The sequence below is a fragment of the Achromobacter sp. D7-1 genome (assembly GCF_059760445.1).
Genome location: NZ_JCBAMT010000026.1, coordinates 1 through 56031 on the forward strand (window position 1 = coordinate 1; position 56031 = coordinate 56031).

At 66.4% G+C, this 56031-nt stretch carries 49 protein-coding genes (1 of these 49 only partly in view); 21 read left to right on the forward strand and 28 right to left on the reverse strand.

Annotated features, from left to right (window positions below):
* Positions 1–338: 338 nt before the first annotated feature.
* Complete coding sequence (locus tag AC6LKD_RS13530) at positions 339–1175, reverse strand: IclR family transcriptional regulator (protein ID WP_498116519.1); 837 nt, start codon at positions 1173–1175, stop codon at positions 339–341.
* A 62-nt stretch (positions 1176–1237) separates the two neighbouring features.
* Here AC6LKD_RS13530 and AC6LKD_RS13535 point away from each other — a divergent pair, with 62 nt between their 5' ends.
* The 4 genes from AC6LKD_RS13535 to AC6LKD_RS13550 all read left to right on the forward strand — a co-directional run bounded on the left by AC6LKD_RS13535 (position 1238) and on the right by AC6LKD_RS13550 (position 5826).
* Complete coding sequence (locus AC6LKD_RS13535; RefSeq protein WP_498116520.1) at positions 1238–2485, forward strand: CaiB/BaiF CoA transferase family protein; 1248 nt, start codon at positions 1238–1240, stop codon at positions 2483–2485.
* Entirely contained in the window at positions 2482–3717 is a 1236-nt protein-coding gene (locus AC6LKD_RS13540; RefSeq protein WP_498116521.1) for a CaiB/BaiF CoA transferase family protein, read from the forward strand. Before AC6LKD_RS13535 ends, AC6LKD_RS13540 begins: the two co-directional genes overlap by 4 nt.
* 82 nt (positions 3718–3799) lie before the next feature.
* Positions 3800–4576 (forward strand): enoyl-CoA hydratase/isomerase family protein, encoded by a 777-nt coding sequence (locus AC6LKD_RS13545; protein ID WP_013391671.1) that lies wholly within the window; start codon positions 3800–3802, stop codon positions 4574–4576.
* Positions 4577–4995: 419 nt separating this feature from the next.
* Complete coding sequence (locus AC6LKD_RS13550; protein ID WP_498116522.1) at positions 4996–5826, forward strand: tRNA threonylcarbamoyladenosine dehydratase; 831 nt, start codon at positions 4996–4998, stop codon at positions 5824–5826.
* Between the two features lie 9 nt (positions 5827–5835).
* Here AC6LKD_RS13550 and AC6LKD_RS13555 read toward each other — a convergent pair whose 3' ends face one another.
* Genes AC6LKD_RS13555 through AC6LKD_RS13565 form a run of 3 tightly spaced genes read right to left on the reverse strand, consistent with a single transcriptional unit; the run spans position 5836 to position 7900 of the window.
* Entirely contained in the window at positions 5836–6147 is a 312-nt protein-coding gene (locus tag AC6LKD_RS13555) for a non-heme iron oxygenase ferredoxin subunit (protein ID WP_013391673.1), read from the reverse strand.
* 17 nt (positions 6148–6164) lie between these two features.
* Positions 6165–6638 (reverse strand): aromatic-ring-hydroxylating dioxygenase subunit beta, encoded by a 474-nt coding sequence (locus AC6LKD_RS13560; protein WP_013391674.1) that lies wholly within the window; start codon positions 6636–6638, stop codon positions 6165–6167.
* Between the two features lie 2 nt (positions 6639–6640).
* The gene (locus AC6LKD_RS13565; RefSeq protein WP_492276045.1) at positions 6641–7900 is read right to left on the reverse strand and encodes an aromatic ring-hydroxylating dioxygenase subunit alpha; all 1260 of its coding nucleotides are present in this window, start codon (positions 7898–7900) and stop codon (positions 6641–6643) included.
* Between the two features lie 210 nt (positions 7901–8110).
* Here AC6LKD_RS13565 and AC6LKD_RS13570 point away from each other — a divergent pair, with 210 nt between their 5' ends.
* The gene (locus AC6LKD_RS13570; protein WP_013391676.1) at positions 8111–9013 is read left to right on the forward strand and encodes a LysR family transcriptional regulator; all 903 of its coding nucleotides are present in this window, start codon (positions 8111–8113) and stop codon (positions 9011–9013) included.
* On the opposite strand, the gene AC6LKD_RS13575 is transcribed toward AC6LKD_RS13570, so the two are convergent.
* The 3 genes from AC6LKD_RS13575 to uvrA all read right to left on the reverse strand — a co-directional run bounded on the left by AC6LKD_RS13575 (position 9010) and on the right by uvrA (position 16636).
* On the reverse strand, positions 9010–9642 hold the full coding sequence (locus tag AC6LKD_RS13575; RefSeq protein WP_013391677.1) for an aminotransferase class IV family protein: 633 nt from the start codon (positions 9640–9642) through the stop codon (positions 9010–9012). The genes AC6LKD_RS13570 and AC6LKD_RS13575 overlap by 4 nt on opposite strands.
* A gap of 89 nt (positions 9643–9731) precedes the next feature.
* On the reverse strand, positions 9732–10868 hold the full coding sequence (locus AC6LKD_RS13580; protein WP_498116523.1) for an aminodeoxychorismate synthase component I: 1137 nt from the start codon (positions 10866–10868) through the stop codon (positions 9732–9734).
* Positions 10869–10873: 5 nt separating this feature from the next.
* Positions 10874–16636, reverse strand: coding sequence for an excinuclease ABC subunit UvrA (uvrA, locus tag AC6LKD_RS13585; RefSeq protein WP_498116524.1), 5763 nt, complete (start codon positions 16634–16636; stop codon positions 10874–10876).
* 242 nt (positions 16637–16878) lie between these two features.
* Here uvrA and AC6LKD_RS13590 point away from each other — a divergent pair, with 242 nt between their 5' ends.
* The 4 genes from AC6LKD_RS13590 to AC6LKD_RS13605 all read left to right on the forward strand — a co-directional run bounded on the left by AC6LKD_RS13590 (position 16879) and on the right by AC6LKD_RS13605 (position 19616).
* Entirely contained in the window at positions 16879–17664 is a 786-nt protein-coding gene (locus AC6LKD_RS13590) for an IclR family transcriptional regulator (RefSeq protein WP_498116525.1), read from the forward strand.
* Between the two features lie 22 nt (positions 17665–17686).
* Entirely contained in the window at positions 17687–18337 is a 651-nt protein-coding gene (locus AC6LKD_RS13595) for a bifunctional 4-hydroxy-2-oxoglutarate aldolase/2-dehydro-3-deoxy-phosphogluconate aldolase (protein ID WP_207470297.1), read from the forward strand.
* Positions 18330–19262: a sugar kinase gene (locus AC6LKD_RS13600; RefSeq protein WP_498116526.1), complete on the forward strand. Its 933-nt coding sequence runs from the start codon at positions 18330–18332 to the stop codon at positions 19260–19262. Before AC6LKD_RS13595 ends, AC6LKD_RS13600 begins: the two co-directional genes overlap by 8 nt.
* Positions 19263–19487: 225 nt before the next feature.
* Entirely contained in the window at positions 19488–19616 is a 129-nt protein-coding gene (locus tag AC6LKD_RS13605) for a hypothetical protein (protein WP_006226408.1), read from the forward strand.
* A gap of 123 nt (positions 19617–19739) precedes the next feature.
* Here the strand turns inward: AC6LKD_RS13605 and AC6LKD_RS13610 are convergent, their stop codons facing one another.
* Entirely contained in the window at positions 19740–20708 is a 969-nt protein-coding gene (locus tag AC6LKD_RS13610) for a LysR family transcriptional regulator (RefSeq protein WP_498116527.1), read from the reverse strand.
* A 223-nt stretch (positions 20709–20931) separates the two neighbouring features.
* Between AC6LKD_RS13610 and AC6LKD_RS13615 the strand changes: the two genes are divergently transcribed.
* Positions 20932–21867 (forward strand): glycosyltransferase family 2 protein, encoded by a 936-nt coding sequence (locus tag AC6LKD_RS13615; protein WP_013391684.1) that lies wholly within the window; start codon positions 20932–20934, stop codon positions 21865–21867.
* A 36-nt stretch (positions 21868–21903) separates the two neighbouring features.
* Here AC6LKD_RS13615 and AC6LKD_RS13620 read toward each other — a convergent pair whose 3' ends face one another.
* From AC6LKD_RS13620 to AC6LKD_RS13685, 14 genes are all read right to left on the reverse strand, one after another.
* The gene (locus tag AC6LKD_RS13620) at positions 21904–22653 is read right to left on the reverse strand and encodes an ABC transporter ATP-binding protein (RefSeq protein ID WP_013391685.1); all 750 of its coding nucleotides are present in this window, start codon (positions 22651–22653) and stop codon (positions 21904–21906) included.
* Positions 22653–24446, reverse strand: a complete 1794-nt coding sequence (locus AC6LKD_RS13625) for a branched-chain amino acid ABC transporter ATP-binding protein/permease (protein WP_498116528.1) — start codon at positions 24444–24446, stop codon at positions 22653–22655. The genes AC6LKD_RS13620 and AC6LKD_RS13625 overlap by 1 nt, the downstream gene beginning before the upstream one ends.
* Entirely contained in the window at positions 24443–25483 is a 1041-nt protein-coding gene (locus AC6LKD_RS13630; protein ID WP_207470307.1) for a branched-chain amino acid ABC transporter permease, read from the reverse strand. The genes AC6LKD_RS13625 and AC6LKD_RS13630 overlap by 4 nt, the downstream gene beginning before the upstream one ends.
* Before the next feature lie 248 nt (positions 25484–25731).
* Complete coding sequence (locus AC6LKD_RS13635) at positions 25732–26883, reverse strand: ABC transporter substrate-binding protein (protein ID WP_498116529.1); 1152 nt, start codon at positions 26881–26883, stop codon at positions 25732–25734.
* 175 nt (positions 26884–27058) lie between these two features.
* Positions 27059–27787 carry an SDR family NAD(P)-dependent oxidoreductase gene (locus AC6LKD_RS13640; protein WP_013391689.1) on the reverse strand — a complete coding sequence of 243 codons (729 nt, stop codon included), beginning with the start codon at positions 27785–27787 and terminating at the stop codon, positions 27059–27061.
* A gap of 51 nt (positions 27788–27838) precedes the next feature.
* The gene (locus tag AC6LKD_RS13645; protein ID WP_498116530.1) at positions 27839–28624 is read right to left on the reverse strand and encodes a cyclase family protein; all 786 of its coding nucleotides are present in this window, start codon (positions 28622–28624) and stop codon (positions 27839–27841) included.
* Between the two features lie 45 nt (positions 28625–28669).
* Positions 28670–29911, reverse strand: a complete 1242-nt coding sequence (locus AC6LKD_RS13650) for an SDR family NAD(P)-dependent oxidoreductase (RefSeq protein ID WP_498116531.1) — start codon at positions 29909–29911, stop codon at positions 28670–28672.
* Positions 29908–31077 carry a thiolase family protein gene (locus tag AC6LKD_RS13655; protein WP_013391692.1) on the reverse strand — a complete coding sequence of 390 codons (1170 nt, stop codon included), beginning with the start codon at positions 31075–31077 and terminating at the stop codon, positions 29908–29910. The genes AC6LKD_RS13650 and AC6LKD_RS13655 overlap by 4 nt, the downstream gene beginning before the upstream one ends.
* Positions 31074–32708 carry an AMP-binding protein gene (locus AC6LKD_RS13660; RefSeq protein ID WP_498116532.1) on the reverse strand — a complete coding sequence of 545 codons (1635 nt, stop codon included), beginning with the start codon at positions 32706–32708 and terminating at the stop codon, positions 31074–31076. The genes AC6LKD_RS13655 and AC6LKD_RS13660 overlap by 4 nt, the downstream gene beginning before the upstream one ends.
* 9 nt (positions 32709–32717) lie before the next feature.
* Positions 32718–33209 (reverse strand): aromatic-ring-hydroxylating dioxygenase subunit beta, encoded by a 492-nt coding sequence (locus AC6LKD_RS13665; protein ID WP_498116533.1) that lies wholly within the window; start codon positions 33207–33209, stop codon positions 32718–32720.
* Positions 33206–34525: an aromatic ring-hydroxylating dioxygenase subunit alpha gene (locus AC6LKD_RS13670; RefSeq protein WP_013391695.1), complete on the reverse strand. Its 1320-nt coding sequence runs from the start codon at positions 34523–34525 to the stop codon at positions 33206–33208. Before AC6LKD_RS13670 ends, AC6LKD_RS13665 begins: the two co-directional genes overlap by 4 nt.
* 22 nt (positions 34526–34547) lie before the next feature.
* Positions 34548–35525: a PDR/VanB family oxidoreductase gene (locus AC6LKD_RS13675; RefSeq protein ID WP_013391696.1), complete on the reverse strand. Its 978-nt coding sequence runs from the start codon at positions 35523–35525 to the stop codon at positions 34548–34550.
* 26 nt (positions 35526–35551) lie between these two features.
* Entirely contained in the window at positions 35552–37096 is a 1545-nt protein-coding gene (locus AC6LKD_RS13680; RefSeq protein WP_498116534.1) for an indolepyruvate oxidoreductase subunit beta family protein, read from the reverse strand.
* 13 nt (positions 37097–37109) lie between these two features.
* Complete coding sequence (locus tag AC6LKD_RS13685; protein WP_498116535.1) at positions 37110–39332, reverse strand: thiamine pyrophosphate-dependent enzyme; 2223 nt, start codon at positions 39330–39332, stop codon at positions 37110–37112.
* A gap of 370 nt (positions 39333–39702) precedes the next feature.
* Here AC6LKD_RS13685 and AC6LKD_RS13690 point away from each other — a divergent pair, with 370 nt between their 5' ends.
* The 6 genes from AC6LKD_RS13690 to AC6LKD_RS13715 all read left to right on the forward strand — a co-directional run bounded on the left by AC6LKD_RS13690 (position 39703) and on the right by AC6LKD_RS13715 (position 45928).
* On the forward strand, positions 39703–40200 hold the full coding sequence (locus AC6LKD_RS13690) for a MarR family winged helix-turn-helix transcriptional regulator (RefSeq protein ID WP_492276056.1): 498 nt from the start codon (positions 39703–39705) through the stop codon (positions 40198–40200).
* Positions 40201–40388: 188 nt separating this feature from the next.
* Positions 40389–41960, forward strand: coding sequence for an ABC transporter substrate-binding protein (locus tag AC6LKD_RS13695; protein ID WP_498116536.1), 1572 nt, complete (start codon positions 40389–40391; stop codon positions 41958–41960).
* Between the two features lie 84 nt (positions 41961–42044).
* Positions 42045–43034, forward strand: coding sequence for an ABC transporter permease (locus AC6LKD_RS13700; protein ID WP_498116537.1), 990 nt, complete (start codon positions 42045–42047; stop codon positions 43032–43034).
* Entirely contained in the window at positions 43034–43948 is a 915-nt protein-coding gene (locus AC6LKD_RS13705) for an ABC transporter permease (protein ID WP_054457374.1), read from the forward strand. Before AC6LKD_RS13700 ends, AC6LKD_RS13705 begins: the two co-directional genes overlap by 1 nt.
* A gap of 7 nt (positions 43949–43955) precedes the next feature.
* A complete protein-coding gene (locus AC6LKD_RS13710) occupies positions 43956–44936 on the forward strand; it encodes an ABC transporter ATP-binding protein (protein WP_498116538.1) in 981 nt (326 codons plus the stop codon).
* Positions 44933–45928, forward strand: coding sequence for an ABC transporter ATP-binding protein (locus tag AC6LKD_RS13715; RefSeq protein ID WP_013391704.1), 996 nt, complete (start codon positions 44933–44935; stop codon positions 45926–45928). The genes AC6LKD_RS13710 and AC6LKD_RS13715 overlap by 4 nt, the downstream gene beginning before the upstream one ends.
* 60 nt (positions 45929–45988) lie before the next feature.
* Here AC6LKD_RS13715 and AC6LKD_RS13720 read toward each other — a convergent pair whose 3' ends face one another.
* Positions 45989–46528 (reverse strand): hypothetical protein, encoded by a 540-nt coding sequence (locus AC6LKD_RS13720; RefSeq protein WP_498116539.1) that lies wholly within the window; start codon positions 46526–46528, stop codon positions 45989–45991.
* A gap of 137 nt (positions 46529–46665) precedes the next feature.
* Entirely contained in the window at positions 46666–47463 is a 798-nt protein-coding gene (locus AC6LKD_RS13725) for an AraC family transcriptional regulator (RefSeq protein WP_498116540.1), read from the reverse strand.
* A 100-nt stretch (positions 47464–47563) separates the two neighbouring features.
* On the opposite strand from AC6LKD_RS13725, the gene AC6LKD_RS13730 reads away from it, so the two are divergent.
* From AC6LKD_RS13730 to AC6LKD_RS13745, 4 genes are all read left to right on the forward strand, one after another.
* Positions 47564–48484, forward strand: coding sequence for a DMT family transporter (locus tag AC6LKD_RS13730; RefSeq protein WP_498116541.1), 921 nt, complete (start codon positions 47564–47566; stop codon positions 48482–48484).
* A gap of 106 nt (positions 48485–48590) precedes the next feature.
* Positions 48591–50264, forward strand: a complete 1674-nt coding sequence (gene ettA / locus AC6LKD_RS13735; RefSeq protein WP_013391708.1) for an energy-dependent translational throttle protein EttA — start codon at positions 48591–48593, stop codon at positions 50262–50264.
* A gap of 85 nt (positions 50265–50349) precedes the next feature.
* Positions 50350–50883: an isochorismatase family protein gene (locus tag AC6LKD_RS13740; protein WP_013391709.1), complete on the forward strand. Its 534-nt coding sequence runs from the start codon at positions 50350–50352 to the stop codon at positions 50881–50883.
* Between the two features lie 191 nt (positions 50884–51074).
* Positions 51075–51299, forward strand: coding sequence for a YMGG-like glycine zipper-containing protein (locus tag AC6LKD_RS13745; RefSeq protein WP_332014222.1), 225 nt, complete (start codon positions 51075–51077; stop codon positions 51297–51299).
* Positions 51300–51386: 87 nt separating this feature from the next.
* On the opposite strand, the gene minE is transcribed toward AC6LKD_RS13745, so the two are convergent.
* The 4 genes from minE to AC6LKD_RS13765 all read right to left on the reverse strand — a co-directional run bounded on the left by minE (position 51387) and on the right by AC6LKD_RS13765 (position 55411).
* Complete coding sequence (gene minE, locus AC6LKD_RS13750; protein ID WP_006217654.1) at positions 51387–51644, reverse strand: cell division topological specificity factor MinE; 258 nt, start codon at positions 51642–51644, stop codon at positions 51387–51389.
* A 3-nt stretch (positions 51645–51647) separates the two neighbouring features.
* Positions 51648–52463 (reverse strand): septum site-determining protein MinD, encoded by an 816-nt coding sequence (minD, locus tag AC6LKD_RS13755; protein ID WP_041652327.1) that lies wholly within the window; start codon positions 52461–52463, stop codon positions 51648–51650.
* A 140-nt stretch (positions 52464–52603) separates the two neighbouring features.
* Entirely contained in the window at positions 52604–53482 is an 879-nt protein-coding gene (gene minC / locus AC6LKD_RS13760) for a septum site-determining protein MinC (RefSeq protein WP_498116542.1), read from the reverse strand.
* A gap of 162 nt (positions 53483–53644) precedes the next feature.
* Positions 53645–55411: a glutamine--tRNA ligase/YqeY domain fusion protein gene (locus AC6LKD_RS13765; RefSeq protein ID WP_492276063.1), complete on the reverse strand. Its 1767-nt coding sequence runs from the start codon at positions 55409–55411 to the stop codon at positions 53645–53647.
* 136 nt (positions 55412–55547) lie between these two features.
* On the opposite strand from AC6LKD_RS13765, the gene AC6LKD_RS13770 reads away from it, so the two are divergent.
* Positions 55548–56031: the start of a cytochrome ubiquinol oxidase subunit I gene (locus AC6LKD_RS13770; RefSeq protein ID WP_498116543.1), read on the forward strand. The gene runs 860 nt beyond the window's last position; only the first 484 of its 1344 coding nucleotides appear in the window; the start codon lies at positions 55548–55550; the stop codon falls past the right edge of the window.

Genomic DNA, 56031 nt, shown 5'->3' on the forward strand with positions numbered 1-56031 from the left:
GCCATGGGCGGGGCAACGATTGCGGTCCGGAGCCTTCGCTCCGGACTGCCCCATCGTCATCCTCGTCCTCGCCTTCGGCGACTCCTACGGATTCCCTCGGGCTTATCGACGCCCCGCGCGCCCCAGGCCCCCGACGCGCCAGACTCCACTTTTGAAACTTCACGTCAACTGGGTCGGGCTGGTCTTCGTAGGGTTCTCGCCGACGGTGGGGATGGGCGAGGATCTTGCGGTGCCCGCCCCAAGAAGCCGCCCGGGCGGCCTCTTGGGGCTTACGCGACGTCTTGCGGTTGGTGATGGCGCTGCGCGCTGGCGAATGTTGGCCTGGTGGTTGACGGCGGCTAGCTGGCTCGGCCAGCTAGTTCGGCCTCGATCTGCGTGACTGCGTCGGTGAGGTAGCCGGCAACCAAAGTGCTGCGATTTTGGTCCAGGCGGGCTGCGATCGCAGTGACGCTGATCGCGCCGACGGGGGCGCCATCCGGTTGGCGTATCGGGACGGCCACCGTTCTGACGCCGGGGATCTCGAGCGCGTCCTTGATGACGTATCCGCGTGCGCGCGCTTCAGCCAGATCGCGCTGCAGTTCCTCGGGGCTGTAGCGCGGGAACCGTTCTTTACTGCGGGCGTCATTGATATCGCAGATTCTTTGCGCTTCGGACTCGGACAAGGCGGACAGGATCGCCAGGCTGCCGCCGCCCACCGTAAGCGGTCGGCGGCGGCCGACATCCAGGATCAGGGCCTTGATCGGAAAGCTTCCCTCGGCTCGATCCATGCAGACGCCGTCGAACTTGGAGCGCTCGATGAGAAAGACCGTATCGCCGGTCTGTTCCGCCAACACTCTCAAGTACGGATGGCATACGTCTCGAACGGCCATTCGCGGCGCGGCGGCAAGGCCCATTTCGTACATGGCGGCGCCAAGAAAATAGCGCTTGCTGGCGGCGTCCTGCCGCAGCATTCCTTCACTGAGCAAGCCTTGCAAGATGCGATGGACAGTGGGCTTCTCGATCTCACTCATTCTGTGCAGGTCGGTCAGTCGCAATCCCGTCCGGTTGTGCGTCGTGATCAGGCGCAGCAGCGCCATGGCGCGCCGAAGGGCCTGCGTGCCTGTGGCCGACTCGCGATCAGAAGGGGGCGGTTTTGGCATTTTCAATATATGGACCAAATTCCAAAGGCCAAGCATACCCAATCCACGAGGTACTGCGTAGAGTCTGCTCGTCCGCTCGTTAATGATGAGTCCAATATATGGAAAATAGAATTTCTAGGCAGACGGCCTTGCAAGGGCTGCGCGTCCTGGACTTCTGCACGCATGCGACGCAGTACTGCGGGAAGCTGTTAGCCCAACTCGGAGCAGAAGTGATCCTCGTCGAGCCTCCGGCCGGGTCTGCAACCAGGCGCAACGGGCCGTTCATCGGCGATGAGCCTCACACGGAACGCAGCTTGTCGTACGCGTACCTCAACCAGGGCAAGAAGAGCGTCTGCCTGGACCTCTCCCGGCCAGAAGGCCGTGATCTGGCGCTGCGGCTGGCCCAGACTGCCGACATCATGATTGAGGACCAGGGCGTAGGCGTGCTGGAGCGCTTCGATCTGGGCTATGCAGACCTCTGCGCGGTACGCCCCAGCCTGGTTCTGACCCGCATCAGCCCTTACGGCCTGACAGGGCCGTATGCCACGTATGCCGGCGATGACCTCTCCACCTTGGCGATGGGCGGATTGCTGTATCTGGGCGGCTATCCCGATACGGAACCGCTAGCCGCATACGGGCAGCAAGCCTACCTGGCGGCGGCGCAGTTCGCTGCAGTGGGTTCCTTGATCGCACTGTGGGAATGCGAAACCCATAGTGGCAGCGGACAGTTGGTCGACGTGTCGATACAAGAGTGCGTATCGATGGCCTTGGAGAATGCGGCACAGTTCGTCGACCTCGAGGAGACCGTGCGGCGCCGGAATGGCGGCCAGCAACGCCAGGCGGGAACCGGCGTATTTTCGTGCCGCGACGGCATGGTCTACCTGATGGCGGGCGGAATCGCCGCCAATCGTTTTTGGGCCGCCACGGCCAAATGGCTCATGGATGCCGGCGCTCCCGGCGCTGCCTCGCTGCTGGAGCCGCAGTGGCAGGATCCCGAGTTTCTTGCGAGTGACGGCGCCAAGGAAAAATTCGAGCAAATTTTCCTGCCGTACGCCGCCACCAGAACAAAGGCGGAACTGTACGCGGACGGGCAGCAGAGACGAATTCCCATTTGCCCGGTCAGCACCAGCGCGGACCTCTTGGTCAATCCGCAACTCCGGCATCGGCATTTCTTCCAGATGACGGCACACCCGTACACGGGCGCGTCCTTCGCCGTGCCTGGCGCTCCCTATCGCCTGACTGAAACGCCGTGGCAGCTGGGCGCTCCAGCTCCCCGCCTCGGAGAACACACGGCATCGATCTTGAGTGAACTTGGAATTGAATTCATGGACCAGGAAATCTTGCTGCTTTCGGGGGTCACTGCATGATGAGCGGCAGCAAATCAGCGGGGCCGCTTAGCGGCATCACCATCATCGATTTCACCTGGATAGGCGCGGGCTCCTTCACCACCAAGTTGTTTGCGGATTTCGGCGCCGATGTCATCAAGATCGAGAGCGCCGATCGCCTGGACTCGTTGCGGCAAGCCAAACCATTCAAGGACGGCCTGCCGGGCGTGAATCGCAGCGGCTACTTCGCCGACCGCAACTCCAGCAAGCGCAGCATCACCTTGAACCTCAAGTCTCCAGAGGCCTTGTCGGTGGTGCTGGAGCTGATCAAGGGCGCCGATGTCGTCGCCAACAACTTCACCCCTGGCGCCATGGACCGTTTGGGCCTGGGATACTCCGCGGTACGCGACTGCAACCCATCCATCATTTACCTGGCAATGTCGATGCAGGGCGATGAAGGGCCGCAGGCCAGCTACCTGGGTTACGGCCTGACCATGGGGGCGCTAACCGGCCTGCAGCACTTGTGCGGCCTGCCCGGCCGTCCGCCCGCGGGAACCGGCACCAACTTTCCCGACCATATTCCCAACCCCACACACGCCGCCGTCGCCGTGCTATCGGCATTGCGCCATCGCCGCCGTACAGGCAAAGGACAGTACATCGACCTCGCGCAGATCGAACCCACGATCGCGCTTCTTGGCACCGCGGTCGCCGAATACTCCGCCAATGGCCGGGTCGCGGCTGCACGCGGCAATCTGCACGAGCCGTTTTCTCCGCACGGAGTCTATCCATGCGCGGGAAAAGATCGCTGGATCGCCTTGTCCGCCAAGAACGATCGCCAGTGGCATGGACTACAGACCGCGCTGGGCAACCCCGTCGCGCTGCAAAACGCCGACTACGGGACGCCTGGCCTGCGCCTGCGCCATCGTTCCCAACTGGACCAGGACATCGCCCGCCTGACCAGAGGCGAGGCCGGCCACGCCCTGATGGAACGAGCGCAGGCGCAAGGGGTACATGCCGGACTGGTCCAAGACGCGGCGGACGTTCTACGCAACGACCCCCAACTCGCGCATCGCGGCCATTGGCGCTGGCTGGATCATCTTGAGATGGGCGTGTCCGTCTACAGCGCGCCGCCCATGAAGCTTTCCCGGACGCCTGGTGATGCGAGGTCTCCAGCGCCTTTGCTGGGACAGCACACAGACCAGGTCTTGAAAGAGCGGCTCAGGCTGAGCGACGCCAGGATTGCCGAATTGCGCGGCATCGGAGCGCTGCGATGAATCCGGCACGGAAGGCGCCGGCCTACGCCGCGAATTGCATTGGAAAGCGGCTGCCGTCCAGGCCAGGAACAGAGGATGCATCATGACAGTACATACCCATGTGGACGACGGCGTCGCAACCATCACGCTTGATCGCCCGGAGGCGATGAACGCCATAGACCCCGAGACGCGGGCAGAGCTCCGCACGGCATTGGCAGACATCTCCAACGATGACACGATCCGTGTGGTGATCTTGACCGGGGCTGGCGACAAGGCTTTCAGCACGGGCTCCGATCTGAAGAAGACCATGCCCCCAAAAGAAAGCTTCGCGGAGCTGACTTTCGGCCGCAATCAATCCGACTCCATCATTGCCGCCATGAAAATCGCACAGCCGATCATCTGCGCCATCAACGGCCATGCGATTGGAGGAGGGCTGGAGCTCGCGCTCGCTTGCGACATCCGCATCGCTTCAAGAGACGCCAGCTTCGGATTGTCCGAAGTCCGCATCGGCAGCATACCCAGCGGCGGCGGAACGCAGCGTCTGCCACGGGCCATCGGATTATCCAGCGCAATGCTCCTGCTACTTACCGGTGACCGCATCGACGCCGACGAAGCGCTGAGAATAGGACTGGTCAGTCGTATCGCCCCGGCCGAGGACCTTCTGCCCATGGCTCAGGCCATAGCCCGCCGTATTGCATCGAACGCGCCGCTCGCCGTTCGAGCCGTCAAGCGATTGGTCCGGGAAGGCATGGAAATGCCGCTCGATGGCGCGATCGAACTCGAACGCTACGCCTTCGGCGTGCTGCGGGACACGCAAGACCGCATCGAGGGGCGACGCGCATTTCAAGAGAAGCGGGCGCCGCAATATCGCGGACGCTAAGCCATCACTTGGCCCCATCTGCTTCGAATGCCACGCTCGCCCGTAGCACCCCCCACATATCCACAGACGCCCCGCACAACACCCATATGCCAAAGCAGGCCGCCCGCGCGGCCGTCTTTGGCGTCCCTGCAAGATCTTTTTCTCTCCCCAACCGGGGAGAAGAATGCCAAGAACACCGCCCGCCCCAGCGGCCGGCAAGATTCAAAAGCGGAGCCTGGCGCGGCGGCGCCCTGGGTGGCGCGGGGCGTCGATAAGCCCGAGGGAATCTGAAGGAAAGGCCGCAGGCCTTGACGAAGATGACGATGGGGCAGTCCGGAGCGAAGGCTCCGGACCGCAATCGTTGCCCCGCGCCACCCAGGGCGCCGCCGTGCCAGGCGTCTTAAGAACCCGACCGTCCGCCTGCAATAAAATACGTCCCCATGAACACCCCAGAATCCCAAGCCGACCTCGACCGCCGCTTCGGCAGCCTTTCCCGCCTGTACGGCCCCGAAGCCCCGACCCGCCTGCGTAACGCCCACGTGGCAATAGCAGGCCTGGGCGGCGTAGGTTCCTGGACCGTCGAAGCCCTGGCGCGCTGCGGGGTAGGTGCGCTGACGCTCATCGACCTGGACCATATCGCCGAATCCAACGTCAACCGCCAGATCCACGCGCTGACCGAGACGCTCGGCCAGTCCAAGGTCGATGCCATGGCCGAACGCGTGCTGGCCATCAACCCGGAATGCCGGCTGACCCGGGTAGATGACTTTGTGTCGCCCGAGAACGTCGCCCAGGTCCTGCCCGGCCCTTACTCCGTCATCATCGACTGCACCGACCAGGCCGCGGCCAAGATCGCGATGATCCTGCATGCGCGCGAAATCGGCGTGCCCATGCTGTTATGCGGCGGCGCCGGCGGCAAGACCGATCCGCTAGCCCTGCGCGCCGGCGACCTGTCCGCCGCGGTCAACGACGCCCTGCTGTCCAAGCTGCGCAACAAACTGCGCCGCGAACATGGTTTTCCGCGGGCCTCCGACCAGAATGGCAAAGCCTTGAAGCGCGTGCCGAAGATGGGCATCCACGCCCTGTGGTTCGACCAGCCCGCCATCCTGCCCGACACCTGGACCCGCCCCACCGAAGGCGAGGACGACATGGGCGCCTCGGGCCAGGCCCTGGCGCCGCAAGGCCTGTCCTGCGCCGGTTATGGCTCGGTCGTGACCGTCACGGCCGCCATGGGCATGGCGGCAGCCAACGAAGCCCTGCGCCTGGCCGTCTGAACCGCTGTCCTACAACGCCACGAACACCACGCCGTCCTCGATCCTGACCGGATAAGTGGCAATGTTCTCGCGCAGCGGCGAACAGAGCGCGCGTCCATCGCGCACGTCAAAGCGTCCCTGATGCAGCGGACATTCGATTTCATGCCCCATCAGGAAGCCATCGCACAGCCGCGCATTGCCGTGCGTACAGAGGTTGGCGGTGGCGTAGACCTCGCCGTCCACGCCATACAGCGCGATTTCGCGGCCGCCGGCCTGCACGGCGATGACGTCTTCCTCAGGCACTTCGTCCCGCGCGATGGCCTTGATCCATTGCGTGCTCATAGCTGTCATGTCCTTGGTCAGATGGGATAGATAAGCGAATTCGGCACCAGCTCGCTGTCGAAGATGCACAACCGCGATTCGAACTTGAGCCCGTCCGGGCCGCGCCGAACCACGTCCAGGTAGCGGCCCACGTTGAACACCGTGGTCAGCTGGCTGGGCTTGGTGCGGAACACGGCGTAATTGGCTTCGGACTCGATGCGGTCGCCCTGCACCGACAGCACGCGCGGCGCGCCCACCACGTGGCGCTGGTAGTAGGGATCGTGGAAAATGGTGTCGGTGGCGCCGTAGATGCGGTCCTTCAGCATGCCGCGGCTTTCGAACGCCATGGTTGCCAGCGGATAGCCGCGCTCGTGGTTCTCGCGCGGCAGCACCTTGTACACGCAGTCCTCCAGGAAGAACTCGGGCCACTTCTCCCATTCCTCCGCGTCCAGCGCGGCGGCGTAGTCGTTGTACAGGCAGGTCAGTTGGTAGTAGAGGGAAAAGTCCAGCATCGTCAGGCCTCCATGACCCGCCGCCAATACGCGTACATGCCGCGGATCAGCGTTTCCGTGACCATGTGGTCGGTGTTCTCGGCGGTCTTGCCGCCCAGTTCCGCCACGCTGCGGTGCCAGGGCTTTTGTTCAAAGCCCGATTGCGAGAATTCGATGACCTCGCCATCGTCCGCCGACACGAAGCCCGCCGGGCCGAACAGATTGGCCTGGCGCAGGCGGCGGCGCGTCATCTCGGGCGTGTCCTCGGCGAAGCCGAAATGCGTCCAGACGAAGTCGAAGGCGTCGTGGCCCACCGGCTGGATGTGGCGCGTGGACAGCGAGTTCACCTGCTGCTGGATGATGACGCTGGGGAACAGCGTCATCAGCACGGCGGTGGGGCCGTTCCACCAGGGTTCCGGCACGATGTCCAGGAAGCGGTCGTCGTTCAGCGACATCTGTTCCTTGAAGCTGGACACCCCGCTGGTCACGCTGCCCTTGCCCCCCTGGCCGCGCGTCGAGATCATGGCGGCGTGGCGCAAGTGCTGATCCATCTTCAACTCGGAGCGGTTGTCCGCCCGCCACAGGCCGAAGGTGACGAACCAGGTGTGCAGCAGGCCAGGATGATAAGGATCCTTGATGTTCTCCTGCATCAGCTTCCAGTTGCCCGGGATGCGCTGGCGGCTGTAGCCATGGATCACCAGTTCGCGGCCATCGAAGACGCGGTCGAAGTAATGCAGGATGTCCGGACCCAGATAGTCCTCCAGCGGCTCCACGTCGTGGTCGAACGAGGCGAACACCACGCCGTTGCGGCAGGCCACGGCCAGCTTGGTCAGGCCGTGCTCTTCCGGCTTGAAGTCGGGCGGCATGCCGCCATTGACCTTGCCGTCCTGCTTGACGCCGCGGCGGAACGGCACGCCGATCAGGTTGCCCTGCAGGTCGTAGTTCCACTGGTGGTACGGACAGACGAATTCGCTGCGGTTGCCGGAACGCTCGCGGCAGAACTGCACGCCGCGGTGGGCGCACACGTTCTCCACCACGCGCACCTGGCCGTCGTTGTCGCGCAGCAGGATGACCGAGCGTTCGCCCACGGCCGTGCGCTTGAAATCGCCCGGGTTGGGGATCTCGGCTTCCAGGCCCACATAGCTCCAGTGCGCGCGATAGAAGAACCGCTCCATTTCCCGCTGGTGCAGGGCGGCGTCGGTGTAGACGCCGAAGGGGATGCGGTGGGATCCGTCGGTTTGCCAGCGCGGGGCGAATTCGATCGGTTGCTCGGGGGCATTCATGATCCGCTCCGGCGACAGGGCGCGGCGGCGGGCAGCGTACAGGCACGCATGGCAGTCTCCTTGGTTCGGCGGACCGCGGGGGCGGTCCGGCAGAGCCGGCGCGGCATGGGCGCTGGCGTTTGTTGCATCATCGGGCAGGCTGTGAAATAAATAAATAGAATCTGCATGATGAGATAAATCACCAGAATCAATATTGGTGGAGACAAGCCGATGAACCTGCAAGACGTGGACCTGAACCTGCTGGTGGTCTTCAATGAACTATGGAAGCACGGCCGGGTGTCCGCCGTGGCCGAGAGCCTGGGCATCTCGCAACCCGGCGTCAGCAATGCGCTGGGCCGGCTGCGCAAGCTGCTGGGCGACGAGTTGTTCCTGCGGACCTCGCGCGGCATGGTGCCCACGCCCTATGCGCAGGACCTGGCGCAGCCCATCGCCGCCGCGTTGGAAGCGCTGCACAGCACCCTGAACGCCCGAGCCGCGTTCGACCCGGCGCACAGCGGACGCGCCTTCGTGATCGGCGTGAACGACGTGGGCGAAAGCTACTTCCTGCCGCGGTTGATGCGCGCGCTGGACCGCGCCGCGCCGAATGTCACGGTGCGCACCGTGCGCACCACCTCGATCGACGTGAAGGACGAAATGGAGCGCGGCCGCATCGACTTGGCCATGGGCTTCCTGCCCGACCTGAATAGCGGCTTCTTCCAGCGCCTGCTGTTCCGCCAGCCCTATGTGTGCATCTTCCGCCGCGATCATCCCCTGGCGCGCACCGGCGTATCGGCCCGCCAGTTCCGTGCGGCCGAGCACGTGGCCATCGCGTCGGAAGGCACGGGCCATGGCGTGGTGGATCAGGTGATAGGGCAGGCCGGCATCCGCCGGCGCCTGCGCCTGACGGTGCCGCACTTCATCGCGGTGGGGCCGGTGCTGGCCGCCACCGACATGATCGCCGTGGTGCCGCAACGCTTCGCCGACTGCGCCTGCGGCCCGTTCGGCCTGGCGACCGCGCCCTGTCCGGTGAAGATCCCGGAGTCGGTCATCAATGTGTTCTGGCACGCCCGCAACCACCGCGAGCCGGCCAACCAGTGGCTGCGGCAGGTGGTGGTCGACGAGTTCGCGGACTAAGCCTCGCGCAGCGTGACGGGAAGCCAGCCGCGCAGCGCGTTGGAGAGGCGGATTTCCTCGGCGGCGTGCAGGTCGGCCAGGGTCAGCACGCGTTCCTCCACCTGGCCCGTTTCCAGCAGTTCGGCGCGCTGCACGCCCGGCAGGCAGCCGCTGTCCACGGGCGGCGTGTACCAGTCACCATCCAGGCGCAGATAGACGTTGCTGCGGCTGCCTTCGCAGAGTTCACCGCGTTCGTTCAGATACAGCAGGTCGAAGATGTGAGGATGCGAGGGCAGCCATTCGATGGTCTTGGTGTACCAGGGGCGGTAGGTGGTCTTGTAGCGCAGCAGCGGCTCGGAAGAGCGCAGCGCTTCGGGCGCCAGCATGGCTTCCTGCACGGCCGGCAGGGGTGGCAGCGGCGCGGTCTGGATGTTGCGGCTGCCGTCGCGCGCCACCAGCAGGCGCAGCCGGTACGGCCCGGGGGTGGACAGGCCCAGCGCGGTGATCATGATGTCGGCCTCGACGGCCCGGCCGCCCCAGCCATAGCCCAGGGCCTTGCAGGAGGTTTCCAGGCGCTTGAGGTGGCGCGCCAGCAGCGGCACGCGGCGTTCGGCATCGACCAGGATGGTCTCGATCAGTTCGGGTTGCATGGGAGTCTCCTGGTGTGTAGATGCCGCGGGCGCGCTCTATCCTACTACCGATGTCCGCGCCGGTGGCGCGGGCGCCAGGGCAGGCGGCTTCAGGTCCGCAGGATTCGGGCTTTCCAATGGCATTCCTGCCATTCTTCGGCCGGGTCGGAATCGTGCACGATGCCGCCGCCCACGCTGTAGATCCCATGTCCGGCCTGGTCCAGCACCAAGGTGCGGATCGCGACGTTCAGCGAGAAGTCGCCGTCGGGCGCCAGCCAGCCGATGCTGCCGCAATACAGGCCGCGCGGTGCCGTCTCCATCTGGCGGATGCGGCGCATGGCCGCCACCTTGGGGGCGCCGGTGATGGAGCCGCAGGGAAACAGCGCGCGCAGCACCTCTGCAAGCGTAGCCCGCGGCGCCAGCGCCGATACCGTGGAGGTCATGGTCCAGACCGTGGGGTAGCGCTCCAGCGAGAATAGGGCGTCGACCCGCACCGAGCCCGGCTCGGCCAGCCGGCCCAGGTCGTTGCGCAGCAGGTCCACGATCATCAGGTTTTCGGCGCGGTTCTTTTCGCTGGCGAGCAGCGCCTGGCCCAGTCGTTCGTCCTCGGCCGGATCGGCGTGGCGCGGGGCCGTGCCTTTCATCGGTCGAGTGGTCAGGCGCGGGCCGTCGCGGCGCACGAACAGTTCGGGCGAGAACGACAGCACCGTGCGTTCGCCATCTTCGATGTAGGCGCCGTGCGCCACCGGGTTGCGGGCCGCGATGCGCCGGTACAGCATGGCCGCGTCGCCCTGGAACTGCAGGTCCAGCGGCTGCGTGTAGTTCACCTGATACAGCTCGCCGTCGCCGATCAGGCCGCGGATGGCGTCGATCTGGCGCACGTAGTCCGCCTCGGTCATGCGCGGCGCGGGCAGGCTGATGGCGGCGGGCGCGCTGCCGGGTTCCGGCGCGTCCCAGGGCGCTTCGTCCTGCTTGCGTTCGAACACCAGCGCCGTCAGGCGTGGCTTGCCGTCATCGCGCGGCGGCGTCCAGGGGCCGGCGGGCGGCGCCATGGCGGCCTCGGGAAGCAGCCATTCGCCCAGTTCGTAATCCAGCAAGAGGGCGATCCAGCGGCCCTGCCGCCGCTGCGCCTCGATGGCGGCCAGGGCGGGGGCGACCTCGGCGGCGCAGCGCGCCTCGATCCGCGAGCACAAGCCCTCGAACCGTAGCGCGCGGCCGGCCAGCCGGTCTTCAAAACGACATTGCATGCTTCTTACTGCTGTTGATGTGTCAGGAATTCCTTCAGGACCCGTCCGGTATGGGAATGGTCGCTCAGGGTCATGACGTGTTCGGGCGAGCCTTCGCCCACCAGCTTGCCGCCGCCCGTGCCGCCTTCGGGGCCCAGGTCCAGCAGCCAGTCGGCCTCGGCGATCACGTCCAGGTTGTGCTCGATCACCACCACCGTATTGCCGGCTTCCACCAGCCGGTGCAGCACGTGGATCAGCTTCTCCACGTCGGCCATCGACAGGCCCACGGTGGGCTCGTCCAGCACGTACAGCGTGTGCGGGATGCGCGAGGCGCGGCCGGTCTTGATCAGGCCGTCGGTCAGGCGGGCCTTGGACAGCTCGGTCACCAGCTTGATGCGCTGCGCTTCGCCGCCCGACAGGGTCGGCGAGGGCTGTCCCAGCGTCAGGTAGCCCAGGCCCACGTCCTGCATCAGTTGCAGCGGACGGTGGATCTTGGGATGCGCCGCGAAGTAGCCGATGGCGTCGTCCACTTCCATGGACAGCAGCTCGCCGGCGTTCTTGCCGCGCATCTGGGTGCTGAGCGTGTCGTGGTTGAAGCGCGCGCCGTTGCAGGCGTCGCAAGGCACCTTCACGTCCGGCAGGAAGTTCATCTCGATGGTGCGCATGCCCTGGCCTTCGCAGATCGGGCAGCGGCCGTCGCCGGTGTTGAACGAGAAGCGCGCCGCCGTCCAGCCGCGCATGCGCGCTTCGCGGGTGTCGGCGAACTGCTTGCGCACGTCGTCCCAGAAGCCCACGTAGGTGGCCGGGCAGGAGCGCGGCGTCTTGCCAATGGGCGTCTGGTCCACTTCCAGCACGCGGTCGATGGCTTCCCAACCCTTGATGCTGTCGCAGCCCGCCCAGCCCGGCGACTTGCCTTGCGAGACGGCCTGCATCAGGTTGTCCAGCAGCACTTCGCGCGCCAGCGTGGACTTGCCCGAGCCCGACACGCCGGTCACCACGCTCAGGCGGCCCACTGGAATCTTCGCGTCCACGCTGCGCAGATTGTGCAGGCGGGCGCCCTTGATCTCGATCATGGGCGTGTCGGCCTCGACCGGCCGGCGGCCTTGCAGCGGATGCTGCAAGGGTTTGGCCAGATAGCGGCCGGTGACCGATTCGGGCGCGTCGATCAGATCCTGCGCGCTGCCCTGGGCCACTACGCGGCCGCCGCGGATGCCCGCACCCGGGCCGATGTCGATGATGTGCGAGGCGCGGCGGATGGTGTCGTCGTCGTGTTCCACCACCACCAGCGTATTGCCGTTGCCTTCCAGGCGCGCAAGCGCGTCCAGCAGGATGCGGTTGTCGCGCGGGTGCAGGCCGATGGTGGGCTCGTCCAGCACGTAGCAGACGCCCTGCAGATTGGAGCCCAGCTGCGCGGCCAGGCGGATGCGCTGAGCCTCGCCGCCGGACAGCGTGGGCGCGGCCCGGTCCAGCGCCAGGTAGTTCAGCCCCACTTCTTGCATGAAGTTCAGGCGTCCGCGGATTTCCGTGAGGATGTCGCGGGCGATCTCGCCTTCGCGGCCGCGCGCGACCAACCCCGTGAAGAAGGTATGCGCGTCCGACACCGGCAGCGAGGCCAGTTCGGCGATGGACTTGTCGCGCCAGCGCACGGCGCGGGCCACCCGGTTCAGGCGCTCTCCGTCGCATTGCGTGCAGGCTTTGGCCTCGCCTTCGTACCAGGCGTTCCAGGCGGTTTCCTCGCCGGTCTGCTCTTCGTCGAAGCCTTGCAGCTGCAGGCCCGTGCCGAAGCAGCCGGTGCACCAGCCATGCTTGGAGTTGTACGAGAACAGGCGCGGATCCGGCTCGGGGAAGCTGGTGCCGCAGGACGGGCAGGCGCGCTTGACCGAGAAGTGTTGCTGCTGCAGGTCGCTGTCCAGCGCCTCGTGCAGCTTGTTCACCGGCCAGACCACCGACATGACGCCTTGGCCGTTCTCAAGTGCGCTCTTGACCGCGGCGCGCAGCTCGGCCTCATTGGCGGGGTCCACCACCACGTCTGCTACCGGCAGTTCGATGGTGTGTTCCTTGTAGCGGTCCAGGCGCGGCCAGGGGGCAACGGGAATGAACTCGCCGTCCACGCGCAAGTGCGAGTGGCCCTTGGATCCGGCCCATTTGGCCAGGTCCGTGTAGTAGCCCTTGCGGGCCGTGACCAGCGGCGCCAGCAGGCCGATGTGCACGCCCCTGTGCTCGCGCAGCAGGCGCGCCACGATCTGGTCCGTGTTCTGCGGTTCCACCGCCACGTTGCAGTCGGGGCAGTACTGCGTGCCCAGCTTGACGTACAGCAGGCGCAGGAAGTGGTGGATTTCGGTCATCGTGGCCACGGTGGACTTGCGTCCGCCGCGGCTGGTGCGCTGTTCGATGGCGACCGTGGGCGGGATGCCGAAGATGGCGTCCACGTCCGGCTTGCCGGCCGGCTGCACGATGGCGCGGGCATAGGCGTTGAGCGATTCCAGATAGCGGCGCTGCCCTTCGTTGAACAGGATGTCGAAGGCCAGCGTGGACTTGCCGGAACCGGACACGCCGGTGATGACGGTGAACTTGTCGCGCGGAATCTCCACGCTGACGTTCTTCAGGTTGTGCTCGCGGGCGTTGCGGATCTCGATCGCCATATTGGCTTGGCGGCGTTCGCGCATGAGGGACTGCAGCGGGCGGCCCACGTCCGCGGCGTAGGCTTCGCCCGGCTCGGCGATGCGGGCCGTCAGCCCGGCCTGTTCGACCTCCTGCGCATCGGCGTCGCTGCTCACGACCACGTCGGCCGGCAGGATGCTGACCTCGTAGTCGCGCAGGGCGGCGCCGGTGTGCGACTTGGGGTTGTCCATCAGGTCCTGCGGCGTGCCGGTGCCGATGACCAGGCCGCCGGCGTCGCCGCCTTCGGGGCCCAGGTCGATCAGCCAGTCGGCCGCCCGGATCACGTCGAGGTTGTGCTCGATTACCAGCAAGGTGTGGCCGGCGGCCAGCAGCTTGCGGAAGGCGCGCATCAGCCGCGCCACGTCGTCGAAGTGCAGGCCGGTGGTGGGTTCGTCGAACAGGAACAGGCTGCCCTTCTTGGCGACCTTGGCGGTCGAGATGCCGCTGCGCGCCGCTTCGGCCAGGTGGCCGGCCAGCTTCAGGCGCTGCGCCTCGCCGCCAGACAGGGTGGGCACGGGCTGGCCCAGCCGCACGTATTCCAGGCCCACGTCGGCCAGCGGCGCAAGACCGGTCTGCACGTCGCGCAGGCCCTTGAAGAAGTCCAGCGCCTCGCTGACGGTCATCTCCAGCACTTCGTCGATGGACGCGCTCTTGCCCAGGTGTTCGACGCGCACCTCCAGCACTTCGGGGCGGAAGCGCTTGCCGTCGCAGTCCGGGCAGCGCAGGTACACGTCGGACAGGAACTGCATCTCCACGTGCTCGAAGCCGGTGCCGCCGCAAGTGGGGCAGCGGCCGTCGCCGCCGTTGAAGCTGAAGGTGCCTGCGGTGTAGGCGCGCTCGCGTGCCAGCGGGGCTTGGGCGAACAGCTTGCGGATCGCGTCGAACGCGCCCACGTAGCTGGCGGGGTTGGAGCGGGCCGTCTTGCCGATGGGGGTCTGGTCCACCATGACCACGTCGGCGATCTGCTCCGCGCCCAGCAGGCGGTCGAAGGCGCCGGGCGCTTCCGAGGGCTTGCCTTTCTGCTTCAGCAGGGCGGGGTAGAGCACGTCCTGCACCAGCGTGGACTTGCCCGAACCGGACACGCCGGTCACGCACACCAGGCGGCCCAGCGGCAGTTCGACCGAGACGTTCTTCAGGTTGTGCGCGCTGACGCCTTCCAGCAGCAGGCGCGGCGTGTTCGCCGCCACCGGCATGGGCCGCGGCGCTTCCACGCGCTGGCGGCCGCCCAGGTAGTCGCCTGTCAGCGTGCGCGCCGCGCGCAGCTGGGCCGGCGTGCCGTCGAAGACGATCTGGCCGCCGCGTTCGCCGGGGCCGGGTCCGATGTCGATGATGCGGTCCGCGGCCACCATGACCTGCGGATCGTGCTCGACCACCACCAGCGTGTTGCCGGCGTTGCGCAGGCGGTGCATGACTTCGACGACGCGGTGCATGTCGCGCGGGTGCAGGCCGATGGACGGCTCGTCCAGCACGAACAGCGTGTTCACCAGCGAGGTGCCCAGCGCCGTGGTCAGGTTGATGCGCTGCACTTCGCCGCCCGACAGCGTGCGGCTCTGGCGGTCCAGCGTCAGATAGCCCAGGCCCACGTCGCACAGGAACTTGAGCCGCGCGCGCACTTCGGTCATGAGCAGGTCGGTGGCGGCGTCCAGCGCGCCCGAGAACGACAGCGTGTCGAAGAAGATCCGCACGCGTTCGATGGGCAGCAGCATCACGTCATGGATGGACAGGCCGCCCAGGCCTTCGAGCTGCTCGCGGCTCCAGTTGGCGCCCACGGGCATGAAACGCTTGTAGCGGCCGTCTGCCGGCGGCAGCACGGTGTCGGCTTCTTCCTTGGTGCCCAGGCGCCAGAGCAGCGCATCGGGCTTGAGCCGCGCGCCGTTGCAGGTGGGGCAGGGCGTGTAGCTGCGGTACTTCGACAGCAGCACGCGCACGTGCATCTTGTAGGCCTTGGTTTCCAGCCAGTCGAAAAAGCGCTGCACGCCGTACCACTGGTGCTTCCAGGCGTCGTTGCCGCCCTTCCAGTCGGGCGTGCCGTAGAGCACCCAGCGCTTGTGCTCCTCGCTCATGCTCTTCCATGGCACGCCTAGCGGGATGCCGGCCTTGGGCGCGTACTTTTGCAGTTCGTCCTGGCATTCCTTGTACGACGGCGTGGTCCAGGGCTTGATGGCGCCTTCCAACAGGGTCTTGTTTTCATCCGGGATGACCAGGCCGAAGTCGATGCCGATCACGCGGCCGAAGCCGCGGCAGGCTTCGCACGCGCCCAGGGGCGAGTTGAACGAGAAGCTGCTGGGCAGGGGATCGGTGTATTCGATGTCGCAATCGGCGCAATGCAGGCGGTCGCTGTACTTCCAGATGTGGGCGTTGCCGCCTTCGGCGTCCATGACGTACACGGCCAGGTGGCCGGCGCCCATGCGCAGCGCGGTGTCCAGCGCTTCCATCACGCGTTCGCGCTCGGTGCCGGCGAAGCGGAAGCGGTCCTGGATCACGTGCAGGATGCGGCGCGATTCGGTGCTGCCCTTCGCGGCCTTGGATTTCTTGGCGCCCTTGGCCGGGGCGGCCGCGCGCGGCGCCGCGGTTTCCTCGGCGTGCACGCGGGTGTAGCCCTGTTGCTCCAGGAAGCCGCGCACCTCTTCTTCGGTGAAGTTGGAGGGGACGGCGATGGGGAAGGTCACCACCAGTCGCGGGTCGCCCGCAGCGGCGGCGCGCTCGGCCAGCGAGTGGTAGACGGAATCCGGCGTGTCGCGCCGCACCACCTTGCCGCAGCCGCGGCAATACAGCTTGGCGCCGCGCGCGAACAGCAGCTTCAGATGGTCGTTGAGTTCCGTCATCGTGCCGACCGTGCTGCGCGAACTGCGCACCGGGTTGGTCTGGTCGATGGCGATGGCGGGCAGGATGCCCTCGATGCGGTCCACCTGCGGCTTGTCCATGCGGTCCAGGAACTGGCGCGCATAGGGCGAAAAGGTTTCCACATAACGCCGCTGGCCCTCGGCGTACAGAGTGTCAAAGGCCAGCGAACTTTTGCCGGACCCCGACACGCCGGTCACGACGACCAGTTCGCCGGTGGCGATGGTCAGGTCCAGGTTCTTGAGATTGTTCTGGCGGGCGCCAACGATGCGAATTTGGGAGCTCATGGACGGTATCGTAGCCTGAGGGGAGAGGCCTGCCCGAGCGACAACCCATCGCTGGTTCCGAGCGCGGCGATATGGAATAATTGACTATATTGTGAGTCACGCGTCCAACATATGGACAGCTCTGATGCTCACTAGCTGTACAAATAAACAGTATCGCAGATTCGTCCGACATTCGCGCTGTTCGGCTTGCACATTCTGCTGATTCATTGCTAAAGGCTTGCCGCCCTTAGTTGGAGACATACTTGCTGGAAACCAAGGTCCCGGGCGCCGCGGCGTTCGCCAAGTTCATGACGGTGCTGCAGGCGGTGGCGGATGCGCCCCAACCGCCCACGGCCGCGTCGCTGGCGCGCAGCTGCGGCTATCCGCGGCCCACGGTTTACCGCATCGTCGCCGCCCTGGCCGAGCAGGGCATGGTGGCCGAAACCGGCGGCGCCTACCGCCTGGGGCCGCGCCTGATGTCGCTGGCCAGCCGGGCCTGGTCGCAGTTCGACCTGCGCGCGGCGCTGGCGCCCGACCTGCAGGCGCTGCGCGACGAAACCGGCGAAACCGTGCACCTGGCCGTGCCTGCCGGGCTGGAAATGACCTATATCGACAAGCTGGAAAGCCCCGGCCCGGTGCGCATGGCCTCGCGCGTCGGGGCCTCCGTGGCGCTGCACTCCAGCGCCGTCGGCAAGGCCTACCTGGCGGCGCTGGACGCCGCCGCGCGCGAGCGCCTGCTGCACGATCTGCCCCTGACCGCCCGCATGCCCGGCACCGTGACCAACCTGCCCCAACTGCGCGCCGTGCTGGACCTGGCCGCTACGCGCGGCTACGCCACCGACGACGAGGAAAACGAGCCCGGCATCGTCTGCTATGGCGTGGCCTTGTGCGACGCGGCCGGGCGGCCTGTCGCCGGCGTCAGCGTCAGCACCTTGCTGTTCCGGCGGCGCGACGACCCGCAAGCCGCCTATATCGAACCCTTGCTGCGGCTGCGCGATGCCGCCGCAGCCAAACTCGCCGTCCTGCCGGTATCGCCCGGCGGCGCCTGACCGTCTGCCTCCAAGGAATGCCATGACCGCAACCGCAGCCCCTCTCGCCTCCAAGCTCTCCACCCTGTTGGCCGCCCGGGTCGTCCCCGTGCTGCGCTACACGGACGCCGCCACCGCCGCCTATGCGGCCGAAGTCGCCGTGGCCGCCGGCTGCACCACGCTGGAGCTGACCTGGACCATCCCCGGCGTCACCGATCTGCTGCGGGCGCTGCGCGACAAGCACGGCAGCGCGCTGCTGTTGGGCGTGGGCACGGTGCTGGACGAGCAGCAGGCGCGCGAGGCCCTGGTCGCGGGCGCGGACTTCCTGGTGTCGCCGGCGCTGGCCACCGACATCGTCGACCTGGCGCACGCGGCCGACGCGCTCTGCCTGCTGGGCGCCTTCACGCCCACCGAAGTGCTGGCGGCGCGCCGCGCCGGCGTGGACGTGGTGAAGATCTTCCCCGCGGATACGGGAGGCCCCAAGCACCTGGCGGCGTTGAAGTCCGTCTACCCGGACACCATCTTCTGCCCCACGGGCGGCGTCACCCAGGACAACATGGGCGCGTACTTCGCCGCTGGCGCCGCCATCGTCGGCATCGGCAGCAACCTCTATGACAAGGCGGCCTTCGCCGCCCGCGACACCGCCGCGCTGGTGGCGCAGATCGTCCGTACCCGGGAGGCCGCCCATGGCTGATTTCGATATCGTCGCGCTGGGCGAGCCGCTGGTCGAACTGAACCAGACACACCAGGACCAGCGGCAATACCTGCAGGGCTTCGGCGGCGACACCTCCAACGCCGTGATCGCCGCGGCGCGGCAGGGCGCAAGCTGCGCCTATCTGACGCGTGTCGGCAACGACGCCTTCGGCCAGCAGTTCCTGGACTTGTGGCGGGCCGAGGGCGTGGACACCTCGGGCGTGCAGGTGGACGAGCAGGCGCATACCGGCCTGTATTTCGTGCAGCACGGCCCGGACGGCCATGCCTTCAGTTATCTGCGCCGCGGTTCGGCTGCGAGCCTGATGACGCCGGCCTGCCTGGACTCGGGCCTGATCGAACGCGCCCGCTACCTGCACGTGTCGGGCATCAGTCTAGCGATCAGCACCAGCGCCTGCGACACCGTCTTCGCCGCCATCGAGCGCGCGCATGCGGCCGGGGTCCAGGTCAGCCTGGATTCGAACCTGCGGCTGCGCTTGTGGCCGGTGGACCGCGCCCGCGCCGTGCTGCGCGAGACCATGCGCACGGCCGACCTGTTCCTGCCCAGCATGGACGACATGCAGCACCTGACCGGCAACGACGACCCGGAACGCACGCTGGACTGGATCCGTGACGCCGGCGCCACTGGCGTGGTGGTGCTGAAGCTGGGCAAGGACGGGTCCATCATCGACGATGGCCGCCAGCGTATCCCGGTGGCAGCCTTGCGCGTGGAAGCGGTGGACGCGACCGGTGCGGGGGACTGCTTTGCGGGCAGCCTGCTGGCGCGCCGCTGCCAGGGCGACTCCTGGGAGGATGCCGTGCGTTATGCCAATGCGGCTGCGGCCCTGTCCACCCTGGGATACGGCGCGGTGGATCCGCTGCCGCGCAAGGAGCAGGTCCTGGAACGGCTGAAGAGCATTTCGGGCTGACCAGGATGCGGTCTGGGCAGGGCTGCTGCTTGCCCAGGGCGGTAGGGGGGAGATGTGCCCCTTATTTCATCGGGTGGGGCGGAAGCGTGGCGGAAACGCTGCATTTTCGCGCCATTGGCGCGGCCCGCGCATTTCAGGCTAAAATGCCAAGTTACCCGAATTTTCCGCCAGCCCAGTATCCGGTTGTGCGGGCTTCACTACCGCAAATTCAACAGGAGAATCAACATGGCTGAACGCAAACGCGTGCGTCGCAACACCCTGGAACGTCGTTGCCTGGGCAAGGCTTTCAAGCGCTTGTTCGTCAAGTCGCCCAAGGGTGTGTTCAAGATGCTGGAAAAGATCAAGCGCGTCTAATCGACGTGTCCGGCCGGGGCCAGCCCCGGCCCGATCGAAAAAAACCCGCCGGTGCGCCGCGCGGGTTTTTTTTCGTCTTGCTCCCGGTTCTGGCCCGGGGCTTGCCGCAAGCGCCGATCCTGCTTATTTCTGGTCCTGCGGCGGACCGAGCTTGGGCCGGATGAAATCCATGAAGGCCCGGGTCTTGGCCGGCTGGATGCTGGAAGGGTAGACCACGAAGATCGAGATTGGATCCACCGACCAGCCCGGCAGCACCCGCTTGAGCGAATTGCGCTCGATGATGGGTTCCAGCGCCAGGCAGTGCGGCATGCGCGTAATGGCGAGGTCCAGGCCGGCCAGCGTACCCGCGATGCTCATATTGTTGGCCGCCAGATGGCCGCTGACCGGCACGCGTTCGCTGACCGCGCCGCGCCGCAGAGTCCAGTGCGAATGCGCCTCGTCGATGGTGGTGCGCAGGCATTGGTGCTGGGTCAGATCGGCCGGGGTCTTGGGTTCGCCATGGCGTTCCAGGTAGCGGTCAGAGGCATACAGGAAGTTGTCCAGGGAGACCAGTTCCTGCACCACCGCCCCGCCATGCAGGCCGCGGTTGCCGTTGAGGTCGGCCGCGTCAGCCGTCGCCAGCGGATAGTCGGCGTTGCTGCCGAAGCGCAGCACGATGTCGAACGGCGTGCCCTGCGCGTCGGAGGCCGTCATCATGCTCAGATCGAACTCGCACTCCACTTCGGGATAGCGATCCGTGAAGTCATTGATGGTTTCCGGCAACAGCCAGATCGCCAGGCTGTAAGGCATGGATACCCGCAGGTTGCCGGACGGACCGCCGGACAGCGATTGCAGTTGCTCATGCGCCAGGCGGGCCTCGTCGATCAGGCCCTGGCAGCGCCGCATATAGGCGGCGCCGGCTTCCGTGAGATCCAGGCGGCGCGTGTTGCGGTTGATCAGACGCAAGCCGATGGCGCGTTCCAACTCATTGATCCGACGCGACAAAGTCGAGGTCGGCATGTTCAGCGCGCGCGCCGCCAGGCTGAAGCTTTTACGCTTGGCGACCTCGACGAACAAGGCGATGTCATTGAGCTGGACGGTCGACGCTTCCATGGGCATTCCGGTTTTGGCCGCCCGAGTGTACGCCACTACGGAACGCGTTCCCAAGATTGGCGCGGCTCCCGATGTTGTACGAATCTCGGTTTTGTCAGATTTGATTGCAAATTTGAGCGTCTCGGGGCCGGTTCGCGCGGGCATATCCCCTAAACTTCAGGCGAAAACACCAAAACCAAGACCGCAGCGCTTGCATGACGCATCGCAAAGGGGCTCAGTGGGCATGACCGACACACCAACTTTTTTCACTGTTTTAACGCCCACCTACAACCGGGCGGGCACGCTCCATCGGGTATATGAATCCCTTTCCCGGCAGACGTTCCGGGATTTCGAATGGGTGGTGGTGGACGACGGTTCCACCGACAATACCCACGAATCCATCCTGGAGTGGCAGGCGCGCGCCGATTTTCCGATCCGTTATTTCTGGCAGAACAACCGCCACAAGAAAACCGCCTTCAACCGCGGCGTGCGCGAGGCGCACGGCGAACTCATCGTCGGCCTGGACAGCGACGACGAAATGCCGCCCGACGCCCTGGCCACGTTCAAGGCGGCCTGGGACAGCATTCCGCCGGCACGGCGCGAATCCTACGTGGCCGTGACCGGCCTGTGCGCGCGTCCTGACGGCAGCATCGTCGGCGACCGCTACCCGCAGGACGTGTTCGACAGCACGGCCGTGGACGTCTATTTCCGCTATCGCATCAAGGGCGAGAAGTTCGGCTGTATGCGCACCGACATTCTCAGGAAATATCCCTTCCCCGAGGATGTCGCCGGCTTCGTGCCCGAAAGCCTGGTGTGGTGGGCGATCGCGCGAGCGGGTTATCTCAGCCGCTTCATCAACCGCGTGGTGCGTACCTACCACGACACGCCTGGCGGCCTGAGCCAGGGCGCGGTCTCGGTGGGCAACAATGCCCAGGGTCTGTACCTGCTGGCCTGGGACATGCTGCAGCACCATCTGGAATTCTTCCGCTACCGGCCGCGCGAGTTCATCATGGCCGCAGCGCGCTATACCCGCTTCCGGCTGCATCTGAAGCACTCCGGGGTGGCGACGGCGGTGCAGGCCTACAAGCTGACCAACCCTGCGGCGAAGTTCATGGTGGCGGCCATGTGGCCGCTGGGTTACGCCCTGTACCGTCGCGACCGGCGCCGCGGCGTCGCCTAGGGGCCGCCGCGCAGGCAAGCCCCCGCAGGCGTTGCATTACGCAGGCGCCGCGGCGGACGCCCCATGCCCCAGTCCCAGATACACCTCGACCACGCGCGGATCCTCCGCCACCTGGGCGGCCGGGCCTTCCAGCGTGACGGCGCCGGTTTCCAGCACATAGGCGTAATCGGCCACCTGTAGCGCGGCGCGGGCGTTCTGTTCGATCAGCAAGATCGACACGCCCATTTCGCGCAGGCGCGCGACAATGCGGAACACTTCGCGCACGATGCGCGGCGCCAGGCCCAGGCTGGGCTCGTCCAGCATCAGCAGCTTGGGCTTGGCCATCAGTGCGCGGCCCACCGCCAGCATCTGGCGTTCGCCGCCGGACAGCGTGCCGGACAGCTGGGCGCGGCGTTCCTTCAAGCGCGGAAACAGCTCATAGACTTCGGCCAGCGTCTGGTCCTGGTCGCGCAAGCCGCAGCGGAAACGATGGAACGCGCCCAGCATCAGGTTGTCTTCCACCGTCATCTCGGCGAACAGTTCGCGCTTTTCGGGCACCAGGTTCATGCCGGCCGCCACCATTTCCTCGATCTCGGCGTGCTCCTGCGGCTTGCCGCCGAAGACGATCTGGCCGCTGGACGGCAGCACGCCCATGATGGCCGACAGCAGGGTGGTCTTGCCGGCGCCGTTGGGGCCGATCACGGTCACGATCTGGCCTTCGCCCACTGCCAGGCTGACGCCCGATATGGCTTCGATCTTGTCGTAGGCCACGCGCAGGTCGCGCACTTCCAGCAAATTCGCGCTCATCATTCCACTCCGCCCAGATAGGCTTCAAGCACCGCGGGGTTGTTCTGGATCTCGCCGGGCAGGCCCTCGGCGATTTTTTCGCCGAAGTCCATGACCACCACGCGGTCCACCAGCCCCATGACGAAGTCCATGTCGTGCTCGACCAGCAGGATGGCCATGCCCTCGGCGCGCAGCTTCTTCAGTAACTCGGCCAGTTCGCATTTTTCCTGGTAGCGCAGGCCGGCGGCAGGCTCGTCCAGCAACAGGATGCAGGGATCGGACGCCAGCGCGCGGGCGATCTCCAGGATGCGCTGCTGCCCCAGGGCCAGCGAACCGGCTTCATCGTGCAGATGCTTGCCCAGGCCCACGCGCTCGACCTGGCGCGCGGCTTCGGCCAGCAGGCGCGCCTCTTCGGCGCGGTCCAGCCGCCAGGCGGCCGGCAGCACGCCGCGGTGGCCGCGCAGGTGCGCGCCGATGGCCACGTTTTCCAGCACGCTCATGCGGCCTAGCAGGCGCACGTGCTGGAAGGTGCGCGACAGGCCCAGCCGCGCGATGCGGCGCGCGCCGGTGCCGGCCACGGAATGGCCCAGCAGCGTCACCGTACCCGAGGTCGGCGTGTCCACGCCGGAGATCTGGTTGAACATGGTGCTCTTGCCGGCGCCGTTGGGGCCGATCAGCGCCAGGATCTCGCCGGCGCGGATTTCCAGGTTCATGGCGTTGTTGGCGACCAGGCCGCCGAACTTGCGGGTCACGTCCACGGCCTTGAGCACCACTTCGCCGCGTGGCGGCATGGGCTTGCGCGGCAGCGGCTCTGCGTTCAGGTCCAGCTTGCGCTGCTGCTTCTTCACTGGCACGCAGCGTGTCAGCACCGGCCACAGCCCGCTGCGGGCGCGATGCAACAGCAGCACCATGCCGAAGCCGAACACGATGACCTCGAAGTTGCCGGTCTGGCCCAGCAGCTTGGGCATCCAGTCCTGCAGCCATTGCTTGAGCACGGTGAACACACCCGCGCCGACCAGCGCGCCCCAGACCTGTCCCGCGCCGCCGATGACGGTCATGAACAGGTACTCGATGCCCATCTGCAAGCCGAACGGGTTGGGGTTCACGAAGCGCTGCATGTGCGCATACAGCCAGCCCGAGGCGCAGGCTTGCAGCGCCGCGATGATGAAGATCACCATGCGCGAGCGGGCGGTGTCCACGCCCATGGATTCGGCCATCACGCGGCCGCCCTTGAGCGCGCGGATGGCGCGGCCCTCGCGCGAATCCAGCAGGTTCTGCGTCGACCACACGGCCACCAGCAGGAAGGCCCAGATCAGGTAATAGATGTTGTCGCCCTGGTTCAGCGTCCAGCCGAACAGGCTGATGGCGGGAATGTCCGGAATGCCGGTATGGCCGCCCAGGCCCTCGACCGAGCCGAAGACGAAGTACAGCGACAGGCCCCAGGCGATCGTGCCCAGCGGCAGGAAATGGCCCGACAGCTTCAGCGTGATCGCGCCCAGCAAGTAGGCGATGACTACGGTCAGCGCCAGTCCGGCCAGCAAGGTCAGCCACGGCGATGCGCCCAGCCAGGCCAGCCAGGAGGGCAGCGTGTCCGCGCGCGTGGTCAGCAGTGCGGTGGTGTAGGCGCCCACGCCCACGAAGGCGGCCTGTCCGAAGCTGGTCAGGCCGCCGACGCCGGTCAGCAGCACCAGGCCCAGCGCCACCATGGCGTACAGGCCGATGTAGTTCAGCAACGTGACGTAGAACGGCGGCAGCGCCAGCGGCGCCAAGGCCAGCAGCGCCAGGAAGGCGAGGAGGATGTGGCGCGGGTTCATTCGTCTTCTTCCTCGACGTGATGGCTTTTCAGTGAACGCCAGAGCAGCACGGGGATGATCAGCGTGAACACGATGATTTCTTTGTAGGCGCTGGCCCAGAACGAGGAGAAGGCTTCGATCAAGCCGACCAGGATGGCGCCGGCAGCCGCCAGCGGATAACTCACCAGGCCGCCGATGATGGCGCCCACGAAGCCCTTCAGGCTGACCATGAAGCCGGAGTCGAAATACATGGTGGTGATGGGGGCGATCAGGATGCCCGAGACCGTGCCGATCAGCGCGGCCAGGAAGAACGTGGCCTTGCCGGCGAAGATCGGCGAGATGCCCATCAGCCGCGCGCCCAGCCGGTTGAAGGCAGCCGCGCGCAGTGCCTTGCCGTACATCGAGCGTTCGAAGAACTGGTAGAGCACGATGATGAGCAGGGCCGACACCGCCACCACCCACAGCGCCTGGCTATTGACGTTCAACGGTCCTAGGGCCAGGCTGGCGTCGCTGAACGGCGCGGTCCGGGCGCCTTCCGCGCCGAAGGCCAGCAGCCCCAGGCCGACCAGCGCCAGGTGCACGGCAATGGAGACGATCAGCAGCACCAGCGTCGAGGCCGACGCGATGGGCTGGTAGAACAATCGGTACAGTTGGGGGCCCATCGGCACCAGCAACAGCAGCGTCAGCAGCGCCTGCGCCGCCATCGGCAGCTGGGCCAGCGGCAGCTTATAGAACAGCGCGGCCAGCACCAGCGGATAGGCCAGCTTGACCGCCATGCGCCAGGCACCGCGGTTGCGGCCGGGCCGCTTGCGCCGCGCCAGCAGATCGGCGCCGACCTCGGCCACTGCGAAGGCGAACAGCAGCCACACCAGCAGCACCGGCTTGCCGGCCTGCAGCGCGGCCATGGTCAGCGCGCCGAACGCGACGAACTCGCCTTGCGGGATGAACAGCACGCGGGTGACGGTAAAGACCAGCAGGATGGACAAGGCCAGCAGCGCATAGATGGCGCCGTTGGTGATGCCGTCCTGCCCGAGTATCAGGGCAATCTGAGCATTCATGCGAAATTCCGGGTAAGACAGACAAGCACGCCAGGCACCTCACCCCCTATCCACGCGCGCCCGCCAGGTTGCTACGGAGCAGACTCTGCGCACCCCATCGGGATGCCGCGGAGCCGACTCTGCGCACCTCATCGAGATGCCACGGAGCAGGCTCTATGCACTCCAAGCGGGATGCCGCGGAGCCGGCTTTGCCGGTCCGCAGGCATGCCCCCCTGGGGGGGAAGCGCGCAGCGCTTCGGGGGGGGGAACTACTTCACCAGTGTCCAGGCCCCGTCCTTGACGGTGATGAGTTCGCGGCCGCGGTCGTCGAAGCCGCTGTGGTCGGCGGCCGTCATGTTGTAGACGCCCTGGGTGCCCACCAGCTCCTTGGTCTGTTCCAGCGCATCGCGCAACGCGTTGCGGAACTCCTTGGTGCCCGGCTTGCCAGCCTTCTCGGCGATCGGCACGGCCTTTTCCAGCAGCAGGCCGGCGTCGTAGACGTTGGCGCCGAAGGTGGCCGGCTTGGAGCCGTTGAGCTTCTCGTAGGCCGCGATGTAGTCGGCCGCTACCTTCTTGGACGGATTGCTGTCCGGCATTTCCGGCAGCACCAGCATCAGGCTGGCGGCCAGCACCGTGCCTTCGACCTTCTTGCCGCCCAGCTTCAGGAAGTCGGGCAGGGCCGCGCCGTGGGTCTGGTAGAACTTGCCCTTGTAGCCCTGATCGAACAGGGTGGTCTGCGGCAGCACGCTGGCGGCGCCGGGGGCGGCCACCAGCACGGCGTCCGGCTTGGCGGCCAGGATCTTCAGCGCCTGGCCGGTGACCGAGCTGTCGAAGCGCAGGTAACGCTCGTTGGCCGTGATCTTGATGCCCTTTTCAGCGGCCAGGCCCGCGAAGACCTTGGACCAGTTCTCGCCGTAGGGATCGTTCAGGCCGATGAAGCCGACCGTCTTGATGCCGGTCTTGGCCATGTGGTCGACCAGCGCGCGTGCGATGATGTCGTCGTTCTGGGTGGTCTTGAAGACCCACTTCTTCTGCTCGTTCATGGGCAGCACGACCGCGGCGGTGCCCACCGGCGCCAGCATCGGCACGCCGGCCTCGGCCGCGAACTGGATCACGCCCATGGCGTTGGGCGAACCCGAAGGGCCGATCAGCGCGTCGACGTTCTGCTCCGAGATCAGCTTCTTGAAGGCCGTCACCGAGTTGGTGGAATCGCTGGCGTCATCCAGCGAGATGTATTCCACGGTCAGGTCGCCGATTTTCTTCGGCAGCAGCGGCACGGTGTTCTTCTGCGGAATCCCCACCAGGGCCGTGGGGCCGGTGGACGAGGTGACGACGCCGACCTTGACTTGGGCCAGGGCGGGCAGGGCGAACAGCGCGGCTACCGCGGCGGCAGCGGCCAGGGGGAGTTTCTTCGACAGCATGGCAAAACCTCCGGATAGGGAGCAGGGTGGGGGTGCGGCTGGAAAACGGAGAAAACGGGTGCTTCTGTGCTTGCTTGGTTTGCTTTAATACTTGTTGCTTAAACTTTCTGTGCGCAGGCTCGCACTGTAGACCCGGTCCGCAGTGCTTACCTATCCGTCAAAACCCGAAGCGTGTTCAGATGGTGATGGAGCTGACGCTGGCGCCGCCGCAGACGAACAGCGTCTGGCCGGTGACGAAGCTGTTGGCCGGATCCGAGAAGAACATGACGGCGCGCGCGACGTCGTCCGAACGGCCCAGGCGCTTGACCGGGATGCCGGCGGCCAGCTGCTTTTCGCGTTCGCTGCCGGGCTCGATCACCTCGTAGAACATATCGGTCTGGATCGGGCCGGGGGCCACCACGTTGACCGTGATCCCATAAGGCGCCAGCTCCAGCGACCAGGTGCGCGCCATGCCCACCATGCCGGCCTTGGTGGCCGAATACGCCGTGCGGGTCGGCAGGCCCAAAGCGCCGCGCGAGGACATCATCACGATGCGGCCGAACTTGCGCTCCTGCATGCCGGGCAGGGCAGCCTGCACCAGGCTGATGGCCGCGCCCAAGTGGATCTGGGTCAGGCCGTGCAGCTCTTCCTGCGTGACCTGCGGCAGCAGGTTGGGCCAGATGACGCCGGCGTTGTGGATGACGTGGCTGACGGGAAACCTGGCGGCGGCTTCGGCGCCCGCTTGCGCGGTGGCCTCGGCGTCCAGCAGGTCCACCTGCACGTTGTGCAGGCGCGGGTGGCTGAAGTCGGCGGCGCGGCGCGCCATGGAAATCACTTCGTAGCCTGCGTCCAGCATGCTGCGGCAGATTTCGGCGCCGATGCCGGCGCTGCCGCCGGTGACGATGGCGACGTTGGTGTGCGTCATGGGTATCCCCCTGTTGTCGTTGTCATGAGGCCGGCTTTTGGTGCGGCCGGCTCAGGCCTTGGGCGCCAGCGCCAGCACGCGCAGCGGGCTGCCCGAGCCGCTGCGGATCTTGAGCGGCGCCGAGAAGATCACTGCGCCGGTGGGCGGCAACTGGTCCAGGTTGGTCATGCATTGCAGGCCGTATCGGTTGTTGCCGTGCATGTAGTAGTGGCAGGGATAGGGGGGATCCAGGTGCTGCGCCTGGCCCGCGTCGGTGCCGACCGACTCGGTGCCGAAGCCGTGCACGTCGCGCTCCTTGATCAGCCAGGGCACCACTTCGGCGTCCGGGCCGGGCGAGTGCGCGCCGTCTTCCTGCAGGTTCAGGTAATCGGCGGGCTTGGCGCGCTTGGACCAGTCGGTGCGCATCAGCACCCAGGAACGCGCGGGGATGCGGCCATGCTGCTCTTCCCATTTCTTCACGAGGTCGATGGTCAGCAGGAAGTCGGGGTTGTCGCGCGACTCGGCCGAGCAGTCGATGACGCAGGCGCTGGCGATGAAGGCTTCGACCGGAATGGTGTCCACCGTGTTGTCGGGCTGATCCTTGCCCGTGACCCAGTGGGCCGGCGCGTCGAAGTGGGTGCCGGTGTGCTCGGAACACGAGAAGTTGTTCCAGTACCAGGCCGGTCCGCGTTCGTCGTAGCGCGAGATCTCTTCGATGCGGAACGGCCAGGCCTGGCCGAATTCCGGCGGCAGCACGATGGTCGGGAACTCCGGCGTCAGCGTCTCGGTCAGGTCCACCACGCGGATGCGGCCGGACATCAGTTCGGCCATGAATTGGGCAAGAATGTTTTGGCTCATGTGCTGTTCCTCTAGGTTCGTGCGTTGTCGAAGCGGGGCGGGCCGTCAGGCTCCCAGCTCCCGTTCCAGTCCCTTGGGGTTTTCCGCCAGCCGGGCGCGGAATTCCTGCGCGACATCGCCGACATAGACGTCCTCGATGCCTTCCTTCAGTGCGCGCACAATGGCGGCGGCGATCGCCGCAGGCGCCACGCGCGGGGGCGGCGTGCGCTGCTCCCATTCGTGGTCCACCGGCCCGGGGAACACGTTCACTACCCGCACGCCCGCGCCGCGCATCTCGGCGCGCAGGCATTGCGCCAGGGACAGCGCGGCGGCCTTGGACGCCGACCACATGCCGCGCGAGGGCAGGTTCATGTGGGCGTAGATGGACAGCACGTTGACCCAGGCGGTGGCGCTGTTGACGCCGTCCGCGGCGCGGCCGCACAGCGCCGGGCCGAAACTCTGCGCCAGGCGCATCAGCCCCAGCACGTTCACGTCCATGGCGTCGCGCGCCGTGTTCACGTCCTTGCGGTTCAGCAGGCCGCCTTCGCGTTCCAGGTCGGCGGTGTTGACCAGGATCTCGACCTTGCCGCCGATGGAGGCGGCGACCCGTTCGACCGAATCGGTATCGGTCACGTCCAGCACCACCGCCTGCACGCGCGGATCGGCCGCCAGCGCCTCGAAAGCGGCGTCGCGCTTCCAGGCTTGCGGGTCGCCCAGGAACACGCTCGGGCAGCCCGCGTCCAGCAGGGCGCGCGCCACGGCCTGGCCCACCGCCGACTTGCCGTCGGTGACCAGCGCGCGGCGGAATTTCGGATCGCACGAGGTTTCGCGCAGGGTCTTGTCGTCTTCCATGTTCGGCGTGTTCCTTTCAGGCAGGGCGATCATCACGGCCTGGCCGCTGCGGTCCAGCTTCAGCGCCAGGCGCACGCGGGCGCCGTCGGCGCAGTCCTGGTGCACGTGCGCCACCACCGAGGGGCCGGCGGTCATGCGCACCGTGCCTACGCGCCAGGGCAGGCGTTCGCGGAAATACAGGTCGTTGCTGTGATGCAGGGTGGTGCTGACCAGCAGTACGCCGCTCGGATCGGCGGGGCGCCAGGGCAAGCGCTCGGACAGGCAGTGGCCGCAGACCTCGCGCGGCGGGTACTGGACCGCGCCGCAATCGGCGCAGGTCTGCAGGTCGAAGCGGCCCTCGGCGGCGGCGGCGGTCAGGCCTAGCGCGCTGCGGCTGCGCCAGCCCGGCGGCAGGGTCGGCTGGCGGGTGCGGGCAATCGGATTCTTGCGGGGCGGCTTGGCCAAGGGTTCGGTCATGCGTCGCTCCTAGCCAGGATGGCCGCGGCGGTGCACAGGCCGCGGTCGTAATTGATCATGCCGAAGCCGCTGACCATGCCGAGGCGGGCATCAGCCACCTGCGTGCCGCCGGCCGTGCCGCTCAGCTGGCGCAGCGCTTCGATCAGCCCCAGATAGCCGCCGGCCGCGCCGGCCTGGCCCACCGATAGCTGGCCGCCATTGGTGTTGAAGGGAAAGCTGCCGTCCACGGTGAAGGTGTTGCTGCGCACGAATTCGGGAGCCGCGCCTTTCTGGCAGAAGCCCAGGTCTTCCATCTGCATCAGATTGATGACCGGATAGTCGTCATAGGCTTGCAGGAAATCCATGTCGGCCGGCTGGGCGTTGGCCTGGCCATACAGCTCGTCCAGATCCATGGTCCAGCCGCCACGGGTCTGGATCGGGTCTTCGATCCAGGCGTTGTGGCGTTCGATGGTGGAGAGAATGCGCGCGTAGGGCAGGTTCAGCGCGCGCGCCCGGTCCTCGCTCATGACCAGGAAGCCGTCGGCGCCGGCGCAGGGCATCACGCAATCGAACAGATGGATCGGATCGGTGATGACGCGGGCCTCCAGATACTGGGCCAAGGTCAGCGGTTTTTTCATCAGCGCGTGCGGATAGCGCAGGGCGTTGTCGCGCTGCGCCACGCACAGCTTGCCGAAGTCTTCGCGGGTGGCGCCGGTCGTGCGCATGTAGTTGGCCGTCAGCAGCGCGAAGCTGGCATTGGGGCCGCCTGCGCCGTAGGGGTAGACCGCGTCCTGCGCGAAGCGCGAGAACTGGCTGACCGTGTTGCGGAACGAGTCCACGTGGTTGGTGTCGCCCGCGATGCAGGCAACGATGTTGGCGTCGCCCGCCTGCACGGCGCGGGCCGCGCGGCGCAAGGCCGCCACGCCGCTGGCGCCGCCCATGGGGATGTGGTCCAGCCAGCGCGGGCTCATCCCCAGGTGCTGCACCAGGCCGACGGCGGTGTCGGGCGCCAGGGTGAAGCTGGACACGCAGAGCCCGTCGACGTCGGTCTTGGCGATGCCGGCCTGGCGGATCAGCGCGCCCAGCGCCCGTCCCAGCCACCAGTGCGCGGCATGGGTGGAATAGCGTTCGTACGGAATCGTGACGGGCAGGGCCGCCACCACGCCGTCGTAGCCCAGGCGGCTCATCGCGTGGGCTCCTGGCGTTTCTTCATGTGGCCGGTGTCCACGCAACGGGCCGTGCCGGGCAGGGTGGGCGCCAGGGCTTTCATTTCGCCGCGCTGGATCTTGTTGGTGGTGGTCAGCGGCAGGCTGTCGACGAAGGCGACGTAGCCGGGCGCTTTGTAATAGGCCAGCTGTTCCAGGCTCCATTGCACGATGCTGCGCGCGGCCTGCTCCATGGCGTCGCCCTCGGCCGGCAGGCTCTCGGGCACCACGCAGGCCAGCACCTCGTCGCCGCGCACCGCGTCGGGCACGGCGGCGACCGCCACGGCCTTGACCAGCGGATGCTGCAACAGCACGCTTTCCACCTCCACCGCGGAGATGTTTTCGCCGCTGCGGCGGATGACGTTCTTCTTGCGGTCCACGAAGCGCAGCGCGCCGTCGGCGTCGCGGCGCACGATGTCGCCGGTATGGAACCAGCCGTCTTCCCAGGCCTGGGTAGTGGCTTCCTCGTCCTTCAGATAGCCAGCAAAAAAGCCGTAGCGCGAATCGGCGCCGGCATGGCGCACCAGCAGTTCGCCCGGTTCGCCCGCCGCGGCCTCGGCGCCCGTGTCGGCGACGATGCGCACCAATACGTCATCTTCCTCGCGGCCGAAGCAACTGCTGCCGATGTGGCGCGGTTCGTGGTTGGCGATGATGACCGCGCCCGCGCCGGTCTCGGTCATGGCCCAGGCTTCCAGCAGCGGAAAGCCGAAGCGCTCTTCAAAGGGCTGGTGCAGCTTGCGGTCCACGCCGGCGCCGAAGCCGAAGCGGATGGCGGGCTGCTTGTCCCGTGCGGAGGGTTCGGCCTTCATCAGGATGGCGGGCATGACGCCCAGGTAGTGCAGCACCGTCGCGCCGGAGTCGCGCACGCTGTCCCACCAGGTCTTGGGATGGAAGCGGTCTAGCGGGATCAGGCAGCCGCCGGTCAGCACCATGGCCATGGCCGAATACGCCATGGCGTTCATGTGGACCAGGGGCAGCGGCGTCAGCATGCGTTCCTGGCCGGGGCGCAGTTCGCACAGGCCGCCGATGCGGGCGTACCAGCCGCCGGCGTGCAGGAAATAGCGGTTGGGCAGGATGCAGCCCTTGGGCCGTCCGGTGGTGCCGGACGTGTAGAGCAGGGCGCATTCGGTCAGGACATCGGGTTCTCTGTCCGCCCGCGGCGCCGCGAAGGGCGCGGCGGGCGGCGCATCGTCCGGTCCCATCACGCGCAGTTCGCGGCCGGCGCGTTGCGCGGCGGCCAGCAGGTCGGCATGGCGTTCGGGCAGCGCCACGGCCAGCGCGATTTCGGAGTGCCCCGTCAGGTATTCGAGTTCGGCCGCGCGCAGGTCGGGATTGATGGGCACCACCGACACGCCCAGCGCGTTCAGCGCGAACCAGTGCAGGAAGAAGGCGGGGCGGTTCTCCAGCAGCAGGCCGGCGCGGTGGCCGTGGCCGTAGCCGGCGCGGGCATAGGCCGCGCGCAGCGTTTCGATGGCCTCGTTTGCTTGGGCGTAGCTCAGTTCGCCGGCGGCGATGCCGTAGGCCTGCGCCGTTTCCGGCAGGATACACAGAAAGGGCTGTGCGCCGTAGCGGGCCGCGGTATCGCGGAAAGCCTGATGGACCGTGGTGCTCACAAGCCGCTCCTACATGAACAATTGGATATTGCCGAAGGCCGAATCGCAGTTGACGAGGTCGACGCGCTTCAAACGGATGCGCAAGACGCCATCCTGTTCCACCAGGTGGTGGGTGGCCCAGCCGGCGTACAGCGTCTGCGCGTCCTGCCGCGTTTCGACGTAATGGAAGGCGGTGCGGACCACGTGGCGGCCTTCGGCGGGGGCGGCGTCGGGATGGCCGTGCTCTACCGTGGGCGCTTGCAGCAGGTGATGGCAGCGGCTCTTGGGCTGCTGCGAGAAGGTGCGCAGGCCGGCCAGGCGCTCCACGCGCACGCGCAGCAGCAGCTTGTCTTCGTACATGAGCGAGGCGTGCAGCTTGGGATCGGTCTGGCCATGGGCCAGCGGCATCCAGTAATAGCCGTCTTCGGTGTACAGGTTCAGCCAGTCCTCGAAGCGCAGCTCGTCCAGCATGCGCGCCTCGGCGTAGACAAAATCGATCAACTCGCGGTCGCTTGCGCTCATACCGACTCCGGTCCGGTCATGTAGCGGCCCCATGCGCGGTACTGGTTGCGCATCTGCCATTCATTGGTGCCATTGGTGGCGACGTTCTTCTGGCCGAGCTCGTCGGGCGAGTACAGCCGGCCCACGTTGACCCAGTCCCGCGCGCGCGATTGCAGGCCGTCCTGGGCGCGCTCGTACATTTCCAGGTCATCGTGTCCGACCACAGACGTCGGGGCGTTGATCAGGCGGTTGTACATGAGTGTGCGTTCCAGCAGCAGGTCGGGCGCGCCCACCAGGCGGAAGGTCCAGGACTCCACCAGGGTGCGATCCGCGGCGATGGGCTTGAAGATGCGCAGCGTCTGGATCGGGCCCTTGACCATGATGTTGGGGAAGTACACGGTGTTGTGGCGCACGTCGCCCAGGATCTGCTTGGCGCGCTCTTCGCCGTAGGCGGCGACCATGGAATCCCAGTAGCCCGGCACGCCCGAGTACGAGGCATGGATGGAATCCGCCACGCCGGTATGGCCGTGGCCGTTCTCCCACACGCGTATGCCCATGTTCTCGAAGAATTCATAGGGCGAGATGAAGGGCGCGAACAGTTCCACCGCCATGGGCTTGGGCGTGCCTTCCGGCGCCTGTTCCCAGACCTTGACGGCCGTGCCTGCGGAAGATTCGTGCGCCACCATCGGGTGGCAGGTGTCGGTCTGGTTGTCGACCAGCATCTTCCAGTTGCAGCGGTGCATGTAGCGCAACACCCCGCCGGCGACTTCCAGCCGGCCCTCGGGCGAGCGATCCACCATGTTGTCCAGGGTGGACAGCGATTCGCCGAAGAAGTCCTCGAAGGACTGGCCTTCCGGGTTCAGGCGGCAGAACACGAAGCCGCGATGGTTCTTCACGTCCTTCACGGCGGCCATGCCCTGGCTGGCTTCGCAGTTTTCCAGGCCGGTGTTCTCGTAGCCCTTCTTCAGCGGGATGGACAGCAGGCTGCCGTCGGTCTTGAAAGTCCAGGCGTGATAGGGGCAGCGGAAGAACTTGCCGGTATTGCCGCAGGCATCGCCCGCCACCATGGTGCCCTTGTGCGGGCAGCGGTTGTGCAGCACCCGCACCGAACGGTCGCTGTGGCGCACCATCACCACCGGTTGGTTGCCGACCGTGGTGGTGACGTAGTCGCCCGGGTTGGGCACCTGGCTGTCGTGGCCGACATAGGCCCAGGTGTTGGCGTACAGGCGTTCCATCTCCAGCTCGAACAGCTCCTGGTCGATGAACAGGTCCTTGTGCACCTCGGTGTCGCGCAGCAGGGCGCGGATGGCGTCGGGATTGTCGCGGTATTTGGCCATGGTGGCGCTTCCTTGCGTCGGGCTACAGGTCCAGCACCAGGCGCGCCGATTTCGCGCGCGAGATGCAGATCTGGATGATCTTGCCGCTGGCTTTCTCGGTGTCCGAGAGGTAGTAGTCGCGGTGGTCGGGTTCGCCTTCCAGCACGGTGGCCTGGCAGACGCCGCATTCGCCGCGCTTGCAGTCGTACATCGGGTCGCAGCCTTCTTCTTCCATCACGTCGATGATGGTCTTGTCGGCGGGGATGGTCAGCACCCGGCCGGATTGGCGCAGCTCGACTTCGAAGGGCTGGTCGCCGGCCTGCGGCGCGGCGGTGGCGAAGAGTTCGAAATGGATATGGGCATCGGGCCAGTGGCGCGCGTGGGCGCCCTGGATGACGGCGTCGATCAGGCCCTTGGGGCCGCAGACGTACAGGTGCTGGCGCGGCGACGATGATTCCAGCAGCGCCTGCAGGTCGAAGCGACAGGACGGATCGTCGTCGGCGTGCAGGCTCAGGCTGTCTCCGGCCAGGGCCTGCAGCTCGGGCAGGAAGGCCAGCTGGTCCTTGCTGCGGCCGCAATAGTGCAGATGGAAGGCGCGGCCGGCGGCCTTGAGCGCGGCCGCCATGGACGCCACCGGCGTGATGCCTATGCCGCCCGCGATCAGCACCACCGGCTCGTCGCCGGCGGGCGATTCGTGCAGCGGGAAATCATTCTTTGGACCTTCGACCGTGAGCGTGTCGCCCGCGGCCAGCGCGTGCATGTGGCGCGATCCGCCCTGGCTGGTTTCTTCCAGACGCACGCCGAGCCGGTATTCGGCCGGCTGGGCGAACTTGCCGGCTTCGGGCGCCAGTTGCACCAGCGAATAGCAGCGCGGCTCGCGCAGGCCCGGCACCGTCACCTTCAGATGCGCGCCCGGTCCGAAGGCGGGCAGGGGGCCGGCGTCCTCGCGCGCCAGCCGGAACGAACGGATCAGCGGCGATTCCTGCCGGACTTCCCGGACGATGAGTTTCAGTGTCTGCACGGCGTTTGTCCCTATCTTGACTTGTCTCAGGCCGCCAGCTTGTCAGCCAGCTGGCGTTCCATGGGGCCGCATTTTTCATTGGCCAGCGCGGTTTCGCGCAGCGCGCGCAGCGTTTCGGCGGCGTCGGGCCGGCCGGCCAGCTGTTCCGCCGCGGCGAGCAACTGGCGGTACTTGCCGCCGCCGCGCACGTGCGTGTCGCTATAGCCCTTGACCAGGCGGCGGCAATTCACGGTTTCGACGGCCAGCGCGTAGTCGCGCGGGGCCAGCCTGGCGATCAGGTCCAGCCACTGTTCCAGGCCGGCGGCTTCGGTCTGGTGGCGCAGCGTGCTGCGGCGGAAGCGCCGCATGCCGGCCAGCGTGTACAGCATCAGGAAGCCGCCCAGTGTGCCGCTCTGCATGCGGCGGCCATGGCCCAGGCGGCGTTCGACGAAGCCGCCGAAGGCCTTGGATCCTTCGAGCCAGCGGCCCAGTCCGGCAGGCAAGGTGCCGCAGATCTCTTCCAGGCGCGGGTGCATGAATTCCGTGGTGTAGACCAGCTGGTCCGGGCGCGCACCCACTTCCTGGCGCACGCGGTCAAAGCGGGTGGCGCGGGTCTTCAGGTCGGCGACGCGGATCACGTCGTCGTAGGCCATGGCCGTGGCCACGTAGCGCGCGGCGGCACAGGTCAGCGCCCATTGCCGGGCCTCGCCGCCGTGGGCGGCGTCCAGGTCGCGGATGGCCTTCATGCGGCGCAGGTATTCGGTGGCGTAGGCCAGGTCCTGGAATTCGATCTGGCGGCGCACGCCCAGGGCCAGCATGGGCTGGGCACAGGCGGGGAAGTCGCGCTTGATCGTGTCCAGCAGGGCTTGCGCCTTGGGGCTGGCGGCGCGTTCGGGCACGGCCGGCACGGGGCGCGCCAGATCGATGGGGGCCGGCTGCGCGGGCGCCTGGTCGGCGGATTCGTAGCCCAGCGCAAAGGCGCGCAAGCTGGCTTCCACCCCCAGTCCGGCACGGCGCACCGTGGCTTCGAAATCGTCGCGCGAAAAGGGCAGGGCGCCGCTGCCGGCGACCGCGCCGAACAGGCTGGCGCTGATGACGCTTCCCGCGCGGTCGGCCAGGTCCTGCAGGTCGAAGCAGAGGAAGCGCTTGGCCGCGGCGCGGCCGGCTTCCAGCACTTTGTTCGGATCGGCGATGCCGTTGCCGGGCGCGGATTTTTCGCTGACCGCGTAGCTGCGGTGGGAAGAAGTCAGCAGCACCGTGCGTTCCGGCGTGACCAGGCCGCGCTGGATGGCGCGGCCGCCTTCCATCAGTTCGGCGGCGACCACCAGGTCGACATCGCCCGGGGTCGGCATCAGCGCCAGGGCGGGTTGCCGTCCGGCGCGTTGCACCTCCGATTCGGGCAGCAGCTCCAGGTAATAGATGGTGGCGCCGGTACGCTGGGCCACGCCCGGCACCGAAGTGGTCTGGGCCCACCAGCCGGCGTGCTCGGCCATGTCGACGATCCAGTCGGCCAGCACGCCGCCGCCCTGGCCGCCCATGGCCAGGATGGCGATCTTGATCGGGTTGGCTTGTTGCATAGCGGCCGGGTTCATGGAACGGTTGTCCTCAGAGGGCGTAGTGGGCCAGGCGCGCGGCGCGGCGGCGTTGCAGGAAGCCGATGACGGCGGTGCGCATGCGCGCCAGGAAGCGGTCGCGGCCGGTCGGGTTGTGGACGATGTCGGCGCGGTAGAAGGACGGGCAGAGCACGGCCGCGTGCGCGACCTCGCCGCAATTGCCGCAGCCCACGCAGCTGCTTTCGACGTGGGCCACCGGGTCTTCCTTCAAGGGGTCGCCGCTGTCCTTGACCGTCAGCGACGGGCAGCCCGACAGGCGGATGCAGGCGTGGTCGCCGGTGCAGACGTCCGGGTCCACGCCGAAGCGTTCCTTCACCACGCGCTTGCCTTCCTTGACTGCCTTGTTGAACAGCGGCTTGATGCGGCGCTGCTTGTTCAGCATGCATTCCGACTGCGCGATGATGACCTTGGGGCCCTTGATGTCGGTGGTCAGCGCTTCCTCGATGGTGGCGCGCACCTTGGCCACGTCATAGGTGCGGTCCAGCGTGCGCACCCATTTCACGCCCACGCCGCGCACGGCCTGATCGATGGGGTTGTTGGTGGAGCGGTCCGGATTCTCGGCGCGCGAGGACAGGATGTCCTGGCCGCCCGTGGCCGAGGCGTAGAAATTGTCGACGATGACGATGACGCCGTCGTACTTGTTGAACACCGCGTTGCCGATGCCCGAGGACAGCCCGTTATGCCAGAAGCCGCCGTCGCCCATGATGGAGATGGGACGCTTGGCGGCGGGCACGTTGAAGGCCGCCGCGCTGGAGGCGCCCAGGCCGTAGCCCATGGTGGTGGCGCCCAGGTTGAACGGCGGCAGGATGGAGAACAGGTGGCAACCGATGTCGCAGGAGATGTGGTGCTGGCCCAGCGTCTCCTGCGCCAGGGTCAGGGCCGAGAAGATCGGCCGTTCCGGACAGCCTGTACAGAAGCCGGCGGGGCGCGGCGGCACCACGGCGGCCAGGCCCTCGACGTGCTTGTGGAAGGTGATGGGCTGTTCGGCCGGGCGGGCGGGCTTGGGCCGTGCCACCTCGGTGATCTGGAGCTGGCTGGCGGCGGCTTCGGCGTCGGCCGCGGCGGCGGGATGCGTCTGCAGCGATTCCGGACGCTGACGCTTGAGGAATTCGCGCAGGCCGTCGCGCATGACCTGGGTGGTGTATTCGCCCGCCATCGGCAGCACGTCCTTGCCGGACAGCCGGGTGTCGATGCCGGCGCGGCGCAGCACGGCGTGCAGGTTCTGTTCGATGTAGTCCGGCTGGCCTTCTTCCAGCAGCAGCACGGCGCGCTTGCCGCGGCAGAAGGCTATGACCTCGTCCTCGATGACGGGGTAGGTCACGTTCATGACGTACAGCGGGATGCGGCTGTTGCCGAAGTTGTCGGCCAGGCCCAGCAGTTGCAGGGCGCGGATCACGCCGTTGTAGAGGCCGCCTTGCAGGATCAGTCCGATATCGTCCTGGTCGCCGTCGAAGTGCTCGTTGAGCTTGTGTTCCTTGATGTAGCGGATCGCGGCGGGCCAGCGTTCCTTGATCTTTTCCTGCTCGTGCAGGAAGGAGGCGGGCGGCAGCACGATGCGGCTGGTGTCGCGCGCCGGGCTTTCCAGCGCCTGCGCCAGCGAGAAGGCGGGACGCTTGTTTTCCTTGGCGATGAAGCGGCCGTGCACGTGGCAGCCGCGGATGCGTAGCTGCAGCATCACGGGCGTCTTGCTGGCCTCGGACAGCTCGAAGCCGTCTTCCACGGCCTTGACCATGCTTTCCAGATTGGGGCGTGGATCCAGCAGCCAGATCTGCGACTTCATGGCGAACGCATGCGAGCGTTCCTGCATGATGGACGAGCCTTCGCCGTAGTCCTCGCCCACGATCACGAGCGAGCCGCCCGTGACGCCGCCGGAAGCCAGGTTGGCCAGCGCGTCGGACGCGACGTTGGTGCCTACCGTGGATTTCCAGGTGACGGCGCCGCGGATGGGGTACATGACCGAGGCTGCCAGCGTGGCCGCCGCCGTGGCTTCGGAGGCGCTGGCCTCGAAGTGCACGCCCAGTTCCTGGAGAATGTCGTTGGCGTCGGCCAGCACGTCCATCAGGTGCGAGATCGGCGAACCCTGATAGCCCGCGACGTAGCCCACGCCGGATTGCAGCAAGGCCTTGGTGACCGCAAGAATGCCTTCTCCGCGGAACTCTTCGCCCGCGCCGATGCGCAATTGCTGGACTTCTTTTTTGAAAGACCTTTCAGCCATCTGGCACTCCTTCGCGGCCCGGCCTGCGGGTCCTCAATGGTTGCTGCTGCGCAGCATCGTCACGTCAGGAAATTCTCGTCTTAAAAATACTTTAGGAGTCAACGTTTTAGCTGTCAACAAAAAAGATGAAATTTCATGGAAAACAAAAAATATCACGCTAAAACAATGACGTATATACTCGTTGTTCTCTAGTTCGCAGCGCGATTCAGGCGCTGCGATGGTGCGAAAACGGGTTGCGATTCCGGGTATACCCTGTGCTGCGCAACAGCATTGCGGCACATCATGGCGCGTGGTTGCGCCAGCGTGGTGCAATGCGCATTTCGTCGGGCCGGCGCAGGCCCTGGATTCCGGTGCGTGGGAGCAAAGCAACATGCGGTTGGACAAGCAGCGGGACACGGACGCGGCGGCGCACAAGGCCCGCTTCGTCGATGGTTATCTGGCCTATCTGCTGGCGCAGGCCAGCCAGCGCATTTCTGCGGAATTCCATCTGCAGGTGAATGCGGCCGGCCTGTCGGTGACCGAATGGCGGGTACTGGCCAGCCTGCAGGGCAGCCCGGGCGAAACCATAGGCATGCTGGCGGTGCTGGCCATCACCAAGCAGCCGACCTTGAGCAAGGTGGTGCAGCGCATGGAGGCCGAAGGCCTGGTGGCGCGCACCGGCGTGCGCGCCGACCGGCGCCAGACCCGGGTCTGCATCACCGCCAAGGGCAGCAACCTGATCGCCGCGCTGTGCGATCAGGCCTTGCAGCACCAGAAGGCCGTGCTCGCGCCTTTCGGCGAGGAAAAAGCCGCGATGCTGATCGACATGCTCGAGGTACTGATGACGGAGCACGTGCCGCTGGAACTGTCGGTGCCGGACGACGAATAGCTGGGCGGACGCCCCCCGGACATACCCAACGCTGTTTGCTTCGATTATTTTGTTACAAGCTTATGTGTCCCCAATAGGTTTTCCCTCTGTGAAAACCCCCTACGGTACGCATAAACCCTCAATTGACGGAGGTCTTGCGGCTAGGCAATATCGCGCCGGTATTCAGACTACAGTCAGGAGTTGAACCTATGCGCCGCACTTTGATTGCTATCGCGATCGCCGCCGCCGTCGCCTTGCCCACGATCGGGCAGGCCAAGACCTTCCGCTGGGCCGCCCAGGGCGACATCCTCACCTTCGATCCGCACTCGCAGAACGAAGGCATGACGATCGCCGCCAACAGCTATGTCTACGAACCGCTGGTGGACTACGACAAGTCCTTCAAGATCAACCCGCGTCTGGCCACGGAATGGGAGCAGGTGTCGCCCACGCTGTACCGCTTCAAGCTGCGCCCCGGCGTGAAGTTCCATGACGGCGCCGCCTTTACCGCCGACGACGTGGTGTTCTCGATCCACCGCGCCATGGCGCCCACCTCGAACTACAAGGCCTACACCACCGGCATCAAGGAAGCGCGCAAGGTCGACGACCTGACGGTCGAGATCGAAACCTCGGCGCCCAATCCCGTGCTGCTGCGCCAGCTGACCAACGTGTTCATCATGAACAAGGCCTGGTCGGAAAAGAACAACGTCGCCAAGCCGCAGGACTTCGTCAACAAGGAAGAGACCTACGCCGCGCGCAACACCAACGGCACCGGCCCCTACAAGCTGAAGTCGCGCGAAGTGGACGTGCGCACGGTGTTCGAGGAAAACAAGGACTGGTGGAACAAGGCTGGCAAGGCCGGCAACGTGACCGAGGTCGTGTTCACGCCGATCAAGCAGAACGCCACGCGCACCGCGGCGCTGCTGTCGGGCGAAATCGACTTCGTGCTGGATCCGGCGGCCCAGGACCTGGAGCGCCTGCGCCAGTCCGCCAAGGTCGTGGAAGGCAACGAATACCGCACCATCTACCTGGGCCTGGACCAGAAGCGTCCGGAACTCCAGTACTCCAACATCAAGGGCAAGAACCCGTTCCAGGACATCCGCGTGCGCGAGGCGCTGTACCGCGCCATCGACGTGGACGCGATCAAGCGCGCCGTGATGCGCGGCCTGTCCGCACCCACCGGCACGATGATCGCGCCGCAGGTGCATGGCTGGGCCCAGACCCTGCAGGCACGCGTGCCCTACGATCCGGAAAAGTCGCGCGCCCTGCTGAAGGAAGCCGGCTATGACGGCACGCTGAACTTCACGCTGGATTGCCCGAACAACCGCTATATCAACGACGAAGCCATCTGCCAGGCGGTCGTCGGCATGTGGGCCAAGGTCGGCGTCAAGGCCACCATGAATGCCATGCCGCGCTCCACCTATTTCCCCAAGGTGCAGTCGTTCGACACCAGCGCCTTCCTGTTCGGCTGGGGCGTGCCCACGTTCGACGCCATGTACACGTTGCAGAACCTGATCCGCACCAAGGGCGAGGGCGCGGACGGCATGTACAACCTGGGCAACTACAGCAACAAGGAACTGGACGTCATCATCGACCGGATCAAGACCGAGACCGATCCGGCCAAGCGCGACGCCGACATCATCACCGTGCTGCAAGGGCACGCCAAGGACTTCGGCCACATCCCGCTGCACGACCAGGTCATTCCCTGGGCCATGCGCAAGAACGTCACGGTCGTCCACCGTGCCGACAATCGCCTCGTTGCCGATTGGGTCAAGGTTGACTGATCCAGGCTAATCAAACGGCGCAGCCCGTCGGCCTGTTCATGCTGAACAGGCCGGCGGGCTTTCGCTGTTACGCCTTTTCCGCCTATGTTTGCTTTCATACTGCGTCGCCTGTTGCAGGCCGTAGCGGTGATGCTCACCGTCGCGCTACTGGCCTTTGTGCTTTTTCAATACGTCGGCGACCCTGTCACCATCATGCTGGGACAGGACGCCACCGATGCCGAGCGCATCGAACTGCGTGAGCGCCTGGGGCTGAACGAGCCCGCCATCGTCCAATTCGGCCATTTCGTGGCCAACGCCCTGCAGGGCAATTTCGGCATCTCCCTGCGCCAGAGCGAACCCGTTTCCACCCTGCTGAAATCCCGCCTGCCAGCCACGCTGGAGCTGTCGATGGTGGCTGCCTTGCTGGCATTGCTGGTGGGCGTGCCGCTGGGCGTGTACACCGCGCTCAAGCGCAACAGCCTGGTGTCGCAGCTGTTGCTGGCGGGCTCCTTGCTGGGCGTGTCGCTGCCCACCTTCCTGATCGGCATCCTGCTGATCCTGGTGTTCTCCGTGCAGCTGGGCTGGCTGCCCAGCTACGGGCGGGGCGACACCGTCAGCGTGGGCTGGTGGTCATCGGGACTATTCACCGCCACGGGCTGGAAGCACCTGATCCTGCCGTCCATCACCTTGTCGCTGTTCCAGATGACCCTGGTGCTGCGGCTGGTGCGTTCGGAGATGCTGGAGGTGCTGCGTTCGGACTACATCAAGTTCGCCCGCGCCCGGGGCCTGAAGCGCCGCACCATCCACTTCGGCCATGCGCTGAAGAACACGATGGTGCCGGTCATCACCATTACCGGCCTGCAGCTGGGCGGCATCATCGCCTTTGCCATCGTCACGGAAACCGTGTTCCAGTGGCCGGGCATGGGGTTGCTGTTCATCCAGGCGGTGCAGTTCGCCGATGTGCCTGTCATGGCGGCCTACCTGTGCCTGATCGCGCTGGTATTCGTGGTGATCAACCTGATCGTCGATCTTTTGTATTTTGTCGTGGACCCGCGCCTGCGTTCCGGGCTGACCCGCGGCGGGGGGGCTCACTGATGCGCGCCGTACTCAAACGCTGGTGGGACAGCGACATCGCCTGGGCCTGGCGCCGGGCGCCCGTGGCCATCATCGCCACCGTGATGCTGGCGCTGCTGCTGATCGGCTCCTTCGGGGCCGGCTGGGTGGCGCCGCACAACCCGTTCGACCTGACCAAGGTGGAACTGCTGGACGCGCTGCTGCCGCCGGCCTGGGAGGCCAACGGCCTGCCGACCTATCTGCTGGGTACCGACAGCCAGGGCCGCGACCTGTACTCGGCCATCCTGTACGGCACTCGCGTGTCGCTCTTGATCGGCCTGGCTTCGGTGCTGCTGTCCATGCTGATCGGCATCGTGCTGGGGCTGATCTCGGGCTACGCGGGCGGGCGCATCGATGCCTTCATCATGCGTATCGCCGATGTGCAGCTGTCGTTTCCTGCGATCCTGATTGCGCTGCTGATCGACGGCGTGGCGCGGGCGGCGGTGCCGCGCGAGCTGCACGAGCTGATCGCGTTCCCGGTGCTGATCGGCGCGATCGCGCTGGCGGGCTGGCCGCAGTACGCGCGCACGGTGCGCGGCTCCACCCTGGTGGAGAAGAACCGCGAGTACGTGCAGGCGGCGCGCGTGATCGGCGTGGCCTCGCCCGTCATCATGTTCCGCCACGTGCTGCCCAATGTGCTGGGACCGGTGCTGGTGCTGGCCACGGTGCATCTGGCCACGGCCATCATCACCGAAGCGACGCTGTCGTTCCTGGGCGTGGGGGTGCCGCCGACGGCGCCGTCGCTGGGCACGCTGATCCGCATCGGCAACGACTTCCTGTTTTCAGGGGAATGGTGGATCACCATCTTCCCGGGCGCTGCGTTGGTGCTGCTGGTGCTGTCGGTCAACCTGCTGGGCGACTGGCTGCGCGATGCGCTTAACCCCCGCCTGAATTGAGGTTTACATGAGCGCATTACTAGAAGTCCGCAATCTGCGCGTGGAGTTCCCCACGCGCCGCGGCACGCTGCGCGCCCTGGACGACGTGTCGTTTTCCATCCAGGCTGGCGAAGTCCTGGGCGTAGTGGGCGAATCCGGCGCCGGCAAATCCTTGACCGGCGCATCCATCATCGGTCTGCTGGAGCCCCCCGGGCGAATCGCCGCGGGCGAGATCCTGCTGGCGGGCCGCCGTATCGACAACCTGCCCGACGAACAGATGCGCCGCGTGCGCGGCCGCGAAATCGGCGCGGTGTTCCAGGACCCGCTGACCTCGCTGAACCCGCTGTACACGGTAGGCCGGCAATTGGCGGAAACCATCGTGACCCACCTGGACCTGAGCTGGTCCCAGGCGCGCAACCGCGCGGTGGAGCTGCTGGCATCGACCGGCATCCCGGCCGCGCGCGAGCGCATCGACCACTACCCGCACCAGTTTTCCGGCGGCATGCGGCAGCGCGTGGTGATCGCGCTGGCGCTTGCGGCCGAACCCAAGCTGGTGGTGGCGGACGAACCCACGACCGCGCTGGACGTGTCGATCCAGGCGCAGATCATCGAGCTGCTCAAGCGCCTGTGCCGCGAAAACGGCACGGCGGTGATGCTGATCACGCACGACATGGGTGTGATTGCCGAAACCGCCGACCGCGTGGCGGTGATGTACGCGGGCCGCGTGGCCGAGATCGGCCCGGTGGCGGACGTGATCCACAAGCCGCGCCATCCCTACACGACAGGACTGATGGGATCGATCCCGTCGCTGGAAGGGCATGCTGAAAGACTGGTGCAGATCGACGGCAGCATGCCGCGCCTGAACGCCATTCCGCCGGGCTGTGCCTTCAATCCGCGCTGCGGCCAGCGTCTGCCGCGTTGCGGCGTGGAGCGGCCGGAGCTGATGGCGGCCGGCACCTCGCGCGCGGCCTGTTGGCTGCACGACAACAACGATAAGGTGGCCGCATGACGACGCCCTTGGTAGAAGTAAAGGACGCCGCGCGCTGGTTCGATGTGTCGCCGCCGTGGCTGGAGCGCAAGCTCGCGGGCAAGCCGCGCGTGATGCTGCGCGCCGTGGACGGGGTCTCGTTCGAGATCGCGCGCGGCGAAACGCTGGCGCTGGTGGGCGAATCGGGCTGCGGCAAGTCGACCGTGGCGCGCATGCTGGTGGGCCTGTACGGCCTGACCCGCGGCGACATCCGTTTTGACGGACAGCCCTTGTCGCGCATGTCGGAGCCGGGCGGCCGCGCCCTGCGCAAGCGCCTGCAAATGATTTTCCAGGATCCCTATGCCAGCCTGAATCCGCGCTGGCGCGTGGGCCGCATCATCGCCGAGCCCATGCTGACCCACACCGCCATGACGGCCGACGAGCGCAGCGCGCGCGTCGGCGAACTGCTCAAGCAGGTGGGCCTGGATCCGGCCGACCAGGGCCGCTATCCGCACCAGTTTTCAGGCGGCCAGCGCCAGCGCATTTCGATTGCGCGGGCGCTGGCGGTGAATCCCGAGTTCCTGGTGTGCGACGAGCCGACCTCGGCGCTGGACGTGTCGGTGCAGGCGCAGGTGCTGAACCTGATGAAGGACCTGCAGCGCAACCTGGGGCTGACCTATCTGTTCATTTCCCACAACCTGGCGGTGGTGCACCACGTGGCCGACCGGGTAGGGGTGATGTACCTGGGCCGCATGGTGGAAGTGGCGCCGCGCGACGAGTTGTTCGCGCGACCGCGCCATCCGTACACGCGCATGCTGCTGGAAGCCATTCCCGACATCAACGGCGCGGGCAAGCCGCGCACCGCGGTGGCGGGCGAAGTGCCCAATCCCTTGAACCCGCCTTCGGGCTGCACCTTCCATCCGCGCTGCCCGCATGCGAATGAGCGCTGCAAGGCCGAGGCGCCAGCGGCGATGGCGGCGGGAGTGTCGGTGGTGGCCTGCCACGCCGTGCAGGAAGGGCGGATCTCCGTCTGATCCGTGGACGGCGCGGTTGCCTGGCGCCAGGCCAGCCGCAACGCGCCGTCCGGCGCCGCTTCAGTGGCGGTGGTTGTGGTCGTGAGGGTGATCGTGGTCGTGGCCGTCCGCCTCGTCCTCATCGTCCTCGTCTTCCTCGTCCTCGTCCTCGTCATCCTCCGCGTCCGGATCCTCCGGCACGGGCTCTTCCGTCAGGGCGAACGGCAGCACATCTTCCAGATTGTCGGACCAGGCGGACTCTTCGCCGTCGTGGTCCAGCTTGATGAAGCGCTCGCCTTCGTTCAGCGAGATCTCGACGGCCCAGAGGTAAAGGCAGTCGTAGGTGTCGTCATCGGACTGGGGCAGGCCGCCGCGATTGCCCAGCAGGCGGGCGCCGGGGCCGCCCAGCTGCACATGGGTCTGGTCTTCGTCGGGCTTGGCGTTTTCATCCATGGGCACGCCAAAGGTCACCCATTCGGTGCCGTCATCGCCCAGCACCACTTCGGCCAGCACGGGTTTGCCCAGATAGGCGCTCAGGGCGTCGGCGGTCTTGGCCAGCATGTCCAGTTCGGCGGTACTGAAATGGGTCAAGGAAGCGGGGGGAGTGGCGGAGGCAGACATGAAGAGGGTTCCTGGGCGCGATGAAGCCGCGACGGCACGGCAAGATATGGGCCCGCTACAGGCCCTGGCTACAGCCGTATTGTCTCGCGATCGGCCGCGCCTTGCATCAGGCGCTTGGATGACGCGGTTTCCCGGGGTCATGGCGCGGGCGCGCCGCCCTGGCTGCGCCTGCGCGCGTTGTCGGGCGATTCACCCGTAAGCCGCTGGAACATGGCGATGAAGGCCGAGGGCGTGCTGTAGCCCAGCTCGCGCGCGACGGCCTGTACCGGCCGGCCCGCGTCCAGCATGCCCAGGGCGCTGACCACGCGCAGCCGCAGGCGCCATTCATTGAACGACATGCCCAGGTGCTGCTGGCAGTGGCGCAGCAGCGTACGTTCAGTGATGTTCGCGGTGGCGGCCCAGTGCGCGGCGCCGCGCTTGTCGCCCGGGCTGTGCTGCAGCGCCGACAGGATGGGCGCGAGCAGCGGATCGGAGGTGGCGGGCAGGTAACTGGCGTAGGCCCGCGCCTGGCGCGCCTGGTCGATGACGATCTGCGCCATGCGCCGGTCTTCCGGCGTATCCGGATAGCTGATGCCGCGCCGTTCGAAGTCGCCCAGGATGGCGCGCATGACCGGGCTGATCTCCAGCGTGCACGGTTCCTTGGGCAGGTCGGCGCAGGCCGCGGCAGGGATGTCGATGCAGGCGTAGTGCACCTCGCCTTCGTTCTGGCAGCAATGCTCGACATGCGGCGGTATCCAGATGGCGTACTGCGGCGGCGACAGATAGGTGATGTCGCCTATGCCGATTTCCATGATGCCGGAGATGGCGAGGTTCAGTTCCGCCCAGGGCGAGCTGTGGCGCTTCATGCGCGAGTTCGGCGTGAAATGCAGGATGCGGCAGGCCAGCGGATAGGGCAGGTGGCTGGCCAGGGCGGGCGCGGAGTCGGCGGCTGACATGTCGGAACTTCGTCTGGTTTTGTCTGTTTTTCATTATATACATCAGGTCGGACAGATCCTACACTTGCTCTGTCTCATCCTTACCTGTGCATTGCCCCTCATGACCCGTGTTTCCTCCCCGCATATTCCCGCCCGTTACCTGCTGTACCCGCTGCTGGCGGCCCTGATCTGGTCGGTCAACATGATCGTCACCAAGATGGCGGCCAGCGCCATCGCGCCGGCCGCCATCGGCTTCTACCGCTGGGCCCTGGCCGGCGTGGCGCTGACGCCCTTCGTGCTGCCGGGCGTCTGGGCGCAGCGCCGCCAGATTCTGGCGAACTTGCCCAAGCTGGCGGTGCTGGGCGGGTTGGGCATGGCGCTGTACCAGGGCCTGGCCTATGTGGCGGCGGCCAGCACCACGGCCACCAATATGGGCATCATCACCGCGATGATTCCGCTGATGACCATAGCGGTGGTGGCGCTGCTGTTGCGCGAACTGCCCTCGGTCATGGCCATGCTGGGCGGCCTGCTGTCGCTGGCGGGCCTGGCCCTGCTGATCGGCGAGGGCGATCCCGCGCGCCTGTTGGAAGTGGGCGCCAACCGTGGCGACCTGCTGATGGGCATAGGCGCGCTGGCCTACGCGCTGTACGGGGTGCTGCTGCGCCGCTGGGCCTTGCCGGTGGGGCCGTGGCAGTCGCTGTATGTGCAGGTGGCTTTCGGCGTGCTGTTCCAGCTGCCGGCCTTCCTGATGGCGCCGCCTTCGCCGCTCAATGGCGACAACCTGCCGCTGGTGCTGTATGCGGCGGTGTTTCCGTCGCTGTTCGCGCCCTTCCTGTGGATGCAGGGCGTGAAGCACCTGGGACCCAACCGCGCCAGCATCTTCCTGAATGTCATGCCGGTGGCCACGGTGGCGATCGCGGCCGTGTTCCTGGACGAAAAGCCGCATCTGTTCCACATCGTCGGCGGGGCGATGGCGCTGGCCGGGGTGATGCTGGCGCAGACGGGTACGGGGGCCAGGGCGGCGCGCCCCAAGGTCGCTTGAAGGCCGGGACAGGCGACGCAGGCCGGGTATCCGGCCACGGACACACGCGGGTCAGGGTTCCGGCCTACAATCAACGGTTCATCAGCTATATCACTCCTACGAGCCCATGGCCCAATACGTCTACACCATGAACCGCGTCGGCAAGATCGTGCCGCCCAAGCGGCAGATCCTGCGCGATATCTCGCTTTCGTTTTTTCCTGGCGCCAAGATCGGCGTGCTGGGCCTGAACGGCTCGGGCAAGTCGACGCTGCTGAAGATCATGGCCGGCGTCGATAAGGAAATCGAGGGCGAAGCCATCCCCATGCCGGGCCTGAATATCGGCTACCTGCCGCAGGAACCGCAGCTCAACCCCGAGCACACGGTGCGCCAGTCGGTGGAAGAGGGCCTGGGCGCCGTCGTCACCGCCAAGAAGCGCCTGGACGAGGTCTATGCCGCCTACGCCGAGCCGGACGCCGATTTCGACGCGCTGGCCGCTGAGCAGGCCGAGCTCGAAGCCATCATCGCCGCCGCAGCCTCCAGCGGCGCGGACGATATCGAACACCAGATGGAAATCGCGGCCGACGCGCTGCGCCTGCCGCCCTGGGACGCCATCGTCGGCAAGCTGTCCGGCGGCGAAAAGCGCCGCGTGGCGCTGTGCCGCCTGCTGCTGTCCAAGCCCGACATGCTGCTGCTGGACGAACCCACCAACCATCTGGACGCCGAAAGCGTGGAATGGCTGGAGCAGTTCCTGCACAAGTTCCCGGGGACCGTGGTGGGCGTGACCCACGACCGCTACTTCCTGGACAACGCGGCCGAATGGATCCTGGAACTGGACCGCGGCTACGGTATTCCCTGGAAGGGCAACTACAGCTCGTGGCTGGAGCAGAAGGAAGACCGCCTGAAGCAGGAAGAGTCGTCCGAATCCGCCCGCCAGAAGACCATCAAGAAGGAATTGGAGTGGGTGCGCCAGAACCCGAAGGGCCGCCAGGCCAAGGCCAAGGCGCGCCTGGCCCGCTTCGAGGAACTGTCGTCCTACGAATACCAGAAGCGCAACGAAACCCAGGAAATCTTCATTCCGGTGGGCGAGCGCCTGGGCAACGAGGTCATCGAATTCAATAACGTCAGCAAGGCCTACGGCGACCGCCTGCTGATCGACAACCTCAGCTTCAAGGTGCCGCCTGGCGCCATCGTCGGCATCATCGGCGCCAACGGCGCCGGTAAGTCGACGCTGTTCCGCATGATCGCGGGCCGCGAGCAGCCCGATTCGGGCGAGGTCAACATCGGCCAGACCGTCAAGCTGGCCTACGTGGACCAGTCGCGCGATGCGCTGGAAGACAAGAAGACCGTGTTCGACGCGGTGGCCGACGGCGCCGACCTGCTCACCGTGGGCAAGTTCGAAATGTCGTCGCGCGCCTATCTGGGCCGCTTCAACTTCAAGGGCGGCGACCAGAACAAGGTCGTGGGCCAGTTGTCCGGCGGTGAACGCGGCCGCCTGCACATGGCCAAGACGCTGATCGCCGGCGGCAACGTGCTGCTGCTGGACGAACCGTCCAACGACCTCGACGTCGAAACGCTGCGCGCGCTGGAAGACGCGCTGCTGGAGTTCCCCGGCAGCGTCATGGTCATCAGCCACGATCGCTGGTTCCTGGACCGCATCGCCACGCACATCCTGGCCTTCGAAGGCGACTCGCAAGTCGTGTTCTTCGACGGCAACTACCAGGAATACGAGGCCGACAAGAAGCGCCGCCTGGGCGAAGAGGGCGCCAAGCCCAAGCGCCTGCGCTACAAGGCCCTGAAGTAATCAGCGCCTGACAAGAATCCCGGCTCCGCGCCGGGATTTTTTTTGCCGGCGTTATGCTAGAGACTTCTTCCAGGAGTTCCGCGCCATGCTGCTGTCCGCTACCGATTCCACCCTGCTGATCGTCGACATGCAGGGCCGCCTGATGCCCGTCATCCATGACCATGAGGCTGTGCTCAACGCCGCCCACAAACTTGCGCAGGCCGCACGCCTGCTGGATGTGCCGGTGGCCGCCACCGAGCACCACGCCAAGATGCTGGGCGCCACCGTGGAACCGCTGCGCGAGCAGATCCAGACCACTTTCCAGAAGATGCACTTCTCGTCGGCGCTGGAGCCGGGCTTCGAGGCCTGGCTGCCGGCCGCGCGCAAGACCATCCTGGTGGCGGGCTGCGAGGCGCACATCTGCGTGCTGCAGACCGTGATCGGCTTGATCGACCTGGGCTATCACGCGGTGCTGGTGTCGGACGCCGCGGGCTCGCGCAAGCCTGCCGATCATCACGCGGCGCTGCGCCGCGCGCGTGCGCATGGCGCTGAAATCGTCACGTCCGAGATGGCGATATTCGAGTGGATGCGCACTTGCGAACACCCGCGCTTTCGCGAGGTGTTACGTCTGGTCAAATAGCGGCAGCGTGCTGCAACAATGTCCCTGGGGCGCGCAAAGATTAACTCGCCCTTTGACACAATTCATGGGCAAACTTCACAGCCAGGGCAAGAATATTTTGCGATCCTGAAGGTTCCAGACCCTTATGGGCGCCGCGCGCTCGCATTCAGTTTCATTCGCGGCGCCCGGGTACGAGAATAGGAACCACAAATATGAAAATCGCATCCCTCTCCAAAATCTGTGTTGCGTTGGCAATGACCGCCGCGATGGCTGGCTGCTCTTCCTGGGACGGCATGAGCCATCGCCAGAAGAGCACAGTCGGCGGCGCCGCCCTGGGCGGCGTGGCAGGCGCCGTGATCACCAACGGCGGCATCCTCGGAACGGTGGGCGGAGCGGCGATCGGCGGCGTCATCGGCGACCAGGTCGGCAAACGTTAAGGCTTGCGCTGCTCCAGAAACCAAATGCCCGGCATCGCCGGGCATTTTTTTGACCATGGTGCACGCCAGTGATGGCGCACAGCCGCATCAGGTCTCGTTCTGCGGCATTTCGATCTTTACCTCCAGGACCTCCAGCGTGTCCTGGCGTTCCAGGTGCACCTTGATGTCCTCGGGGTTGATCTTCACGTACTTCGAAATGACGGCGATAAGCTCCTGCTGCAGCTGCGGCAGGTAATCGGGCGAGTCGCCACGGCCCCGCTCGTGGGCCAGGATGATCTGCAACCGTTCCTTGGCGACGGATGCGGAGGTCTTCTTTTGACCAAGCAGAAACGACAGGAAGGACATTGCTTACTTGCCTCCGAACAGGCGTTTCAGGAAACCGGGCTTTTCGTAGTCGGTAAAGCGCAGGGCCTTGTCTTCGCCAAGGTAGCGGGCCACGACGTCTTTGTACGCTTCGGAGACGTCGGTGTCTCGCAGGTGGATGGCCGGCAGGCCTTGGTTCGATGCCTGCAGCACCGCTTCCGATTCGGGGATCACGCCGATCAGCTTGATGCGCAGGATGTCCTCGATGTCGCCCAGCGACAGCATTTCGCCGTCGACCACGCGCTTGGGGCTGTAGCGCGTGAGCAGCAGGTATTCCTTGACCGGCTCGTCGCCTTCCACGGCGCGCTTGGACTTGGCGGCCAGGATGCCCAGGATGCGGTCGGAGTCGCGCACCGACGAGACTTCCGGGTTGGTCACGACCAGCGCGTCGTCGGCGAAGTAGGCGGCCATCAGCGCGCCCGTTTCGATGCCGGCGGGCGAGTCGCAGACGATGTAGTCAAAGCCCATGCCCTTGAGGTCGTTGATGACCTTTTCCACGCCTTCCTGCGTCAGCGCGTCTTTGTCGCGCGTTTGCGAGGCGGGCAGGATGAACAGGTTTTCGAGCTGCTTGTCCTTGATGAGAGCCTGGTTGAGCGTGGCTTCGCCCTGGATCACATTGACGAAGTCGTACACGACGCGCCGTTCGCAGCCCATGATCAGGTCGAGGTTGCGCAAGCCGACATCGAAGTCGATGACAGCGGTCTTGTGGCCCCGCATCGCGAGTCCTGCAGAAAAACTGGCGCTGGTCGTGGTTTTGCCCACGCCGCCTTTGCCGGAAGTCACCACAACAATGCGTGTCATGACGATCAAACCCTTATGTTCGAATAAATCGCGTTATCGTAAAGCAAAAAGCCCTTGTAAGGCTTCTTACAGGATGTGTGGAAATTTGCGCGGGTATCCGCGCATCCGACCGGCCGCTGTTGGCGGTTGCCAACTGGATATCAAGCCTTGAGGGCTTCGATGCGCAGCGTCTCGCCGTCCAGGCGGACCAGCGCGGGCTGGTTATGCAGCGTGCGGTCCAGCTTGTCCTCGACCACGCGGTACACGCCGGCCACGGCCAGCAGTTCAGCGTCCAGGTGGGTCGTGAAGATGCGCGCCGAGGTGTCGCCGCGGGCGCCGGCCATGGCTTTGCCGCGCAACGGGCCGTAGACATGGATGTTGCCGTCGGCAATGACTTCCGCGCCCTGGCTCACCATGCCGATCACCACCAGGTCCGTGTGGCGCGCGTAGACGCGCTGGCCGGAACGCAGCGGCTTGGTGATGACCAGCGCCGACGACGAGTGCGGCGCGGCGGGCGTGGGGCTGGACGCCGAAGTGGTGTTGCTGGCCGCGCGCGCGGGCAGCGGTTCGCCTGCGTGATTGCCGGCAGGCGCTTCCGGCTCGGCGGCGGCTTCGGTGGAGACTTCAGTGGGCGCGGGCGCGGTTTCGATCGCGGCGGCAGGCACGGAGGGCACCGGGGTGGAGACGTCGTTGGGCGGCGCGGTGTCGATCACGGGCGCGGGCCGGGCCGCGGGCGTGGACAGTTCCACCGGGGTCAGGCCCGCGGCGCGCGCGCCTTCCAGGTTGGCGCCTTCGGCGACCACGCCGATCGGAGGCAGGTTGTGGCCGCGCAATGCCGCCACCAGGGCGGTCCAATCGATTTTTTCCTCGACGCGGCTGGCGTCCACGACCACGGGTTCGTTTTCGAAGAAGCTGCCGGCATCGGCCATGCGCTTGGCCAGGGCGGCGTTCAGGCGTTCAGGGTCGGCGCTGTGCAGGACCACCCGGATGGCGTAAAGGGTGGCGCTTTTGAAGTCCAGGGCTAGGGATTCAGTGTTCATCTTGATTGTGGCTGGCGGTCTTGGGGCCGGGAAACGGCGCGCTCGACCGGCTGCGGGGTTCGGGGGATGATAACCCGCCCAGGGGCGGCATGCGCGGGCGGCGGATCCAAAGAAAAAGGCGCCTTTCGGCGCCTTTTCCCGGCAATGCGGACGCCAGGCGCATCAGCCTTGCGCCCAGGAATCGCGCAGGGTCACGATGCGGTTGAGCACCGGCGCTGCGGCGGTGGATTCCTTCAGGTCGGCGGTGAAGTAGCCCAGCCGCTCGAACTGCCAGGTGGCGCCCGGCGTGGCGACGGTGCCCGGCTCCAGCCAGGCCGTGACGGTCAGCTTGGAGTTCGGGTTCAGGCAGGCCAGAAAGTCCTTGTCGCCGCCGTCGGGGCGGGCGTCGGCGAACAGGCGGTCGTACAGGTGGATCTGGGCGGGCACCGCGTGGGCCGCGCTGACCCAGGTGATGTTGCCCTTGACCTTGACGCTGTCGGCGCCCGGCGTGCCGCTCTTGGTTTCCGGCAGGTATTCGGCCTGGACCTCGATGACTTCGCCGGCTTCGTTCTTGGTGAAGCCGGTGCAGCGCACCACGTAGCCGTACTTCAGGCGCACGGTGTTGCCCGGGAACAGGCGGAAGTACTTCTTGGGCGCTTCTTCGCGGAAGTCGTCGCGCTCGATCCAGAGTTCGCGCGACAGCGGGAATTCACGCACGCCGGCCTCGGGATCGTGCGGGTTGCGCGGCGCGGTGCAGATCTCGGTCTGGCCTTCCGGGTAGTTGGTGATGACCAGCTTGATCGGATCCAGCACGGCCACCGAGCGCGGCGCGATCGGGTCCAGATCGTCGCGCACGGCCTGCTCGAGCAGGCTGTAGTCGATGCGGGAATCCGACTTGGACACGGCGGTGCGGTCGCAGAACAGGCGGATCGAAGCAGGCGTGTAGCCGCGCCGACGCAGGCCGAAGAGGGTCGGCATGCGGGGGTCGTCCCAGCCGTCCACGTGGCCTTCGCGCACCAGTTGCAGCAGCTTGCGCTTGCTGGTGACGACGTAGCTCACGTTCAGGCGCGCGAATTCGTACTGGTGCGGCAGCGGCTGCGCCAGCTTGCCGAGTTCGGCCAGGCGCGCCAGGATCCAGTCGTAGAACGGGCGCTGGTCTTCGAATTCCAGCGTGCAGACGCTGTGTGTGATGCCTTCGAGCGCGTCCTCGACCGGGTGCGCCCAGCTGTACATCGGGTAGATGCACCACTGGTCGCCGGTGCGGTGATGGTGGGCGTGGCGCACGCGGTACATGACCGGGTCGCGCAGGTTGATGTTGGGCGAAGCCATGTTGATCTTCGCGCGCAGCACCAGGCTGCCGTCCGGATGCTTGCCGTCGCGCATTTCGCGCAGCAGCGTCAGCGACTCGGCGGCCGGGCGGTTGCGCCAGGGCGAGTCGGTGCCGGGTTCGGTCAGCGTGCCGCGGTTGGCGCGGATCTCTTCGGGGCTTTGCTCGTCGACGTAGGCGTGGCCGGCTTCGACCAGCGCCTCGGCGAACTCGTACATGTAGCCGAAGTAGTCGCTGGCGAAGTACAGGTTGTCATTGCCGTCGGCCTTCCAGTCGAAGCCCAGCCAGTGCACGGCCTCGATGATGGCGTCGACGTATTCCTGGTCTTCCTTTTCAGGATTGGTGTCGTCGAAGCGCAGGTGGCAGACGCCGCCGAAGTCGCGCGCCAGCCCGAAGTTCACGCAGATGCTCTTGGCGTGGCCCAGGTGCAGGTAGCCGTTGGGCTCCGGCGGAAAGCGCGTGCGGATGCGGGCCGGATCCAGTCCGCCCTGCTCTTGCAAGGCCGCCGGGCCAGGCTTGCCCGCCCAACGCTTGCCTGCGAAGCGCTGGGCTTCGAGGTCGTCTTGAACGATGTTGAGCAGGAAATTTGATGCGGCAGGGGTCGGCGTCGTGGCGGAGGTCATTCTTGAAAGAATAGGAAAAAGCAGCGACAAAGAGTCAATTTTGCCACGTTCCGCAGGAGAGGCCTTTTCGCGGCCGGTGCAACCGGTTTCAAACTGTCCCCACAGTGATGTAACTGGCTCTACACTACGGGCCATCATGGACATATCCACGTTATCCCTGGCCCGCGCGCAGTTCGTGGCCAGCCTGAGCTTCCTGGCGTTCTTCCTGGCCTTCTCCCTGGCGCTCGCCTGGGTGTTGCTGTTCTTCAAGATCAGGGCGCGCTGGTCCGGCCATGGCGGTTGGACGGCCGCATATCGCTTCTGGGTGCGGATCTTCGCGCTGGCCTTCGTGCTGACGCTGGCGGCCAGCGTGCCGGTGCTGATCCAGTTGGGCAGCTTGTGGGCGGGCCTGATGGACAAGATAGGCAATGTGGCCGGTCCCTTGCTGGGCTACGGCATTCTCTCGGTTTTCATCCTCAAGTCCTGTTTCCTGGGCGTCATGCTGTTCGGCCAGCGTCGCGTGTCGGACGGCGCCCATACGCTGGCCGTGCTGATGGTGGCGGTGGGCCAGCTGGTGGCGGTGTTCTGGGTGCTGGCGCTGCAATCCTGGATGCAGACGCCGGACGGCGCGCTGCTGGTCG

What these genes read in the sequence shown, in the direction of transcription:
- AC6LKD_RS13605 (WP_006226408.1), top strand. Translation starts at nt 19,488, where the DNA reads ATGGCTGAACGCAAACGCGTGCGTCGCAACACCCTGGAACGTCGTTGC.
- AC6LKD_RS13640 (WP_013391689.1), bottom strand. Translation starts at nt 27,787, where the DNA reads ATGACGCACACCAACGTCGCCATCGTCACCGGCGGCAGCGCCGGCATC.
- minC (WP_498116542.1), bottom strand. Translation starts at nt 53,482, where the DNA reads ATGAACACTGAATCCCTAGCCCTGGACTTCAAAAGCGCCACCCTTTAC.
- AC6LKD_RS13575 (WP_013391677.1), bottom strand. Translation starts at nt 9,642, where the DNA reads ATGCAACCCGAACTGATCGAGACCATCCTGGTCGATGCCGAACGCCGC.
- AC6LKD_RS13725 (WP_498116540.1), bottom strand. Translation starts at nt 47,463, where the DNA reads ATGTCAGCCGCCGACTCCGCGCCCGCCCTGGCCAGCCACCTGCCCTAT.
- AC6LKD_RS13555 (WP_013391673.1), bottom strand. Translation starts at nt 6,147, where the DNA reads ATGAGCACGCAATGGATCAAGGCCATCGCGCGGGACGAAGTGCCTGAG.
- AC6LKD_RS13635 (WP_498116529.1), bottom strand. Translation starts at nt 26,883, where the DNA reads ATGCTGTCGAAGAAACTCCCCCTGGCCGCTGCCGCCGCGGTAGCCGCG.
- AC6LKD_RS13630 (WP_207470307.1), bottom strand. Translation starts at nt 25,483, where the DNA reads ATGAATGCTCAGATTGCCCTGATACTCGGGCAGGACGGCATCACCAAC.
- minD (WP_041652327.1), bottom strand. Translation starts at nt 52,463, where the DNA reads ATGACACGCATTGTTGTGGTGACTTCCGGCAAAGGCGGCGTGGGCAAA.
- AC6LKD_RS13625 (WP_498116528.1), bottom strand. Translation starts at nt 24,446, where the DNA reads ATGAACCCGCGCCACATCCTCCTCGCCTTCCTGGCGCTGCTGGCCTTG.
- AC6LKD_RS13545 (WP_013391671.1), top strand. Translation starts at nt 3,800, where the DNA reads ATGACAGTACATACCCATGTGGACGACGGCGTCGCAACCATCACGCTT.
- ettA (WP_013391708.1), top strand. Translation starts at nt 48,591, where the DNA reads ATGGCCCAATACGTCTACACCATGAACCGCGTCGGCAAGATCGTGCCG.
- AC6LKD_RS13690 (WP_492276056.1), top strand. Translation starts at nt 39,703, where the DNA reads ATGCGGTTGGACAAGCAGCGGGACACGGACGCGGCGGCGCACAAGGCC.
- AC6LKD_RS13600 (WP_498116526.1), top strand. Translation starts at nt 18,330, where the DNA reads ATGGCTGATTTCGATATCGTCGCGCTGGGCGAGCCGCTGGTCGAACTG.
- AC6LKD_RS13710 (WP_498116538.1), top strand. Translation starts at nt 43,956, where the DNA reads ATGAGCGCATTACTAGAAGTCCGCAATCTGCGCGTGGAGTTCCCCACG.
- AC6LKD_RS13670 (WP_013391695.1), bottom strand. Translation starts at nt 34,525, where the DNA reads ATGGCCAAATACCGCGACAATCCCGACGCCATCCGCGCCCTGCTGCGC.
- AC6LKD_RS13745 (WP_332014222.1), top strand. Translation starts at nt 51,075, where the DNA reads ATGAAAATCGCATCCCTCTCCAAAATCTGTGTTGCGTTGGCAATGACC.
- AC6LKD_RS13720 (WP_498116539.1), bottom strand. Translation starts at nt 46,528, where the DNA reads ATGTCTGCCTCCGCCACTCCCCCCGCTTCCTTGACCCATTTCAGTACC.
- AC6LKD_RS13535 (WP_498116520.1), top strand. Translation starts at nt 1,238, where the DNA reads ATGGAAAATAGAATTTCTAGGCAGACGGCCTTGCAAGGGCTGCGCGTC.
- AC6LKD_RS13615 (WP_013391684.1), top strand. Translation starts at nt 20,932, where the DNA reads ATGACCGACACACCAACTTTTTTCACTGTTTTAACGCCCACCTACAAC.
- AC6LKD_RS13550 (WP_498116522.1), top strand. Translation starts at nt 4,996, where the DNA reads ATGAACACCCCAGAATCCCAAGCCGACCTCGACCGCCGCTTCGGCAGC.
- AC6LKD_RS13740 (WP_013391709.1), top strand. Translation starts at nt 50,350, where the DNA reads ATGCTGCTGTCCGCTACCGATTCCACCCTGCTGATCGTCGACATGCAG.
- AC6LKD_RS13730 (WP_498116541.1), top strand. Translation starts at nt 47,564, where the DNA reads ATGACCCGTGTTTCCTCCCCGCATATTCCCGCCCGTTACCTGCTGTAC.
- AC6LKD_RS13560 (WP_013391674.1), bottom strand. Translation starts at nt 6,638, where the DNA reads ATGCTGGACTTTTCCCTCTACTACCAACTGACCTGCCTGTACAACGAC.
- AC6LKD_RS13610 (WP_498116527.1), bottom strand. Translation starts at nt 20,708, where the DNA reads ATGGAAGCGTCGACCGTCCAGCTCAATGACATCGCCTTGTTCGTCGAG.
- AC6LKD_RS13700 (WP_498116537.1), top strand. Translation starts at nt 42,045, where the DNA reads ATGTTTGCTTTCATACTGCGTCGCCTGTTGCAGGCCGTAGCGGTGATG.
- minE (WP_006217654.1), bottom strand. Translation starts at nt 51,644, where the DNA reads ATGTCCTTCCTGTCGTTTCTGCTTGGTCAAAAGAAGACCTCCGCATCC.
- AC6LKD_RS13705 (WP_054457374.1), top strand. Translation starts at nt 43,034, where the DNA reads ATGCGCGCCGTACTCAAACGCTGGTGGGACAGCGACATCGCCTGGGCC.
- uvrA (WP_498116524.1), bottom strand. Translation starts at nt 16,636, where the DNA reads ATGAGCTCCCAAATTCGCATCGTTGGCGCCCGCCAGAACAATCTCAAG.
- AC6LKD_RS13645 (WP_498116530.1), bottom strand. Translation starts at nt 28,624, where the DNA reads ATGAGCCAAAACATTCTTGCCCAATTCATGGCCGAACTGATGTCCGGC.
- AC6LKD_RS13650 (WP_498116531.1), bottom strand. Translation starts at nt 29,911, where the DNA reads ATGACCGAACCCTTGGCCAAGCCGCCCCGCAAGAATCCGATTGCCCGC.
- AC6LKD_RS13565 (WP_492276045.1), bottom strand. Translation starts at nt 7,900, where the DNA reads ATGAATGCCCCCGAGCAACCGATCGAATTCGCCCCGCGCTGGCAAACC.
- AC6LKD_RS13685 (WP_498116535.1), bottom strand. Translation starts at nt 39,332, where the DNA reads ATGGCTGAAAGGTCTTTCAAAAAAGAAGTCCAGCAATTGCGCATCGGC.
- AC6LKD_RS13540 (WP_498116521.1), top strand. Translation starts at nt 2,482, where the DNA reads ATGATGAGCGGCAGCAAATCAGCGGGGCCGCTTAGCGGCATCACCATC.
- AC6LKD_RS13580 (WP_498116523.1), bottom strand. Translation starts at nt 10,868, where the DNA reads ATGCAATGTCGTTTTGAAGACCGGCTGGCCGGCCGCGCGCTACGGTTC.
- AC6LKD_RS13620 (WP_013391685.1), bottom strand. Translation starts at nt 22,653, where the DNA reads ATGAGCGCGAATTTGCTGGAAGTGCGCGACCTGCGCGTGGCCTACGAC.
- AC6LKD_RS13665 (WP_498116533.1), bottom strand. Translation starts at nt 33,209, where the DNA reads ATGAGCGCAAGCGACCGCGAGTTGATCGATTTTGTCTACGCCGAGGCG.
- AC6LKD_RS13715 (WP_013391704.1), top strand. Translation starts at nt 44,933, where the DNA reads ATGACGACGCCCTTGGTAGAAGTAAAGGACGCCGCGCGCTGGTTCGAT.
- AC6LKD_RS13530 (WP_498116519.1), bottom strand. Translation starts at nt 1,175, where the DNA reads ATGCTTGGCCTTTGGAATTTGGTCCATATATTGAAAATGCCAAAACCG.
- AC6LKD_RS13655 (WP_013391692.1), bottom strand. Translation starts at nt 31,077, where the DNA reads ATGAGCCGCCTGGGCTACGACGGCGTGGTGGCGGCCCTGCCCGTCACG.
- AC6LKD_RS13595 (WP_207470297.1), top strand. Translation starts at nt 17,687, where the DNA reads ATGACCGCAACCGCAGCCCCTCTCGCCTCCAAGCTCTCCACCCTGTTG.
- AC6LKD_RS13570 (WP_013391676.1), top strand. Translation starts at nt 8,111, where the DNA reads ATGAACCTGCAAGACGTGGACCTGAACCTGCTGGTGGTCTTCAATGAA.
- AC6LKD_RS13695 (WP_498116536.1), top strand. Translation starts at nt 40,389, where the DNA reads ATGCGCCGCACTTTGATTGCTATCGCGATCGCCGCCGCCGTCGCCTTG.
- AC6LKD_RS13680 (WP_498116534.1), bottom strand. Translation starts at nt 37,096, where the DNA reads ATGAACCCGGCCGCTATGCAACAAGCCAACCCGATCAAGATCGCCATC.
- AC6LKD_RS13765 (WP_492276063.1), bottom strand. Translation starts at nt 55,411, where the DNA reads ATGACCTCCGCCACGACGCCGACCCCTGCCGCATCAAATTTCCTGCTC.